The organism is Halobacillus litoralis, assembly GCF_009856415.1.
In the GTDB taxonomy this organism is placed as follows: domain Bacteria; phylum Bacillota; class Bacilli; order Bacillales; family Halobacillaceae; genus Halobacillus; species Halobacillus litoralis_C.
In genome coordinates, this window is the sequence record NZ_WMEZ01000002.1 from 632,221 (window position 1) to 689,891 (window position 57,671).

General features: G+C 44.2%; 51 protein-coding genes and 1 riboswitch (2 of these 52 only partly in view). Of the genes, 17 read left to right on the forward strand and 34 right to left on the reverse strand.

All coding sequences use genetic code 11. The features are described from left to right. Positions 1-728, forward strand: the 3' portion of a protein-coding gene (locus GLV98_RS08620) for a lipoate--protein ligase family protein (RefSeq protein WP_160914046.1). It extends 115 nt beyond the left edge of the window; the window shows 728 of its 843 coding nt (coding positions 116-843); its start codon lies beyond the left edge, outside the window; it ends in the stop codon at positions 726-728. Between the two features lie 85 nt (positions 729-813). Here GLV98_RS08620 and pta read toward each other — a convergent pair whose 3' ends face one another. Continuing rightward, entirely contained in the window at positions 814-1,785 is a 972-nt protein-coding gene (gene pta / locus GLV98_RS08625) for a phosphate acetyltransferase (RefSeq protein WP_160914047.1), read from the reverse strand. Between the two features lie 256 nt (positions 1,786-2,041). Between pta and hemQ the strand changes: the two genes are divergently transcribed. The 4 genes from hemQ (at position 2,042) to GLV98_RS08645 (ending at position 4,954) form a co-directional block, all read left to right on the forward strand. After that, positions 2,042-2,779: a hydrogen peroxide-dependent heme synthase gene (hemQ, locus tag GLV98_RS08630; RefSeq protein ID WP_160914525.1), complete on the forward strand. Its 738-nt coding sequence runs from the start codon at positions 2,042-2,044 to the stop codon at positions 2,777-2,779. 879 nt (positions 2,780-3,658) lie between these two features. After that, positions 3,659-4,081: a cell wall hydrolase gene (locus GLV98_RS08635; protein WP_160914048.1), complete on the forward strand. Its 423-nt coding sequence runs from the start codon at positions 3,659-3,661 to the stop codon at positions 4,079-4,081. A 43-nt stretch (positions 4,082-4,124) separates the two neighbouring features. Next, positions 4,125-4,616, forward strand: a complete 492-nt coding sequence (gene gerQ / locus GLV98_RS08640; protein WP_394218570.1) for a spore coat protein GerQ — start codon at positions 4,125-4,127, stop codon at positions 4,614-4,616. A gap of 89 nt (positions 4,617-4,705) precedes the next feature. After that, positions 4,706-4,954 (forward strand): hypothetical protein, encoded by a 249-nt coding sequence (locus tag GLV98_RS08645; RefSeq protein WP_146817745.1) that lies wholly within the window; start codon positions 4,706-4,708, stop codon positions 4,952-4,954. A 3-nt stretch (positions 4,955-4,957) separates the two neighbouring features. Here GLV98_RS08645 and GLV98_RS08650 read toward each other — a convergent pair whose 3' ends face one another. From GLV98_RS08650 to GLV98_RS08665, 4 genes are all read right to left on the reverse strand, one after another. Next, complete coding sequence (locus GLV98_RS08650) at positions 4,958-5,326, reverse strand: DUF423 domain-containing protein (protein WP_160914049.1); 369 nt, start codon at positions 5,324-5,326, stop codon at positions 4,958-4,960. Positions 5,327-5,338: 12 nt separating this feature from the next. Then, positions 5,339-5,638 (reverse strand): YwdI family protein, encoded by a 300-nt coding sequence (locus GLV98_RS08655; RefSeq protein WP_160914050.1) that lies wholly within the window; start codon positions 5,636-5,638, stop codon positions 5,339-5,341. A gap of 899 nt (positions 5,639-6,537) precedes the next feature. Beyond that, a complete protein-coding gene (locus tag GLV98_RS08660) occupies positions 6,538-7,881 on the reverse strand; it encodes a sodium-dependent transporter (protein ID WP_160914051.1) in 1,344 nt (447 codons plus the stop codon). Positions 7,882-8,007: 126 nt separating this feature from the next. Next, on the reverse strand, positions 8,008-8,226 hold the full coding sequence (locus GLV98_RS08665; protein ID WP_160914052.1) for a uracil-DNA glycosylase: 219 nt from the start codon (positions 8,224-8,226) through the stop codon (positions 8,008-8,010). Positions 8,227-8,299: 73 nt separating this feature from the next. Between GLV98_RS08665 and GLV98_RS08670 the strand changes: the two genes are divergently transcribed. Beyond that, positions 8,300-9,016: a TIGR02206 family membrane protein gene (locus GLV98_RS08670; RefSeq protein WP_160914053.1), complete on the forward strand. Its 717-nt coding sequence runs from the start codon at positions 8,300-8,302 to the stop codon at positions 9,014-9,016. Positions 9,017-9,922: 906 nt separating this feature from the next. On the opposite strand, the gene GLV98_RS08675 is transcribed toward GLV98_RS08670, so the two are convergent. The 5 genes from GLV98_RS08675 to GLV98_RS08695 all read right to left on the reverse strand — a co-directional run bounded on the left by GLV98_RS08675 (position 9,923) and on the right by GLV98_RS08695 (position 15,392). After that, the gene (locus GLV98_RS08675) at positions 9,923-10,495 is read right to left on the reverse strand and encodes a cytochrome c oxidase subunit 3 (RefSeq protein WP_160914054.1); all 573 of its coding nucleotides are present in this window, start codon (positions 10,493-10,495) and stop codon (positions 9,923-9,925) included. Further along, a complete protein-coding gene (gene ctaD / locus GLV98_RS08680; protein WP_160914055.1) occupies positions 10,492-12,399 on the reverse strand; it encodes a cytochrome c oxidase subunit I in 1,908 nt (635 codons plus the stop codon). Before ctaD ends, GLV98_RS08675 begins: the two co-directional genes overlap by 4 nt. A 24-nt stretch (positions 12,400-12,423) precedes the next feature. After that, complete coding sequence (gene coxB, locus GLV98_RS08685) at positions 12,424-13,122, reverse strand: cytochrome c oxidase subunit II (protein ID WP_160914057.1); 699 nt, start codon at positions 13,120-13,122, stop codon at positions 12,424-12,426. A gap of 300 nt (positions 13,123-13,422) precedes the next feature. Beyond that, positions 13,423-13,731 carry a phasin family protein gene (locus tag GLV98_RS08690; RefSeq protein WP_160914059.1) on the reverse strand — a complete coding sequence of 103 codons (309 nt, stop codon included), beginning with the start codon at positions 13,729-13,731 and terminating at the stop codon, positions 13,423-13,425. Further along, positions 13,728-15,392, reverse strand: coding sequence for an ABC1 kinase family protein (locus GLV98_RS08695; RefSeq protein WP_160914061.1), 1,665 nt, complete (start codon positions 15,390-15,392; stop codon positions 13,728-13,730). Before GLV98_RS08695 ends, GLV98_RS08690 begins: the two co-directional genes overlap by 4 nt. Before the next feature lie 224 nt (positions 15,393-15,616). Here GLV98_RS08695 and GLV98_RS08700 point away from each other — a divergent pair, with 224 nt between their 5' ends. The 3 genes from GLV98_RS08700 to GLV98_RS08710 all read left to right on the forward strand — a co-directional run bounded on the left by GLV98_RS08700 (position 15,617) and on the right by GLV98_RS08710 (position 19,742). Beyond that, positions 15,617-17,734, forward strand: coding sequence for a choice-of-anchor J domain-containing protein (locus GLV98_RS08700; RefSeq protein WP_160914063.1), 2,118 nt, complete (start codon positions 15,617-15,619; stop codon positions 17,732-17,734). 224 nt (positions 17,735-17,958) lie between these two features. Continuing rightward, a complete protein-coding gene (locus GLV98_RS08705) occupies positions 17,959-18,858 on the forward strand; it encodes a GNAT family N-acetyltransferase (RefSeq protein ID WP_160914065.1) in 900 nt (299 codons plus the stop codon). 17 nt (positions 18,859-18,875) lie between these two features. Beyond that, entirely contained in the window at positions 18,876-19,742 is an 867-nt protein-coding gene (locus tag GLV98_RS08710; protein ID WP_160914067.1) for a fructosamine kinase family protein, read from the forward strand. A 1-nt stretch (position 19,743) separates the two neighbouring features. On the opposite strand, the gene GLV98_RS08715 is transcribed toward GLV98_RS08710, so the two are convergent. Further along, positions 19,744-20,712, reverse strand: a complete 969-nt coding sequence (locus GLV98_RS08715; RefSeq protein ID WP_160914069.1) for a YbgA family protein — start codon at positions 20,710-20,712, stop codon at positions 19,744-19,746. A gap of 196 nt (positions 20,713-20,908) precedes the next feature. On the opposite strand from GLV98_RS08715, the gene GLV98_RS08720 reads away from it, so the two are divergent. After that, on the forward strand, positions 20,909-22,261 hold the full coding sequence (locus tag GLV98_RS08720; protein WP_160914071.1) for a YjiH family protein: 1,353 nt from the start codon (positions 20,909-20,911) through the stop codon (positions 22,259-22,261). A gap of 645 nt (positions 22,262-22,906) precedes the next feature. Here the strand turns inward: GLV98_RS08720 and GLV98_RS08725 are convergent. From GLV98_RS08725 to ribD, 9 genes are all read right to left on the reverse strand, one after another. Beyond that, a complete protein-coding gene (locus GLV98_RS08725; RefSeq protein WP_202409966.1) occupies positions 22,907-23,572 on the reverse strand; it encodes a type 1 glutamine amidotransferase domain-containing protein in 666 nt (221 codons plus the stop codon). A gap of 57 nt (positions 23,573-23,629) precedes the next feature. Continuing rightward, on the reverse strand, positions 23,630-24,442 hold the full coding sequence (locus tag GLV98_RS08730) for a GNAT family N-acetyltransferase (RefSeq protein ID WP_160914073.1): 813 nt from the start codon (positions 24,440-24,442) through the stop codon (positions 23,630-23,632). A gap of 59 nt (positions 24,443-24,501) precedes the next feature. Further along, positions 24,502-25,518 (reverse strand): acyltransferase family protein, encoded by a 1,017-nt coding sequence (locus tag GLV98_RS08735; protein ID WP_160914075.1) that lies wholly within the window; start codon positions 25,516-25,518, stop codon positions 24,502-24,504. Between the two features lie 170 nt (positions 25,519-25,688). Beyond that, a complete protein-coding gene (locus GLV98_RS08740) occupies positions 25,689-26,930 on the reverse strand; it encodes an aminopeptidase (RefSeq protein WP_160914077.1) in 1,242 nt (413 codons plus the stop codon). A 73-nt stretch (positions 26,931-27,003) separates the two neighbouring features. Further along, on the reverse strand, positions 27,004-28,428 hold the full coding sequence (locus tag GLV98_RS08745) for a cryptochrome/photolyase family protein (protein ID WP_160914078.1): 1,425 nt from the start codon (positions 28,426-28,428) through the stop codon (positions 27,004-27,006). Between the two features lie 191 nt (positions 28,429-28,619). Beyond that, on the reverse strand, positions 28,620-29,087 hold the full coding sequence (gene ribE, locus GLV98_RS08750) for a 6,7-dimethyl-8-ribityllumazine synthase (RefSeq protein ID WP_160914079.1): 468 nt from the start codon (positions 29,085-29,087) through the stop codon (positions 28,620-28,622). 22 nt (positions 29,088-29,109) lie between these two features. Continuing rightward, entirely contained in the window at positions 29,110-30,303 is a 1,194-nt protein-coding gene (locus GLV98_RS08755; RefSeq protein WP_160914080.1) for a bifunctional 3,4-dihydroxy-2-butanone-4-phosphate synthase/GTP cyclohydrolase II, read from the reverse strand. A 12-nt stretch (positions 30,304-30,315) separates the two neighbouring features. Continuing rightward, positions 30,316-30,966 carry a riboflavin synthase gene (gene ribE, locus GLV98_RS08760; RefSeq protein WP_160914081.1) on the reverse strand — a complete coding sequence of 217 codons (651 nt, stop codon included), beginning with the start codon at positions 30,964-30,966 and terminating at the stop codon, positions 30,316-30,318. Next, positions 30,966-32,042 (reverse strand): bifunctional diaminohydroxyphosphoribosylaminopyrimidine deaminase/5-amino-6-(5-phosphoribosylamino)uracil reductase RibD, encoded by a 1,077-nt coding sequence (ribD, locus tag GLV98_RS08765; protein WP_160914082.1) that lies wholly within the window; start codon positions 32,040-32,042, stop codon positions 30,966-30,968. Before ribD ends, ribE (GLV98_RS08760) begins: the two co-directional genes overlap by 1 nt. A 161-nt stretch (positions 32,043-32,203) precedes the next feature. After that, positions 32,204-32,353, reverse strand: a riboswitch (FMN riboswitch). A gap of 294 nt (positions 32,354-32,647) precedes the next feature. Between ribD and GLV98_RS08770 the strand changes: the two genes are divergently transcribed. Further along, positions 32,648-34,309 carry a glycoside hydrolase family 13 protein gene (locus GLV98_RS08770; protein WP_160914083.1) on the forward strand — a complete coding sequence of 554 codons (1,662 nt, stop codon included), beginning with the start codon at positions 32,648-32,650 and terminating at the stop codon, positions 34,307-34,309. Between the two features lie 68 nt (positions 34,310-34,377). On the opposite strand, the gene GLV98_RS08775 is transcribed toward GLV98_RS08770, so the two are convergent. The 5 genes from GLV98_RS08775 to pepT all read right to left on the reverse strand — a co-directional run bounded on the left by GLV98_RS08775 (position 34,378) and on the right by pepT (position 37,924). Beyond that, complete coding sequence (locus GLV98_RS08775; RefSeq protein WP_160914084.1) at positions 34,378-34,827, reverse strand: OsmC family protein; 450 nt, start codon at positions 34,825-34,827, stop codon at positions 34,378-34,380. Between the two features lie 17 nt (positions 34,828-34,844). Further along, positions 34,845-35,300 (reverse strand): GNAT family N-acetyltransferase, encoded by a 456-nt coding sequence (locus GLV98_RS08780; protein ID WP_160914086.1) that lies wholly within the window; start codon positions 35,298-35,300, stop codon positions 34,845-34,847. Further along, positions 35,297-35,491, reverse strand: coding sequence for an SE1561 family protein (locus GLV98_RS08785; RefSeq protein WP_160914088.1), 195 nt, complete (start codon positions 35,489-35,491; stop codon positions 35,297-35,299). The genes GLV98_RS08780 and GLV98_RS08785 overlap by 4 nt, the downstream gene beginning before the upstream one ends. Before the next feature lie 107 nt (positions 35,492-35,598). Then, the gene (locus tag GLV98_RS08790) at positions 35,599-36,375 is read right to left on the reverse strand and encodes a TerC family protein (RefSeq protein WP_160914090.1); all 777 of its coding nucleotides are present in this window, start codon (positions 36,373-36,375) and stop codon (positions 35,599-35,601) included. 316 nt (positions 36,376-36,691) lie between these two features. Continuing rightward, positions 36,692-37,924 carry a peptidase T gene (gene pepT, locus GLV98_RS08795; protein WP_160914092.1) on the reverse strand — a complete coding sequence of 411 codons (1,233 nt, stop codon included), beginning with the start codon at positions 37,922-37,924 and terminating at the stop codon, positions 36,692-36,694. Positions 37,925-38,061: 137 nt separating this feature from the next. On the opposite strand from pepT, the gene GLV98_RS08800 reads away from it, so the two are divergent. Further along, positions 38,062-39,138, forward strand: coding sequence for an AI-2E family transporter (locus GLV98_RS08800; RefSeq protein WP_160914095.1), 1,077 nt, complete (start codon positions 38,062-38,064; stop codon positions 39,136-39,138). Between the two features lie 87 nt (positions 39,139-39,225). Further along, positions 39,226-40,410 carry an MFS transporter gene (locus GLV98_RS08805; RefSeq protein ID WP_160914097.1) on the forward strand — a complete coding sequence of 395 codons (1,185 nt, stop codon included), beginning with the start codon at positions 39,226-39,228 and terminating at the stop codon, positions 40,408-40,410. A gap of 637 nt (positions 40,411-41,047) precedes the next feature. Here the strand turns inward: GLV98_RS08805 and GLV98_RS08810 are convergent. The 4 genes from GLV98_RS08810 to GLV98_RS08825 form a co-directional block, all read right to left on the reverse strand. After that, positions 41,048-42,085: a DctP family TRAP transporter solute-binding subunit gene (locus tag GLV98_RS08810; protein ID WP_160914099.1), complete on the reverse strand. Its 1,038-nt coding sequence runs from the start codon at positions 42,083-42,085 to the stop codon at positions 41,048-41,050. 75 nt (positions 42,086-42,160) lie between these two features. Then, a complete protein-coding gene (locus GLV98_RS08815) occupies positions 42,161-43,426 on the reverse strand; it encodes a TRAP transporter large permease (protein ID WP_146815179.1) in 1,266 nt (421 codons plus the stop codon). Between the two features lie 30 nt (positions 43,427-43,456). Then, positions 43,457-44,011 carry a TRAP transporter small permease gene (locus GLV98_RS08820; RefSeq protein WP_160914101.1) on the reverse strand — a complete coding sequence of 185 codons (555 nt, stop codon included), beginning with the start codon at positions 44,009-44,011 and terminating at the stop codon, positions 43,457-43,459. A gap of 219 nt (positions 44,012-44,230) precedes the next feature. Then, positions 44,231-45,076 (reverse strand): GNAT family N-acetyltransferase, encoded by an 846-nt coding sequence (locus GLV98_RS08825; RefSeq protein ID WP_160914103.1) that lies wholly within the window; start codon positions 45,074-45,076, stop codon positions 44,231-44,233. A gap of 123 nt (positions 45,077-45,199) precedes the next feature. Between GLV98_RS08825 and GLV98_RS08830 the strand changes: the two genes are divergently transcribed. Further along, positions 45,200-45,382, forward strand: a complete 183-nt coding sequence (locus tag GLV98_RS08830) for an SE1832 family protein (protein ID WP_089653638.1) — start codon at positions 45,200-45,202, stop codon at positions 45,380-45,382. Positions 45,383-45,421: 39 nt separating this feature from the next. Here GLV98_RS08830 and GLV98_RS08835 read toward each other — a convergent pair whose 3' ends face one another. Then, positions 45,422-47,278, reverse strand: coding sequence for a cation:proton antiporter (locus GLV98_RS08835; protein ID WP_160914106.1), 1,857 nt, complete (start codon positions 47,276-47,278; stop codon positions 45,422-45,424). An 801-nt stretch (positions 47,279-48,079) separates the two neighbouring features. Here GLV98_RS08835 and brnQ point away from each other — a divergent pair. After that, complete coding sequence (gene brnQ / locus GLV98_RS08840; protein WP_160914108.1) at positions 48,080-49,399, forward strand: branched-chain amino acid transport system II carrier protein; 1,320 nt, start codon at positions 48,080-48,082, stop codon at positions 49,397-49,399. Positions 49,400-49,436: 37 nt separating this feature from the next. Here the strand turns inward: brnQ and GLV98_RS08845 are convergent, their stop codons facing one another. From GLV98_RS08845 to GLV98_RS08860, 4 genes are all read right to left on the reverse strand, one after another. Next, positions 49,437-50,288: a transglutaminase domain-containing protein gene (locus tag GLV98_RS08845; protein ID WP_160914110.1), complete on the reverse strand. Its 852-nt coding sequence runs from the start codon at positions 50,286-50,288 to the stop codon at positions 49,437-49,439. A gap of 23 nt (positions 50,289-50,311) precedes the next feature. Beyond that, entirely contained in the window at positions 50,312-51,274 is a 963-nt protein-coding gene (locus GLV98_RS08850; RefSeq protein ID WP_160914112.1) for an alpha-E domain-containing protein, read from the reverse strand. Further along, complete coding sequence (locus GLV98_RS08855) at positions 51,267-52,727, reverse strand: circularly permuted type 2 ATP-grasp protein (protein ID WP_160914115.1); 1,461 nt, start codon at positions 52,725-52,727, stop codon at positions 51,267-51,269. The genes GLV98_RS08850 and GLV98_RS08855 overlap by 8 nt, the downstream gene beginning before the upstream one ends. A gap of 752 nt (positions 52,728-53,479) precedes the next feature. Then, a complete protein-coding gene (locus GLV98_RS08860; protein WP_160914117.1) occupies positions 53,480-54,415 on the reverse strand; it encodes an NADP-dependent oxidoreductase in 936 nt (311 codons plus the stop codon). Between the two features lie 112 nt (positions 54,416-54,527). Between GLV98_RS08860 and recQ the strand changes: the two genes are divergently transcribed. Then, complete coding sequence (gene recQ, locus GLV98_RS08865; protein WP_160914532.1) at positions 54,528-56,669, forward strand: DNA helicase RecQ; 2,142 nt, start codon at positions 54,528-54,530, stop codon at positions 56,667-56,669. A 19-nt stretch (positions 56,670-56,688) separates the two neighbouring features. Further along, on the forward strand, positions 56,689-57,671 hold the 5' portion of the coding sequence (kynU, locus tag GLV98_RS08870) for a kynureninase (protein ID WP_160914119.1). It continues 295 nt past the right edge of the window; the window shows 983 of its 1,278 coding nt (coding positions 1-983); the start codon lies at positions 56,689-56,691; its stop codon lies off the right edge, out of view.

Sequence of the window (57,671 nt, forward strand, 5' to 3'; positions counted from 1 at the left end):
TAAGTGTGGGTGAACGTATGAGCCCGGCAACAGCAAGATTGTGGGTCCACCACGATACGATCGTACTTGGAATTCCAGATGCCCGCCTTCCTTATATAAAAGAAGCCATCCAACATTTGAAGTCGAACGGTTATGATGTGATTGTCCGAAATTCCGGTGGTCTCGCCGTCGTGTTGGATGACGGTGTTTTGAACCTTTCCCTCATCTTCCCTGATTCTAAACAGGTAAATATCCATGACGGCTATGAGGCGATGGTTTCGTTTATACGCCACCTCTTTTCCGATTTGACCAATGAAATTGAAGCCTATGAAATCACCCAATCCTATTGTCCAGGAACCTATGATTTGAGTATCCATGGCAAAAAATTCGCCGGCATCTCCCAACGCCGGGTCAAAAACGGTTCCGCAGTCCAGATCTATCTTGATGTAAGTGGCAGCGGCGCAGAACGTGCGGCTCTTCTGAAGCGGTTTTATGAACTAGGCAAGCGCGACGAAGAGACCCGCTTCAGCTACCCTGATATCGACCCGAGCGTGATGGCGTCTTTGAATGAGTTACTGGGCACGACTCTAAGCGTTGCTGACGTGCGTGACCGTATCTTGATGAAATTACATGAACTTTCCGGTCACCTTGTCACCCATGCTTTAGAAGGGGATGAAATCGACTGGTTTCATAAACGTTTTGAACAAATGATCAAACGAAACGAAAAAGCGCTCGACAACCTGAAATGAAGGTGTCGAGCGCTTTTTTATTTCTCCTCCGGGTTTGAGTAAAAAAGCTCGTTGGACGTTGTCCGCGAGCTTTTTCCCTTCCTTCTTATAGAGCTTGAGCAGCAGTAATGATGGCGAGCTTGTACACGTCATCAGAGTTACAGCCGCGGGATAGATCGTTTACCGGCTGGTTCAAACCTTGCAGGATCGGACCAACGGCGTCAAAGTTACCCAGGCGCTGGGCAATTTTATATCCGATATTTCCTGCTTCAAGGCTTGGGAATACGAATGTGTTCGCTTCACCCATTAGTGGGGAATCCGGCGCCTTTTTCTCGGCTACAGATGGAACGAAAGCTGCATCGAATTGGAATTCGCCATCAATTAATAAATCTTTGTTTTGTTCTTTGGCAATCTCAAGTGCTTGTGTCACTTTTTCTGTTTCAGGAGACTGGGCAGACCCCTTCGTAGAGAAGCTTAACATAGCAACTTTTGGGTGGATGTCGAACAGCTTGGCTGTTTCTGCACTTGCCAAAGCGATCTCTGCTAAGTCCTGGCTGTCAGGATTGATGTTGATCGCACAGTCAGCAAATACATATTTCTCTTCATCACGGACCATGATGAATACGCCGGAAGTTTTCTTGATGCCCGGCTTCGTTTTAATGATTTGAAGAGCTGGACGTACGGTATCCGCTGTAGAGTGAGCGGCACCACTGACAAGTCCATCTGCTTTGCCCATGTAAACAAGCATGGTACCGAAGTAGTTTCCACCTTGCAGGATTTCACGTGCTTTTTCTTCTGTCGCTTTTCCCTTACGGCGCTCCACAAAGTTTGCGACCATTTCATCGAACTCATCGTAGTTTGCAGGATCAAGAATTTCGGCAGCGGAAATATCCACATTCAATTCAGATGCTTTCTGTTCTACTTTTTCTTTATTACCGACTAATACAGGTGTCAACATTCCGTCAGCACCCAATTGACTCACTGCTGTTAAGATTCTTTCATCTAATGCTTCTGGAAAGACGACTTTCTTGCCTTTTCCATCAATTTTAGACTTCAAGGTATCAAATAGGTTACTCATGATTAACCCTCCATTTTTTCATTCTGTTATACATGATAAGACCTTTTGTGTTCAAATGAAAGTGGTTCGAATCAAGTTTTCCGTTTGAAGCGATTTCATTTTATAACTTTACCCTATTTCTCTACTGTTGATACTTCCCGAACTGTTCACTCTTTTGTCATACCCGCATCGTTATCTATCCAAATGTAAATGTGTTATATTTATGGAGGATGTTTTATTAGTACAATACTTCAATGTAAAAGGAGCGATCGATCCCATGCCAGAAGCAGTAGTTACCATGGACGGCTGGTATTGTCTGCATGATTTTCGTTCTGTCGACTGGACAGCATGGAAGTATGCATCAACCGAAGACCGTGAAGAAGCGATCAATGAATTTAAAGAATTGATCGGTCAATGGGAAGAAACAGAACGCAACAAAGAAGGTAGTCATGCTTTATATACAATTGTCGGTCAAAAAGCAGATTTGATGATGATGATTCTACGTCCGACAATGGAAGAGCTGAACGAAATTGAAACAGCCTTCAATAAATCCAAACTGGCAGAATTCACGAAGCCATCTTATTCGTATGTTTCTGTCGTAGAGCTTTCCAATTACATGGGAAGTGCCAACGAGGACGACCCTGAAATTCAGGCACGCCTGCGCCCTACCCTTCCGAAATGGAACCATATTTGTTTCTACCCGATGGATAAGCGCCGTCAGGGGAATGACAACTGGTATGTCCTTGAAAAAGATGAACGTGCCAAACTTATGTATGCCCACGGGATGACAGGCCGTCAATACGCCGGCAAAATCCGCCAGATCATTACCGGATCCATCGGTCTTGATGACTGGGAATGGGGCGTTACACTATTTGCTCATGATGTTCTTAATTTCAAGAAGCTCGTGTATGAGATGCGCTTTGACGAAGTGACTTCCCGTTATGGCGATTTCGGATCTTTCTATATCGGAAACATTCTCAAGCCAGACGCTGTCGAACAGTTTTTAAAAGTATAAAGAAGAAAGCTGCCAGATGATCTGGCAGCTTTTTTTATACCCAATATCCTCCACTAACGCTCCCTATTCTTGAAGACTCAGTTTCGAGACTTTTGTTGAGTGGATGGGGGCTGCGGTAAACGGTTCGCTTTCCATGGGGCGGGCGGTGAGCCTCCTCAGGCTACGCCTTCCGGGGTCTCACCTGTCCCACACGTCCCATAGGAGTCTCACCGTTTCCCTCCGCCCCTTTACCATATAAGTGTCTCGAAACCATATCCAGAATAAGCAGTTTTAACTCAGTGAAAATAGAAGAAAAACTAATCCCCACGGAGGCTATTTTAGGTGCGTAAAGCTTGATATAGAGCGTTTTATGCATATAATACTAGGAAAGTGGAAGACAGTCTCCCCCTGTGTAGGGGTTCGTTACCCGCATACAATGCATGGGGTGGCTGGGAAGCTGCGAGACTCCCGTGGGAGAAAGGAGATAGGTGAGATCCCGCAGGACGTAGTCCGAGGAAGCTCACCACTCCCCCACAGGAAAGTGTTCAAATGTGGAATCGCCCTGGTAGACACGACTGGCATAAGCAGAACAGCAACGGAATGTGCCTTTTCATTCCTTTGCTGTTCTGCTTATGACGCGAGTGTCTGGGCGATGGAGCTGGACGAGTAGCTTCCCAGCCACCCCTGACGCTCATCCCAAGAAACGAACCCCGAAACATCTCGAAATCGAGTCTTCCACAATCCTGCCATATTGTTGAAGAACAGCAAAAGGACCATCCATTCTTGGAAGGTCCTTTTTTGTTGTCCATCAGAAAATATTTTTAATCATATCTCCATGGGCGTCCAACATATAGTGTTAAAGAACATGCAATCATGCCTTTATTAAAGTGAGGTGACCGCATGGCTGTTGTCCCCTTCAATCAGGCTGATGTCAAATTATTAGCAAGACTCATGAGAGCAGAGGCTGAAGGAGAAGGTAAACTAGGCATGCTTATGGTCGGAAATACAGGAGTCAACCGTGTGCGAGGGGATTGCATCGATTTCACGGAGATCGATACGATTCGTAAGATGGTGTTCCAGAGTCCCGGCGGCTTTGAGGCTACTCAAAAGGGATACTTCTACCAAAGGGCACGGGAAAAAGACAAACGGCTTGCAAGAAGGACGATCAACGGTGAGCGGTTCCACCCTGCCACGAATTCACTTTGGTTTTTCAAGCCTTCTGGAGACTGTCCAGCTCAGTGGTTCGGCCAATGGAATACGGGCAGGTTCAAATCCCACTGCTTCTATTCTCCGATTCGGTCTGACTGTCCTAGTGTTTATTAATTCCAATTAAGGAGTGATTCAATTGGCACAAAAGAAACCGCAAATGGGCGGACAGGGTCAGGGGCAAGGTCAAGGACAGCCAATGTATGGCGGCCAATCCTCCCCGTATTACGGCCAAAACCCGTATATGCAATACTATCCAAGTGCACAGATGCACCAAGGAGTGCTGCCGCCGCAAATGCAGCAAGGCGGTTTACAAGTTCCACAAATGCAGCAAGGGCAATCAAAAGGAGTCAACCCTCCGAATATGTTACCTTCCGAAGAATCATACATTGAAAACATCTTACGCTTGAATGCCGGAAAGACTGCCACGGTGTATATGACTTTTGAAAACAACGACCAGTGGAACGCTAAAGTTTTCAAAGGAATCGTTGAAGCCGCAGGAAGAGACCACATCATTCTCAGTGATCCTCAAACAGGGAAACGTTATTTACTCTTAATGGTCTATCTTGATTACATTACATTCGACGAGGAAATCAACTATAACTACCCATTTGGCACCGGTCAAGGAATGACCAACTATCAACCCCGTTAATGAAGCAAAAAACTCGCTATTTCGGTAGCGAGTTTTTCATTTCCATATTCAAAATTACTGGCTGAATGCCAAAAGAAAAGGGTGTGCAGATGCGACCTCCATATGAGAGTTACCAAAGAGCCCAGTTAGGTGCCCTTTTGTTAGCTGTAGTTCTTGCCGTGGTCGGTTTATTCCAACTCGAACACCAATGGATCATCTTACTCATGTTCTATGTTCTAGCAGGGAGCTTTGCCCTGGAAGGTATGCTCGAGATGAAACGTCAGCAAAAAGTAAATGCTATCATTCAACTATTGAGAGCGGTCATTCTGCTATTTTTCACAACGATCCTTTACTTTTAGTAATTAAATATATTTAACGACAGCATAGCCCAGCAAAATCCAGCCGATCAAAAATGACAGACCTCCAAGCGGAGTAATCATAGCAAACATTTTGATTCCAGACGTAGCATAGATATAAAGACTTCCTGAAAAAAGCAGGATGCCTATGAAGAAGAACCAGCCTGCACCTGTCATGACACCGGTCTGGATTTTGCTCATCAATAGAGCAGTGACGAATAAAGCCATCGTATGGAACATTTGATAATCAACGGCTTTCCCCCATTGATCCAGTCCTTTCTCGGAGACTTTCCCTTCAAGCCCATGCGCACCGAAGGCACCTAAAGCAACGGCTAAAAATCCATTAATGACGGCTAAAATTAATAAAAGCTTCATTTCTTTTCCCCCTTAAAAATCGAAAATGGAAGACCCATTGGCCTCATCATGGTCGATTTTTGTTTCTTTGTTCTCTTTTTGGACGGGCTCAGGGTTGCCTGCTCCCATCATCTTGCGGATTTCTTCGACGGTGGGTTCCTGAACGGCCGCCGGCGAACGTTGGGTACTTGTCTCATCCTCTAACAGTAAGTCAGCAAGTAATTTCACAGAGCGCACATGCTCCCTCACTTTTTGCTCATTCCCATGCTGCAGCATCGCTTCCTGTATCTCACTGGACATCTTTTTCAAGACGGTTTCGTTGGTGATTGCCATAGATCGTTTTCTCCTTTTCCATAAAAGATGGTTCTCTGTCGTAGTTTAACACGTTCCCCTTTCCCCTGTCCTTCTCTCTCCTGCAGTTTCATCAAATGTTAAAAAGTTACCTCGCAAAATCCCTCTAATTAATCTTCCAGATAAGCTCCCTATTCTTGAAGACTCAGTTCCGAGATGTTTGTTGGAGTTTAGGGGCGGGCGGTGAGCCTCCTCAGGCTACGCCTTCCGGGGTCTCACCTGTCCCACACGTCCTTTTAGTTATCCGGTTCCCGCGCCTAGCGGCTAGTGAGACTTCCCTCGCTTCTGTACGATAAGTCAACATCGAATCGCTACGCTCACCGTGTTTCCTTTATCTCCGCCAGCTCAGTCCAGTCCATACGCCGCTGACCAAGGCGCCTCCACACTTAAAAATAGGAGTCTCACCGTTTCTCTCCGCCCCTTTACCATATAAGCGTCTCTAAACTCCTCCCAAAACAAGCAACTTTCGAGCGTAATAGAAGTTGTTGGAATCACTCTTAAAACAGCAACACTTATATTCTGAAGATTGCTATAGGGCCCTTTTCAAATAGAAAGCAGTTGTTTCGGAAGATGCTGCTACTGTGTATGTGGGGGCGTTTCTCACCTACTTCAAATGGGGTGGTTGGGAAGCTGCGAGACTCCCGTGGGAGAAGGAGATAGGCGAGATCCCGCAGGACGTAGTCCGAGGAAGCTCGGCGCTCCCCCACAGGAAAGCGAGTTGCTTCCCAGCCACCCCTGACGCTCATCCTAAGCAACGAACCCCGAAACATCTCAAAATCTAGTCTTACACAAGACTGCCATATTCTTTAATATGTAACTGTCAAAAATCGAACTATAAAAAAGAACCCCGACGAAATGGTCGAGGTTCTTGGGTTCTGAATTTATAGGGAGATGACTCCGATTTGGTTTAAGAAGATCAAAATGATCATGACTGGGGCAATGAACTTGACGATTATGAACCATACGTTGCCAAGCAGCCCATTTTTCATATCGGTAGCTTCCAATGCTTCAGACTTCTTAAAGTACCAGCCTACAAGAAGGGCCATAGATAGACCACCAAGTGGAAGCAGGATGTTGGAGGCAATATAATCCATCGAGTCAAGGATATTCAAGTCTCCGATCGGTGTGACGCCTGACCATAAGCCAAAGCCAAGGGAAACGCCAATTCCGAGTACAAACATGATGGATCCTACCAACACACTTGTAGCAAAACGCGTCCAGCCGAAAGCTCTCATAAAGTAAGCGGTCGGTACTTCCAGTATAGATACAGATGATGATAAGGATGCCAGTATTAGGGCGAAGAAGAACACAAGTCCGATGATTCCGCCAAATGGCATCTGCTCAAAAATACTTGGAAGTGTTATAAATACAAGAGGCGGGCCTGAACTTGGATCAATCCCAAATGCAAACACTGCCGGGAAAATCACAACACCTGAAATGATAGCGAAAAATGTATCCATGATCCCGATGCCAAGGGTTGCACTCGGCAACTTGTTTTCTTTTTTCAAATAACTGCCGTATGTCAGCATGGCTCCCATCCCAAGGCTCAAGGAGAAAAAGGCCTGCCCCAGGGCTGCTATATAAATGGAAGGATTGCTAAACGCCGTCCAGTCCGGCTGGAATAAGAATTTCAAACCTTCTGAAGCTCCATCCAAAGAAAGGCTGAAGACCGCAAGACCAATTAAAATGATAGCCAGCAATGGCATGAAAATCTTGTTTGCCGCTTCAATCCCTTTCTTAACACCGCTCAATACAATGACAATGGTTAGGATCATGAATAGTGCCGTCCAAGCAATCGGATGCCAGGAGTGGCTGATAAATTGACCAAACGCCCCTTCATAACCAACCTCAGGCGAAGTAAAGAATGAACCATTGATATAATTCCAAAAATAAAAGATCGCCCATCCGGCTACTACAGCATAGAATCCTAAAATCAAGAAAGCACTAGCAATACCAAAGAACCCCGTCAAATACCAGGGAGTCTTAGGAGCAAGTTTTTGGAATGAACCGACCACGTCGCTCGCTGCTTTCCTTCCAATACTAACTTCAGTCAATAACAGGGGTACACCGATTAAGAGTACAAATAATAAATACAAGATTAAAAAGGCGCCTCCACCATTATTACCTGCTACGAAGGAGAATCTCCATATATTTCCGAGCCCGACAGCTGATCCCATCGCGGCAAGCATAAAGCCCAGCTTCGTCCCCCACTGTTCTCTCGCCATACTCACTCAACTCCTCTCACTCATTCATCTTTTTCAGCCGCTCTCTTTTATTCGGCTTAGTGAAATATTCATCAGCATACCATAGAATGAGCGAGTGTAAATACATATTCTGAAATTTCATTTAATTTACAGTCGATAATCAATCACGGAAGGGTTTCCAGCTTGATTATTCATCTTTTTTTGATTCTTTTCAGCAAATTGCAAGCATTCTGTGCCTGTCGATTTCAAAACGTATGCAGAAGGCATCTCTTTCGTTTTAAAGCCATATGCCTCGCACGCTCTCGGAAAAGCTGGGTTCCAAGTTGTACGAAAATGCTTGCAACGGAAGCAGTTGACCTTTTTCATATCGACCCTCTCTCCTGGCAAATGATATGGTAGAATCATAGCACAGCTAAAGCCCGTTCTCTAGGAGGCTATTATGGAAGCATGGTTTAGTGAACAAATTGACCAAACCTTTACTACATTCGGTACCAGCCATACATGGATGCTCTTCATTTATTTGGTTGTTTCTGTAGTAATCCTTTTGATGCATCAAACCTTAAGAAATTCCACTGTCCTGCATAACCTTGTGCGTTTCAGTTTATTATTTTTGCTGATTTCATCTGAAATCAGCTACCAAACCTGGACAATCATGCACGGTCTCTGGATGGAAGGGAGCCACCTTCCCCTCCATTTATGTGGGATCGCTTCTTTATTAGGTGTGGTCGCACTCCTTACTTACCACCCAAAACTAATTAAGATCACTTTTTTCATTGGGATCCTGCCAGCAGCCATTGCCCTGGTCACCCCTGATATCCCTCATGGATATGAGCACTTCCGCTTTTGGAAGTTTTTTGTGCATCACATGGCCATCTCCTGGACAAGTCTCTTTTTGATTGTATCGACAAAAGTCACGATTAGAGGGAAAGACTTGGTTGAAACTTTTTTCTATTTGATCATCTACAGTGTGTTCATCTTTATTTTCAATACTTTCTTCCAAACCAATTATTTGTACTTGAACGGGCCACCCATTGCAGGAACCCCTCTGGACTGGATGGGAGAAGGTATCATGTATTATATCAGTCTAGTCTTAACAGCGTTCTTCGTTTTTTTCCTTATGTATTTCCTTTACAAGCTCATCAAGAAAACTAGATAGACGACTCCCCCACCACTATTCAATATAATGGCAGGATTGTGTAAGACTTGATTTCGAGACATTTATTGTGTGGATGGGGCTACGGGGAATGAGTCGCTTTCCGTGGGAGCGCGGTGAGCCTCCTCGGACTGCTTCCTGTGGGGTCTCACCATGCACTTTTTTCCCACAGGAGTCTTCCCATTCCCCTCCGCCCCTTGGCTAAATCTGTTTCTCGAAACCACTTCTCGGCAACTCCGCTTACAAGCTTAAGTGAAGTGAATGATATAAAGTACTCTCCAGTGATGATTCTGAGAGTGAAAGCCTGGTACAGAGCACTTTATTCCTGTTATTGGGTTGGAGTTGGAAGACCTCCCATCTTGTTGTTATAGGGGTTCGTTTCTCGCATACTCGAATGGGGGTAACGAACCCCTATACCGAGGGAGACTGTCTTCCACTTTCCTGGTATTATATGCATGAAAAGCTCTATAGCAATCTTTACGCACCCGAAATAGCTACCATGGGAGTTAGTTTTTCTTCTGTTTTCACTGTGGTAAAAGCTGATTATTCTGGATGTGGTTTCAAGACACTAATATGGTAAAGGGGCGGAGGAAAACGGTGAGACTCCTATTTTTAAGTGTGGAGGCGCCTTGGTCAGCGGCGTATGGACTGGACTGAGCTGGCGGAGATAAAGGAAACACGAAGAGCGTAGCGATTCGATGTTGACTTATCGTACAGAAGCGAGGGAAGTCTCACTAGCCGCTAGGCGCGGGAACCGGATAACTAAAAGGACGTGTGGGACAGGTGAGACCCCGGAAGGCGTAGCCTGAGGAGGCTCACCGCCCGCCCCATGGAAAGCGAACGGTTTCCCGGAGCCCCTAAACTCCAACAAACACCTCGAAACTGAGTCTTCCAAAAATAGTTTTGATATCAGAATAGGTAGGGTGCGTAGACGATGAGGATGATCAGCACCCAGATGACATCGACGAAATGCCAGTAATAGTTGAAGATTTTGTGTTTTTCTTTGAATAAAGCTCTCGGCATCGTCTGCTTGAACTGGACCATCAAAAGAATCATCCATACCAGCCCAAATGCAACGTGTGAGGCATGAAGTCCAACGAGTACATAAAAGGAAGCGAGGAAGTTGTTCATCGTAAGGGTGTAGCCTTCGCTCCAGTACTTGTAGAATTCATGAACTTCCAATCCCATAAAAATGCTCCCGAGCAGGAAAGTCGTACCGAGCCCGATCCAAATCTTTAAACGGTTCCAATTTTCTAACCCACTCTCCGCTATTAGTAAGGTACCGCTGCTTGAAAGAAGGAAAATGGATGTCAATACGACGGTTCGCAGCTCGTACACTTCTGTTGGATCGGCCCCTCTTGGTGATGGGGTGTAAAGGATATAGGTGGCGAACAACGTCGCAAACATGATTGCTTCGACGACCAAGTAGAGGAAGAAACCAAGCCGTTTGTCATTGAATAACACCTCTGACGTCTGCTTCATGACTCTTCCTCCTTTCGATACACAGCTTTCCTTTCATCATGGAACACACGGTAGATAAAGAAACCTAGCGCAGCGACGCCACCCATCACCTGAATCCAAACCCAGCCGTATATGAACCCTACACTCATGACGATCAAGACACCTGCGAGCAGGACAGGAGCGACTGTTTGAATAGCGATTGGACTAGGTCTAGGCTCTTCGGCTTTTGGAAGCCTCTTTCTTTCTACTTTGCTATACCAGTACGCATCGATGGAATTTATTTTCGGAATCGTTTGGAAAGGATGCTCAGGCGCCGGGGATCCGACGGTCCATTCCAGCGTCCGCCCATCCCACGGGTCTGCACCCACAGGGTCAGTAAGACGGTGAGTCTTATATAAATTCCAAGCGACAAATAGCATACTTGCCCCCATCAAAAACGCTCCGATCGTACTGACGAAATTCAATAGGAAAACACCATCTTCCCACGTGTAGGTGTAGACGCGGCGCGGCATCCCGTTTAAACCAGCAAAATGCTGGGGCATGAATGTCAAATGAAAACCGATGATGAAAAGCCAGAAATGCCATTTGCCCAATTTTTCATCAAGCATCTTCCCTGTCATTTTCGGATACCAATAGTAAATGCCTGCAAATGCCCCCAGAATTGTTCCACCAATCATCGTATAGTGAAAATGGGCTACAACGAAATATGAATCATGATATTGGTAGTCAGCCGCTGCTACGGCCAGCATAACCCCTGTTACTCCTCCAATGACAAATGTAGGGATGAACCCTAGTGAAAAGAGCATAGGAGTCGTTATTCGGACAACCCCTTTTCGCATCGTAAACAGCCAGTTGAATACTTTGATCCCAGTCGGAACAGCAATTAACATCGTGGTGATGGCAAAGATTGAATTGGCCAAGGCGCCAAGTCCAACCGTAAACATGTGGTGCGCCCACACCATAAACCCTAGAAGTCCGATTAGTGCGATCGCAATCACCATGGATGTGTATCCATACACTCTTTTTCTTGAAAAAGTCGAAATGACATCAGAAAAGATCCCGAAGGCAGGCAGAATCAAAATATACACTTCCGGGTGCCCGAAAATCCAGAATAAGTGCTGCCAATACACTGGATCTCCATATTCTCCAAGAAAGAAGCTCGTGCCATAAATACGGTCGAACATCAATAACAACAGGGCTACCGTCAAGACTGGAAAAGCGATCAAGATAAGAAAAGAAGTAACGAGGGTAGCCCAGGAGAATAAGGGCATCCTTGTCATCTTCATCCCTGGAGCCCGGAGACGGATGATGGTGACAATCATATTAATGGCTGTAAAAATCGTACCCAATCCTGACACTTGGAGACCGAATATGTAGTAGTTGTTATTAGGACCTGTAGTGAACGTATCTGTGGCTAGAGGCGCATAGGACGTCCACCCGGCATTCGGGGCAGCATTAAAGAAAAAAGCCATATTGAATATAACACCGCCGGATACAAACAACCAGAAGCTGATCGAATTCAAATAAGGAAATGCAAGATCATTGGCTCCCAACTGAAGAGGTACAGCGATATTCATTAAACCAATCAACAAAGGCATGGAAACGAAAAAAATCATCACTGTACCGTGCGTCGTAAAAACCTCGTTATACTTTTGAGATTGGAAGACCCAAAAATCATTTTCCGGTATAGCGAGCTGGGTCCGGATAAACATGGCATCAATGCCTCCACGGATAAAGAAAACCATGGAAAGCAAAATGTACATCGTTCCAATTTTCCGATTGTCCGTCGTGGTTATGTACTCCCAAATCAATGGCCATTTCTTTCTGGTCGTCATCCACCACATCAAGGCTATACCCAAAAGAATAGATACAATCCAGGCTACAACAATGTCCGAAGGAACTTGCCCTACAAAAGGTACGTTCATCCCATTCACCCCTTCCCCTCTTGTTTATTCTTCTTGCATCCAACTCTCAAAAGCTTCCTGACTGATCACTTTCGTTTCAAACCTCATCAGCGTATGTTCCGCTCCGCAAAACTCTGCACACTTCCCCTGATACATCCCCTCTTCACGTGGCTCAAACGATAACCTTGTCTCTTCACCTGGCAGGACATCAATTTTCCCTGATAAATTCGGAACCCAGAAGGAATGGATGACATCATTAGAGGTCAGGCGGAATTCAACTACCTGATCTACAGGTAAAATAAGCTCATCATAGGATTCTTTCCCGTTTTCATAAGTGAATTTCCAATTAAACTGCTGACCTACCACTTCGACGATCATGGCGTTGTCCTTAGATCCTTCAGCTGAACCTGATACTTTCGAGGTTAAATCATATGTAGCTTTTACCGTCGGAACGGCTAAAATCGCAAGTAATAAAATAGGAATGACCGTCCATGTGATTTCCAGCCATTTGTTTTCTTTTTCGTCTGCTGGAACATCAAATTTTGTCCCCTTTCTTTCACGGAATTTCCTAAGAAAATAGACAAACAAAACGAAGACGACAATCAGTACCAGCATCATAATGCCGAAACTCAGATAGATTAGATTCGTCAATGTATCTGCAGTATCGCTTTTTGGGTTCAGTACCCTCATTTGACACCCAGACAAGAAAGCGATTACAACAAAGGGCCAGAATAGTTTCTTCACTCACTCTTACCTCCCCGCTCAGTTGAATATCCAGAGTTATAGAACTGCCTAGTTATGCTCTATTACCTAATCCTTACAGAACAAAACGCCTTCTTTTTTCCCACAAATGCTTCATAGTTTTAAGACTTCGTTTAGTTATTTATGTAAGGAATTGCGGGTGAAGTGGGCACTCCCCCGACACACCACCTTCTACAAAAAAGGATGGAAACTCAAGTATTCTGCGTATCCGTAAGTGTTGTTCAACACTATAGGAAAGAAAAGCCCCCATTTCTGAGTGGGTCAGAAATGGGGGCTTCGTTGTTATCTTCCATGAAGATTTTCAAGCCTTTCAATGCGGGCTTCCAGTTTTTCATACTCTTCTTTTGAAACAAAGCCCAGTTCCTTCATTTGATCCTGGAACCTGGCTTTCGCTTGTTCATTCCATTCTTTATCTTTGTTTTGTCCTTTGGAAATCCATTGATTCATCCAATTGTTGACCATTGTCTTTGCTTGTGAGGGGCTGATTTCTCCGCGCTTCACCATTTCGTTGACCATTTTTTCAAAACGTTCCTTGCCACTGATGGCAGCGCCTAAACCCAGGTGGAATCCTTTCTTTAATAAATCACTCATCCTTCATTCCTCCTATTGTGATGGATGCGTTTCAACATCCTCAAGTGATTGAACGAACTAACGAAAAAGCCAAGCACACCTATTCCTGAAAGGATACTCCCGATCCACACAGTCGGGAGGACAGGAACGATGAATGTGTAATATAAAGCGGCTGCACCGATCCCTGCAATGACGAGCGAAAAGAACGTATAAAATAAATAATATTGATGAAACAGATGGTTTTTCTGATGATAACTCTTCCATTCCCTCTCTTTATCTCCATCCTCGAGATACTCGACCAACGCTCTCGGCAAAGAAAGGAGCGGGCGAGCTGTCTCTTTTGCGATTTCTTTATAAAGAGAGAAACTGGACGCTTCTCCTGACATCCATTTCTTAATGACGGGTCTGCCCCACTGAATCAAATCGATCTGAGGGTAAACACTCGTGAGCACCCCTACAATGATCGAAGTCGCACGTCCTAAAAATGCATAATCGGCTGGGAGTTGAATCGGCTGCTCTTTCACAAACTCTTGCAAATCGCCCAGCATATCATTCATCATATGCGCATCCAACTTGTCAAAGTTCCCATCCAAGTACATGTCTGTCGTCTGCTTCAGCAGTTTCTTCACTTTTTCTGTATCCGCATCAGGAAGTAGGAAATCCATTTCCTGCAGCGATTCAATCACTCTGTCGTAATCATCTAGTATGAAACCTTGAATCATTTTCCGGATTGAATTGGCATCTTCATTTTTGATTTCCCCGACCATTCCGAAGTCGATGACGACGACCGTACCATCTTCTTTTAACATCAGATTTCCGGGGTGCGGATCAGAGTGGAACATTCCTGCATAGAGAAACTGTTCGACACACAAATCAAACAACGTACGAGCGATTCCTTCACGGTCAATGCCATGCTTTTTAATAAAAGATAAGTCCGTGATTTTTGTTCCTTCGATCCATTCCATGACAAGGACACGTTTCGTCGATAGATCGGAATAATAATCAGGAATGTAGACATCATCAAAATCTGCAAACCTCTTTTTGAAATGGTTGCCGTTTTCAAGCTCCATCGTAAAATCCAGTTCGTTGCTGATCACCCGGACGACTTCACGATACAAAGCGGGCAAATCTGCTTTTTTCCCGTAAACAGTAAGCTTATCCAGCATCCAAAATACAATTTTCAATGCTTTAAAATCCATTCGAAACGTATCGCGAACCCGGTATCGTTGGACTTTGACAGCTACAGGCGTACCGTCTTTCAAATGCGCTTTATAGACTTCCCCAATGGAAGCTGATGCAACTGAATCTTCATTGATATCTGATAGGTATGCATCAAGGGATGCATTCCAATCTTCCTCTATAGTCTTTTTAGAATACTGGAAGGGGATTGGCTCAACTCTGTCGACGAGCCCCTCTAATTCTTTAATAAATGACTGGGGTAATAGATCTCCTCTTGAGCTTAAAAATTGCCCGAATTTGATCAAGAGACCACCTAATAAAACAGCCTTTTTACGATATTCTTCTGCTTGCTTTGCCAGCATTTCCTCCCATTTCCGCTTCGTATCCTGATCCCAAATCCGATGCCTTTTTTCAAACCAGAAAATTTGTATGAGAAACTTCAACGCCATCCAGACGATGATGGAAATCCTATATATGGATATGTATTTCAACCGTTGTCCCATTTTCCTCCCCCTTCATACTTCTGTACTTCATTCTTCCCTTCTCTTATTATCATCAATCATGAAAATTTTTCAGCTTAAGGGGTTAATTTTACCTATAACTTTATTCCCAATAAATTTATTTCGGGTTCCGAAAATCAATCCAAAATGACTATTCTAATTTTTTAGAATATTCTACATAATAAAACTTAGATGTTTTTACAATTTTTTCATAGGGGGATCATATTTTGAAGAATAAGAAACTAACAGCTTTACTGTCAGCCGGTGCTTTGACCTTGTCTTTGCTCTCTCCAGCTGCTGTAACAGAAGTAAGCGCAAGCAAAGTCCAGGAAAATTGGAATGTCGAACGGTACAGTGAAAAGATAGATATTGATGGTCAATTGCAGCGCTTGGACGATAGCGAAAGCTTCCAGAGACAAGCAAAGCAAACGATTAAGGATAATGCATCCAAAGTAAACTTTAATGGGGAAGAAGGAAGCGAATCTGAATCAAACGAGGAAGCTACAAGTACTTCTGCCGCAGGTGAAACGAAACAATTCCTCACTAGGGATTTAGCTTTTAAAGAGTTTACTCTTCAAAGCGTAGGAGAACATGCAGAAGTATGGGTAGCGAATGACCTTTCCTTCCCTGAAGGAGACGAGCGTCCGGCTCATGTAGTCACACAAGAACAAGCGGACAAAATGGCAAAAGAATTCGATGAAAACATGTATCCTGTAGCCACTGATTTCTTTGGCTCTCCAGATACATTGGACGGAACGAATGCTCAACTTGAAGATTTAGGTATTGTTCCTGAAGGCTATTATCAAGGCGACGGTGACAAAGTCATCATCCTTGTCGATAACGTTACAGATGATAATTATAACGACCCCACGTACCCATTCTTCGTGGCCGGGTTCTTCTGGCAGACACTAGAGAATTACATGGATCGTAACATCATCACGATCGATTCAAGAGACTGGGATACACGCCTGGAAAGCACATTCTTCGGAACGACGATCCATGAACTCCAGCACTTGATCCATGCAGACAACGACGGTGACGAAACTTCCTGGTTAAATGAAGGAATGTCGACTTTCTCTGAATACTTAGGTGGCTATGGCCTGGATTCAGGATCTATCAACTTCCTGCTTGACCACCCGGAAAACTCGTTAACAAACTGGGATGACCATCGTATGGCTGAAACAGGTCCTGAAACCATTGCTGATTATGGCCTGGTTCAACTATTCACCCTTTACAACTACGAAAGATTTGGACAAGAGTTCATCCGCCACATTGCAAAAGATGAGCTGAACAGTATTGAAAGTTTTGAAACCGCCTATAAAGACTTTGGTTTGAACGTAACATTCAATGAAGTTTACCAAGACTTCTCTACAGCCTTAGTTGTTGATGATCCGAAATTCAAAGGCGGAAAATATGGTTTTGAAAACATCGATCTGCGCAACCTTCCTGTTGGGGACGGGGAAACACGCGGCAAAACCGTCAACTTCGAAAAAGCGAAAGACTATGAAAAAGAGGGTGTGCCTGCCTGGGGTACAGACTTTAAAGAGTTCAACTTTGAACCAGGTGAGAAAGTAGAGTCCTTCAAGTTTAATGGCGTAGATTTTGAAGATAACACGTGGGAATCCGTTACCGATCCTTTAGGAAGCGATAACGAAGTGCTTTCTGCCGGAACAGGAGACGAATTGGACAACAATTTGATTTTTAAAGCAGACTTAACAGATGTTGAAGATGCGACACTGAACTTCGACCACTTTGTGGACATTGAAGAGAGCTGGGATTATGGTGTCGTTCAAGTCTCCACAGACAACGGACAAACATGGACGTCCCTTGAAAACGAAAACACGCGATCCGATGTCGTCGAAGAAGGTTATCCGAAAATCAAAGAAAATGTTCCTGGTTTCACCGGACACTTTGAAGATTACCAGTCTGAGAGCTTCGACCTTTCTGAGTATGCTGGACAAGAGGTCCACATCTCTTTCCGTTACTTGACAGACTGGGGTTACAATGACACAGGCTGGTTCATTGATAACATCGAAGTGCCTGAAATCGGATTGAGTTATGATGGAAGTACAAAAGAACCGTTCATGTCTAAAGCGGAACTTCTCGGAAATTATGTAGACTATGGCGTTACGTTCATTAAAGAGAAAAACAACGGGAAGTATCAAGTGGTTGAAGTCGATCCATTCAATGTTACAGAAGAGGATGCATTGGAGCTTCAACAAGTGTTCCGACCTGGTAAGACGTACATGACGACGTACTATGCGGCTCCACAGGACAGCTTGAACCCTGTTGAATTCGAATATCAAGTAGAGTACAAAGAAAAAGGCCCAAAAAAGAATAAGTAAATTCCTTCCCCCAGTCGTATGACTGGGGGTATTTTAATGGTTGGAATTAAGGTTCGAATGATCTTCTTCTCTCTTGCGTGATTTCCACCTGGGTTGGATGGAATAACTCAAGCTCTATGAGAGATTCTCTATTCCATATCAACGATTCCCCTCACACGTTTTCCTAACAGTTGCGCCTTCTATACCAACTGTGTGAAAATTTATTATATAAAGGAGTGTTGCGGATGCATATACGTGAATTGGAAGTCAAAGAGTTACATACCGTTGCCGAATGGCTGTTTAAAGTGAACGAACAAGATCACCATTACGTGGCCTGGATGGCTTCTGAACAAAATGAGATCTTTGAACAGATATGGACGTTGACGCAGTTCAAAGAACCTCTTGCCTATGTAGCCCGGGAAGGAGAAGAAATCATCGGTTTCCTTGGCATCCTGCCTTTTTTCGAACAAAAACTATGCCGCCTGCTCGGGCCTTTCGCTATCAAGGATCAGGAGGAAGTCATCGAACGTTTATGGGACAAAGCATCTTTAACGGCGCAGCTACACTTTGATGTCGTGAAGGTGGCCTGTTTTGCTGCCAATGAAGCACTCGTTTCCTTTACAGAGAGACATCAGTTTCAGATGTACAATGTGGAACGGACGTTAGCTGTCCATAAATCTTCCTACGAAGCCAATGAAACTAAAAACACGTCGATTGTCGGGCTTAGTCAGGAAGACTATGAAGCTTTGGATGACATCCACCCATCAGCCGCTTACTATACGACAAAAGAAATGTTGCATCTATCTCTGGATGAGGGCAATTATCTGTGGGGCTACCAGCAGAACGGAGAGTTAATTGGATACATTTACTTCGAAACCATCATCTCCGGACATGAGGGAGAAATTTGCTTTGTGAATGTAGACGCTGATCACCGGAGCAGTGGTGTCGGTTCAGAGCTCATCCATCATGCGTTGCAGTATGCGTTCTATGCCCTTGAACTGGATGTTGTCACCCTTTCAGTCAGAACAGAGAACCAACAGGCAGAAGCCTTATATAAACAATTCGGATTTAAAGAAATTCACACCATTTATGCCTATCAAAAAGAAATGAAACCAGAACCGCCGCTTTCCACAACCATCCATTAAAAAAAAGGAGGGATCCCATGGAGCTTTTCATTCGTGAGACATTAGAAAAAGTCAACGACACCTCAACCGTACGCTCCATCAAATCTGTGAGCGGAGGAGATATCAATCAGTCGTTTTATGTAGAAACAAATCTTCGTCCTTATTTTATTAAAGTTAATGAAAAAGTCGCGAGCCATTTTTTCCAGGTGGAAGCCGAGGGATTAGGGCTGATCAAGGAAACAGGAACGATCCGCGTACCTGAAGTTTTCCATTATGACTGCCCGGATGGTGATGAAAAAGCCGCTCTAGTTATGGAATGGATCGAAAAAGGTTCTTCAGATGCTTCCCATTCCCTCGGAAAGAGCTTGGCTCACATGCATCAGCATACCTCAGTCAAATACGGATACGGAAAACCGACGTTCGTCGGTGAATTGGATCAACCGAATGAGTGGTGTCCTTCTTGGACAGAGTATTACAGCCGCTACCGTTTAGGTGGACAGTTGAAAACAGGAGTAACCAAAGGTACGATTTCAGGTCTACGCGAAGAACGATTGAGAAAACTGATTGATGAAATCGAAGGATTCATTCCAGAAAAACCAAAAGCCTCTCTCCTGCACGGCGATTTATGGGGCGGGAATTGGATGACCTCTCGTGAGGGCGATCCTGTTTTGATCGATCCGTCTACCCTCTACGGAGACCATGCGTTCGAACTTGCCTTCACCGAGCTGTTTGGAGGGTTCCCATCAAACTTTTTAGATCAGTACAACGCGTATTTCGCGCTTCCCGATGATTATCAGGATACCAAACCCATCTACCAGCTTTTCTATTTGCTCGTCCACCTTAATATCTTTGGCGAAATGTATGGATCACAAGTGGATCGGATTTTGAAAACCTATGTCGGTTGATTCAGGAATAGGCCCTCCCCTTTCCTGAATCCGATATTTCCACTAGATCAAGCGGATAGGGTTCAAAATAGGTCTGCTGTTTAAGATACTCACTTTGAAAACGGGCGACCCAACAATTCAGCACACTCAATACAGCACTTAAGGGAACTTTCTCTTCTTTATATTGTTCCAAGAGGCTGCGGAAGCTTTCTTTCTCCTCTTTAGACAGATCCTTTTTGAAGTAACCTGCGATATGCTGACACACGTTTACATGGGCACTTGGTTTTGCAGGCTTGCTCATGAGCTCATGCAGCAACGGTTCATAGCTCTCAATGACCTGCTCAAAATCAAGGTGATCATGATTCGCGACCGTTTGTCCCATTTTCTTGAGTGTACCAGGATGATAAGCCATAAATAGGTATTTGTTACGGGCATGAAATTGCTGCAACCCTTTCATTCCCTCTTCTTTCTTCGTCTCCCTGAAGTCAGCTAAAGTAAACAACTTCGTTAAAAAGTGGTGCCTCAATGTGAAGTTTTTCAGCCTTCCTTCTTCTTCAATGGCAAGTCCTCCATGCCGATGAAGGATTTTTTTCGCGAAAAAACCTGACGTCTTCCCGACCACTTGAGAGTTCCCTTCACTGTGATAAACTTTCACGTCATGCATGCCGCACGTCGGGGATCGGTTTTTCAATAAAAAACCATCCACGTCGGTCAAATGCTCAAGAAAACCTTCGGAGAACTCATTCATGGTATTCGTAAGATTTTCCCCTGTTTTCGGCTGGACAAGCTGTTCTTCTTCGCCAGCCACAATACGAATGACTTCACGTGGGACACCAAGCCCGATTTCAACTTCTGGACAAACGGGTATAAACTTTACATGGGACTGCATACGCTGAACGGCTTTATCTGGAATAACGGCTCCATTATAGCGGACCTCTGCAAATTCCAAACAACGGCTGACAACGACTTTCGGTGTAGGGAAATGCCGCATTTCCTTTTCCCCTTTCTGACAAATACAAGTACTAGCAAACGTTCCTCATTTTCTACTTCCATAAACACAAACCGCCGATCATCTACAAATTTCCTATTGGTTTTTGACGGAAAACGTAATAGAATAAATAGTGTTGCATAATTATTCTCAAGTATTTATAAATAAAAAAATCAGACAACGTCAGGAGAGATTTTGGATGAGAGCGAAAGACTTCAAAGCATCATCACACTTAAAGTTCATAATTCCATCCTTGATCGGAATATTCCTATTCATGTTTCCGATCTTCGGGGATGACGGGGCCGTAACCATTCCAATCGCGATTCTAGCCGGTTGGGTGGAAACCTGGCTTGCCGACTATTTATCCTTGATCATGACGATCATTATTACCATTACAGCTATTGGGACGGTTATCGCAAAGGCGGCTGGCAAAGAAGCTCTGAGTGGTTCACCATTTTTCCAGTCTCTATTTAATGTTCCACCAGTATGGATGGTTACTCGCCTATTAGGTATGATCTTCGCCATCATGGTTTACTTTCAAATCGGACCTGAAGCGATTATAAGTGCCAACACAGGTGGCTTACTTCTTGACTCCCTTCTACATGTTCTCTTTGCCGTTTTTCTATTTGCAGGATTGTTTTTACCACTGCTTTTGAACTACGGGCTGCTTGAACTGTTCGGAGTCATCTTAACAAAAATCATGCGTCCACTATTCCGATTGCCGGGACGTTCTTCCATCGATTCCTTAGCCTCCTGGTTAGGAGATGGAACCATCGGTGTCCTTCTTACAAGTAAACAATATGAAGAGGGTTATTATACGAAGCGTGAAGCAGCTGTTATCGGGACAACCTTTTCCGTTGTATCCATTACCTTCAGCCTTGTAGTCATTCAAGAGGTGGGTCTTGGCGATATGTTCGGTCAGTTTTACTTAACTGTAGCAATCGCAGGCTTCATCGCTGCTTTGATCATGCCGAGAATCCCGCCTCTTTCTAGAAAAGCAGATACGTATGTAACGGAAGAACCAAGCGATCAAAAAGAAGAAGTGCCCGAACATCACAACTTGATCACTTACGGCTATACTAAAGCCGTAGAACGAGGCAGCAAAGCGAGCGGAATCGGGAACTTCCTAAAACAGGGAACCCAGAATATCCTGGATATGTGGATGGGTGTAGCACCAATTGTTATGGCACTGGGTACCATCGCGCTCGTCATTGCCGAGTTCACTCCATTTTTCACATGGATCGGCATGCCTTTCATTCCACTTCTTGAGCTGATGCAGGTTCCTTATGCACAGGAAGCATCTGAAACAATCCTTGTTGGTTTCGCGGACATGTTCCTTCCTGCGATTATCGGATCCTCTATCGAAAGTGAAATGACCCGTTTCATCATTGCATCTTTATCTGTAACGCAGTTGATTTATATGTCTGAAGTTGGTGGTCTATTGCTTGGATCTAAAGTTCCAGTCAATATCAAAGACCTATTCATCATCTTCCTTCTAAGAACCATCATCACACTGCCAATTATCACTCTAATCGCGCATCTATTATTCTAAAGCAAAAGCACTTCCTCCAAACGAGGAAGTGCTTTTTTCATCCAATAAAATCCAGATTTCTTATGGAAGTAAATGGAATACTTGATTTCGAGATTTTTGTTGAGTGGATGGGGCTGCGGGGAATGACTCGCTTTCCGCGGGAGCGCGGTGAGCCTCCTCGGACTGCGTCCTGTGGGGTCTCACCCTGCACTTTTTTCCCGCAGGAGTCTCGCCACTCCCCTCCGCCCTTTGCGATATAAGTGTCTCGAAACCACTTCTAAAAAATCAGCTTGTATGGTTGTGAGAAGTGGAACCCCATACAGGGTAAAACAACTTCCAAAACCGCTGCTCTCTAGTTAAAAAAATCTCTGAATGCTGGCTTAAATGCTTGCTTAACAAGTATATACACCTGCGCCTCTCTTAGGTATGAAAACATAAGTGGTTTCGAGACACTTATAAAGTTAAGGGGCGGAGGGAAACGGTGAGACTCCTATGGGACGTGTGGGACAGGTGAGACCCCGGAAGGCGTAGCCTGAGGAGGCTCACCGCCCGCCCCATGGAAAGCGAACCTTTTCCCGGAGCCCCTAGAACCACACAATCTTCTCGAAACTGAGTCTTCCACAATCGGGAGCTTATATGGAAAAAACCGCTAAGCTTTTGGGGGGCTTAGCGGTTTTTTAGGAGTTCGAGCATTTTTTGTGCTGTTGACAGGCTTGACTGTGGGTTTTGTCCGGTGACGAAGGGATCGTCGCTGACGACGTGATCCGAGTAAGCCTCACCAGAATCAAACTCTGCTCCCGCTTCCTTCAAACGGTCTTCCAGCATAAACGGAACAACGGAATCGAGTCCCGTTTCTTTTTCTTCCTCGTTCGTAAAGCCGGTGATCTTTTTACTTTCCACAAGTGGCTGGCCATTATGATCCTCAACGCCAACAAAGCCTGCAGGTCCATGACATACAGCACCAATGACTTTTCCTTCTGTTAAAAAGTGCCGGAGTAATTCTTCAAGCTCATCATTTTCCGGGAAGTCGACCATCGTTCCGTGCCCCCCGCAAAGAAAAATTCCTGCAAATTCTGTTGGGTCTACTTCGGCTAGAGGAACGGTTTTATTGATGGGTTCCATGACGCCGTCCCAAACCTTCGGCAGTCTATTGCTATAGCTGTTCGGATCGATGGGCGGACGTCCTCCTTTGGGGCTCGCTGCTATGACTTCATAACCCGCTTCCTTGAACTCCGTTGCAGGCTCAACAAATTCCTGAAGCCATAATCCTGTTTCATGTTTTCCGTCCAATTGGTCCGCATTCGTCACAATCATTAATATCTTTTGATCCATGATCAGCAACCTCCTTGTCCATATCCCTCCTATTATTTACAAATGAAATCATTTCAATCACAATACTTTTTTCATCCAAACCTGCTGCATTTTGGTTTCGAACCCTGCTTTCATCAATGCTTCATAGGCGGAACTCGTTTCAGGCATATTGAAGGCAGTGATGGTGGCATCCGGATAGCTGGAACGAAGGGTTTTCAGGCATTCCTTCCCCTTGTGTTCAGACTGTAGCTGAAATAATGTGATCTGCCCTTTCTCATTCCGTGTGAAGACTAAGCCACCGAGGATTTCTTCAGCATCCGTGACTTTGTAAAACTCCCCCTTATCTATGGAAAAGGGTTGATTCTGCCATGGGTATTCCCCTTTGGATAGTTGCTCCTTCCATTCACCTTCACTTATGGATTCTAAACGGTTCGGGGTTTCTCCTGTATCCCCTCCGGGTGTGGATCTCATGATGTGTAAATGATCCACTACTTGATATCCATACCTTTCGTATAAAGCAATCGCGGATCGGTTATCTGATATCGCTTCTAATATAGCTACAGTGGCGCTCTCTTTTTCATACATAGATAAAGAGGAGTGAACCAGCAAGCGTCCCACTCCTCTTTTACGATACGAAGGGTGCACAGCTGTCCCTCCGTTGTATGCCGTTTTTATTCCGTCGATCTCTTGGATGCCATTCAAAACGATCCCTACAGGCTTTTCTTCATCATACACGATGAATGAATAAGCAGGAGATAATCGTTTAGAGCTGATCATTTTTAAAAATCCATCCAACTCCATTTGAATTTGGACCGAGTAATCTTGAAATCCCTCATTCCAGGATGTAAGGGCATGGTCAAAAGAACAATCCTTCATAGACATCACTCTCATCAGGTTTCCCCTCCTTTAATTTCTACTTACACATTCTCTACAAAGGAGGGAAACCCTGCTTAGGACTGAAAAGAAGAATCTTTTTGATTGATCCGGTGCCACCATTTTTTCAAGAGCTGTATGCGCCCTTCTATAAATGGCTGTGTCAGCGTGCGGATGATTCCGCTCGATAAAACATACACAATCGCTGCAGCTACAATTGCAAGACCTAAGACATCAAACACGTGGTCGACTTTGAACCAATCGGCCTGCCGGAAAAATTGAATGAAGAACCCGTGCAGTAAATAAACGTATAACGTTCTTCCACCAAGGTAAGTCAACCGGTATTGAGTATTCGGCACCCAAGCAAAGACACTAATGGTCATGACCGCTGCAAGCACATAAACACCCAAACGGAACAGGCCTCCCATTTCAGGGCTTCCAAGCACCTCATACGATTTAGAGCCGAGCAGCCACCCTGAGCTGAATTCTGGAAAGAGGGCGATGACGGAGGCAACGATGGCCATCACGACAAGGCTTGCTTCTTTCACTCGTCGTGTTCTCCATTTGTGGACATGTTCTTTCGTCAACCAATACCCCACAAGGAAAAACGGGAAGAAAACGAACGTCCGGGACAAGCTGAAATGATGCCCGATGTCACTGAAGTACCCGACGAGCACCCCGATTTGCACGGCAATGGCCACTCCAAGGAATGGAGGGATCTTTTTGAACCAATACAACAGGATGTGCCAGCAGAACAAGCTGAACAAGAACCATAGGGACCAGTGTGGATAGAAAATACCGCTCAAGGTCGCTCCTTTTCCAATGAAGAAGTAATACCCCGTATAAACGAGTTGGAAAATAAGATACGGTAAGATCAATTTTTTAGCTAATTGTAAGATGTAGTCTTTTTCTCCTGATCCTTTCGCAAAGAACCCAGCAAGAAAAATGAATGCAGGCATGTGGAACGTATAAATCCAAGTATATAATGTGTACATCGGCCTTGATCCGTCTGTAAATGGCTGAATGATATGACCAAAGACGACGAGAAAAATCAGAACGAGTTTGGCATTATCAAAAAAGGCATCACGTTTCATGTTGTCTCACCCTTCATTATCGATTAATCCTCTACTCCTTGTTTACCACATTCCTGTGCTTTTTAAGGCACTTTTATTCATTTTTAAACCATATGTAAACCAATTGTTATCTTCTGTTATGAATTGTTATGTCTAAAAAAGAGACACCCTTTACGGATGCCTCGCTGGAATCATTCGAAGTCGATGGCCCATGTACCTTTACGGAAGATCGCTTCAAATTCCCCTTCTTTTGTTTCACCGTCAATATTTAACTCCTCTGAACCCATCATGAAATCTTCATGAATCAAACTGTCATTGACCCCGTGGGACTCCATTTGTTCTTTATTGAAGGATGAACCACCACGGATGTTGGTCGGGTAAGCTTTTCCTAAAGCCAGGTGACAGGAAGCATTTTCATCATAAAGCGTGTTGTAGAAAATGTGCCCGGACTTAGAAATTGGTGACTCATTGGGAACTAGAGCCACCTCTCCAAGACGTTTGGCTCCATCATCGCTCTCAAGCATGTGTTTTAAAGTTTCTTCTCCAGATTCTGCTTGATAGTCGACGACTTTTCCATTCTCGAACGTCAGTGTGAAGTTTTCGATCAGATTGCCTCCATAATTGAGAGGTTTCGTACTTGTGACTTTTCCTTGGACCCCTGTTTTGTGTGGCATTGTGAACACTTCTTCTGTCGGAATATTCGGGTTGAATTCCGTCCCTTTCTCTGAAGTCGTTGAACCGCCATGCCAAATGTGGTTTTGGACAAGCTCGATGGACAACTCTGTGCCAGGTCCTTTATAGTGAAGCTTTTTGTATTGCTTCTGATTCAAATACTCTCGAGCCTGACGAAGCTTTTCATTATGCTCTTCCCATGCTTTGATCGGATCTTCCTGATCGATGCGAGTGATGTGGAAAATTTGTTCCCACAACTTGTCTTGCGCCTCTTCAGGGGAATGATCAGGGAACACTTTTTGAGCCCATGCTTCTTGTGGATAGACAATGATCGACCATGTGGTTTTATCGTTCATAATATAGTCTCTATACTTCGTGAGTGCTTCCCCACTGGCTTTATTCGCCTTAGCGATCCGCTCTGAATCGATGCCTTTGAATAAATCAGGATTGGGTCCGTAAATGGATAAAAGCGCGTATCCATCCTTGACCATCTCTTCCAGGCCTTCCGCCTTCCATTTAGGGAAATTCTCAAGCACTTCCATCGGAGCGTTCTTCATTTTCATGAAACTGAGCACTTCATCATTCCACTCCAAGTGCACATTCTTCGCCCCTCTTCCATAGGCTTTCGCTGAAATCGTGCGGACGAGCTCAGCCGCTTCAATCGGAGCATTAATGATCAATCCTTGTCCTCTTTGTAGATTCACACCTTTTTTTAATGCAAGATCTGCATACTTTTCTAATTGTTTTTGATGTTTATTCAATGTCCACCCTCCAACTTCTTCATTATCTGTCTATTATTTCATATCCCGGGGATGTTTCCTAGAACGAACGTCTTTACGCTTTATCTTTGAACATTTCAATCGCTCGTTCTCTCATCGTTTTATGGTCGACAATTGGTTCCGGATAGTCTTCCCCGACGATACATCCCGCTTCCTTCTGTTCTTCTTCTGTCATTTTAGATGGTTCATGGATGTGTTTCTTTTTTACGTTTTCAAGTTCAGGCAGCCACTCTTTGATGAAGCGTCCGTGGGGATCGAATCGCTCTGACTGCCTTGTTGGATTAAAGATCCGAAAGTACGGGACAGGATCGGTGCCCGTAGAGGCCGCCCATTGCCAGCCCCCTATGTTGGAAGCAGGATCATAATCCACCAGCTGTTCAGAAAAATACCGTTCCCCTTCACGCCAATCCATAAGCAGATCTTTCGTCAAAAATGAAGCAACAGCCATGCGCAAGCGGTTATGCATCCATCCCGTTTCATTCAGTTGGCGCATCGCTGCATCGATAAGCGGAAACCCTGTCTGACCTTCTTTCCATTTTCCAAGCACTTCATCATCATTGTTCCAGGGAATTCCTCTGTATTTTTCCACCATTTCTGTAGAATTAGCATCAGGATAGTAATGGTAGATCATGTTGTAAAAATCCCGCCAGGCCAGCTCAGAGATGTACGTATCCACCCCAGACGTGTTTTTCCTAAAATCCACGTCCTCTTCGATTTTATGATAGATGGTTCTAATGGATATCGCCCCTGTGCGTAGAAAACGAGACATCAGACTCGTCCCATCGATGGCAGGAAAATCACGCCGTTCATCATAGTCGTAAATGTCCTCATCCAGAAAATGATCCAGCCGCTCCAGCGCATCTTTTTCTCCGACGCCATCATACACGCCGGCTGTTTTTTTGATCAAATCATCATATGCGCGCTGGCCCTCAGAAAATGCCTTTCTCTCATCTAAAGCGGAGGAAGATAACTGATCATGATCCACCTTTTGGATGGCCGGCTTCTGAAGTTGTTTCCACTTCTTAAGGTAGGGAGAGAAAACTTTGTAAAATCCTCCATCGTTTTTCTGCACTTCATCGGCCCCGTGAAGATGGTGGTCGTTGTAAGAATAGACTTCAACATCCCGATTCCCTAAGTATTCAGTAATTGATTCATCCCGCTCTCTCCCGAACCCGACTTCGTCTCTATTGAAATAAAGCATGTCCACCTCTAATTCCTCCAACAGATGTCGGAACGCTTCTTCCGTATCTCCATGAATGAAATGGATTGGAGCCTTCCATTCCTCTGCCCTGTCTACGAGGCTCTTTAATGTTTGAAAAAAATAATCATGTCTCGGTGTGAATGATTCATTTAAAGATGGATGGATATGAAAAAACAGCACCATTTGATCGTCGTCTTTTGTATGTTCCAACGCTTTGGCTAAAGCGGTGTGGTCATTCAACCTTAAGTCTCTCCTAAACCATACAGCTCTCCTTGTCATCCTTCCCCCTCCTTCCTTCTTTACCCTTCCTTTTTACTTGTGGATATAAACTACAGATCGCCACTTATCCACATGTGGACAATCTTCCGTGAAGTCTCGTGCTCTTTGATTAGCAGCGAAAGGCATCTCAAACCGGGGCCTCTTCGCTCAAAAAAAGGAGCTGACCAGCCCCCTGGTCAGCTCCTCCCCATTTATTCGAAGTTTTTGAGCAGTGTTGCCATTTCGATGGCTGCCGTAGCTGCTTCCCAGCCCTTGTTTCCTGCCTTCGTACCCGCGCGCTCAATCGCCTGCTCGATCGTATCTGTCGTGATGACTCCGAAAATGACCGGAATGCCACTTTGTTGTGAGGCCTGTGATACACCTTTGGCCGCTTCGTTACATACATAATCGAAGTGTGGGGTAGATCCGCGGATCACCGCTCCAAGTGTAACGACAGCATCGTATTTTCCTGAGTTCGCCATTTTGCTTGCTACCAGTGGAATTTCAAAAGCTCCTGGAACATAAGCAACTTCAACGTCATTTAATTCAATGCCGTGGCGCTTGAACGCATCCACCGCACCTTCGTATAACTTCCCTGTGATGAAATCATTGAAGCGACCGACAACGATTCCTACTTTCAATCCTGTGCCTACGAGATTACCTTCTATCGTTTTTACCATGTTTTGTTCATCCCTTCTAGTCCTAGTAGTGAAATAAGTGTCCCATTTTGGATTGCTTTGTTTTTAGATATCTTTCATTCTCTTCCCTGGATTCCATTTGGATTGGAACGCGATCTACAACTTCCAAACCAAAACCGCCAAGGCCGGAGATCTTTTTCGGATTGTTCGTCAGAAGACGCAGCTTTGTAATTCCGAGATCTTTGAGGATTTGTGCACCTACTCCGTAATCTCTTAAATCCGGGCCGAACCCTAGCTTTTCATTCGCTTCTACCGTATCCAAACCTTCTTCTTGAAGCTTGTAAGCTTGAAGTTTATTCATGAGTCCAATGCCACGGCCTTCCTGTCTCATATATAAAAGGACGCCGCTTCCATTCTCAGAGATCTGTCTTAGCGCATTGTGCAGCTGTGGACCACAGTCACAGCGGTAAGAACCGAATACATCACCGGTTAAACATTCCGAGTGGACACGGACAAGCGTCGGTTCACCCGGGTTGATTTCCCCTTTGACCAGGGCGATATGATCTTTGAAATCAATATCGTTGGAAAACCCGATTGCTCGGAAATCCCCGTATTCGGTCGGCATTTTCACTTCCACTTCGCGTTTGACGTGGTTTTCTTTTTTATGACGGTATTGGATGAGGTCTGCAATCGTAATCATGGGAAGATCAAACTCATCCGCCATTTTTCTAAGGTCAGGCACACGGGCCATCGTTCCATCGTCTTTGATGATCTCACAAATGACACCAGCCGGGCGTGCTCCAGCAAGTTGGGCAAGGTCTACAGACGCTTCTGTATGCCCTGCTCGACGCAGGACGCCGCCTTCTTTCGCAATTAAAGGAAAGATATGCCCCGGCTTTTGGAAGTCCGCTGCCGTCGTTTCTGGATTCAACATCTCCTTGATGGTCAATGCCCGTTCATCCGCAGAGATTCCCGTCGTTGTATCTTTGTGATCGATACTTACAGTAAAGGCTGTTTGATTGGGGTCTGAATTGTTATCGACCATAGGTACTAATTCTAAGTCCCGAGCCAGGTCATTGGTAATTGGTGCGCAGACAAGTCCGCGACCATGCTTGATCATGAAATTGATCATTTCAGAAGATGCATATTCAGCAATCCCTATTAAATCTCCTTCATTTTCACGATCTTCGTCATCACAAACAATGACAAGTTTCCCCTGCTTTAAATCTTCAATCGCTTTTTCAACTGAATCAAACATCATTTCACCCTCTTATGCAAAGCCGTTGTCAGAAAGAAACTGTCTGGACAGTCTCGACTTCGGCTCTTCTTTATTTTGTCCGCTCAAAAAATGAGCCACGTATTTTCCGATCATGTCGCACTCAATATTGACACTGTCTCCAGGTCCTTTTGCACCGAGCACCGTGTGCTCCATCGTATGAGGAATAAGAGAAATCGTCACTCTGGAGTCATGGACACCAAATACCGTCAGGGAAGTGCCGTCGACAGCGATGGAACCTTTATAAACGAAATATTGGATAAGTTCTTCAGGTAGTTCAATTTCATAATAAACGGCGTTGGATTCAGGCTTTTTTGAAACGATTTTACCCGTTCCATCGATATGACCGGACACTAAATGACCCCCGAACCGCCCGCCGGCAGCCATTGCCCGTTCTAAATTAACCGGTTCCCCCTGCTGCAGTTCATGAATGTTCGTAGCTCGGTAAGTTTCAGGCATGACGTCAAAAGAGACCGTCTGCTCCGAAAAGCTTGTTACAGTCAAACACACGCCATTTATGGATATGCTGTCGCCTAATTTGACGTCTGTTAAAATTTCTTTAGCTGAAATGTTCACTTCGAGCGCTTCTGTTTTATTTTTAACTGACTTTAATGTTCCTATCTCTTCAACAATCCCAGTAAACATTAAGATTCTCCTTTTCTAACGGAAACAATTTTAATGTCATCCCCTATTTTTTCAGTCGAGACGATTTCAAAGGAGCTCACATTCTTTAACTGATGAATTCCTTTTCCGCCCACAGGAGTCAATGCTTCTTTTCCTCCAATTAACTTAGGTGCCATATACGTGACGGTTTCGTCGACTTTACCTGCACGTACGAACGCATCGGCAATCGTCGCTCCTCCTTCAACAAGTAAAGAAGTAACTTTTTGTTCTCCTAAATACCGGAGGACTTCTTTTATGGAAACCTGTTCACCGTTAAGCTGGATGATGGTGACATGTTCATATTTTTCATAGGCGTGCAAATCCTCTTTCTTCACATGATTGCCTACGAAGATCCATGTGGGTGCCGAGTCGTCCTGGATCAACTGAGAGGAAGGCGGCATTCGGAGATGGGTATCAAGGACGATCCTTTTCGGGTGACGGCCTTCTCCCTTTATCCGCGTCGTCAGTTTAGGGTTATCCATCAGCACCGTGTTGATTCCGACTAGTATCGCATCTGAGCGATGTCTATAGTGGTGACCATCCAAGCGTGCTTCTTCTCCTGTAATCCACTGACTCTCACCTGTCGACGTCGCAATCTTCCCATCCAGACTCATAGCAGTCTTCAAGCGGACATAGGGCTCTTTCTGTTGAATGAAGTGAAAAAAGGAAGTATTGAGCTCATCCGCTTCTTTTTTCAGCACCTCTGTCTTAACTTCAAGACCATGCTCTTTCATCAATCGAATCCCTCTGCCGGATACTTTAGGATTAGGATCGTTCGATGCCACCACCACTCTTTTTATGCCAGCTTCAATGACAGCTTCTGCACATGGGGGGGTCTGCCCATGGTGACTGCACGGTTCGAGGGTGACATAAATCTCCGCATCTTTCGCCTTCTCTCCCGCCATACGGAGCGCATGGACTTCGGCATGAGGTTCTCCTGCTTTGACGTGAACGCCTACACCCACGATTTGATTATGCTTAACAACAATGGCAGCGACGGAAGGATTCGGACTTGTTTGACCAACTGTTTCCCGCGCCATGTCTATCGCGATTTTCATGTATCTTTCATCCCGATCCAAAACCTTCACCACCTTTTCCGTAAACCTGAGAAAATCAAAAAAACCCTGAAGAAGACAGACTTCTCCAGGGTCGTTGAACGTAAATTTCATACACTTAAAAAAGGGTACACGTTACTTGAGCTTTTGTACCTTTACGTTTCTACAACCTTCTCCCATCCAGACTTTAACTGTCGGCTTTGGAGTTTCACCAAATCAGGGAGAACCGTGCCTAACACTGATTCTCCGTCGCGGGCTCGGAGCATATGCTCATTACCGCCGGCTGGGACTTTCACCCGACCCCGAAGGTTTACAATATACGATTATTTCTTACATCCTAAATATATAGGAAATGAAGGAAAAGTGCAATTCTAAGAACTCGTTCCCTTTTCATTTTTCACCCTGATCCCTATTGTAAAAAATGAAAAAATCGGATAAGATAGATTACATTAGGAAAACGTTTGCACAAACGGTGCACAAGCATAAAAACAACCCTATTTTTAAGACAACTTGTTATGTAATCAAGTTTTTATTTTTATACAAGTGCGCAATCGGTTGCATCTGCCTGTGATAGGCACCTATAAACGTAACGAAATGAGGCGAATACTATGGAACGTGTATGGTGGAAGGAAGCGGTTGGATATCAGGTCTATCCTCGTAGTTTTCAAGATTCGAACGGTGACGGGATCGGTGATTTACAAGGAATGATCGACAGACTGGATTACCTGAAAGAAATGGGCATTGATTTTATTTGGATCTGTCCGATGTACAAGTCTCCTAAAGACGACAACGGCTATGATATCTCCGATTACCAGGACATATTAGAAGAATTCGGGACGATGGATGATTTCGATCGATTACTTCAGGAAGTTCACAAACGGGACATGAAACTGATCATTGACCTTGTTCTCAACCACACCAGTGATGAACACCCTTGGTTCATTGAATCAAGAAGCTCCAAAGACGATCCTAAGCGTGACTGGTACATTTGGCGTGACGGGAAAAATGGTGCTGAGCCAAACAACTGGGAAAGTATCTTTGATGGTTCTGCCTGGCAGTACGATGAAAAAACAGAGCAATATTATTTGCACGTGTTCTCTACAAAACAGCCTGATCTGAACTGGGAAAATCCTGAAGTACGTGAAGCCTTATATGATACCGTCAACTGGTGGTTGGAAAAAGGTATTGATGGCTTCCGAATCGACGCCATCAGTCACATCAAAAAACGACCGGACTTCCCGGATATGCCAAATCCGAAAAAACAAAAGTACGTTTCTTCTTTCGATATGCACATGAACCAAGAAGGCATCCATGAATTTCTACAAGAATTCAAAGACGAAACGTACAGCAAATATGACGTCATGACAGTCGGTGAAGCGAATGGTGTCAGTGCCGATGAGGCAGATCTTTGGGTTGGAGATAACGGGAAAATGGATATGATTTTCCAATTTGAACACTTGGATCTTTGGGATCAGGATGCAGAACAACAGTTGGATATCCCTGGATTGAAAAAAGTCCTCACACGCTGGCAGAAAGCTTTAGAAGGCGACGGATGGAACGCTCTTTTCGTAGAAAACCACGATAAAGCCCGTGTAGTATCCACATGGGGAGACGACGAAGTTTACTGGCGCGAAAGTGCAACGTCCATTGCAACGATGTACTTCTTCATGCAGGGAACACCCTATATTTATCAAGGGCAGGAAATTGGCATGACAAATGTGGCCTTCCCATCTATTGAAGATTATGATGATGTTGCAGCGAAGAATTTGTATAAGACGAAAAAAGAACAAGGCATGTCCCACGAAGAAATCATGCAGATCCTTTGGAATACTTCCAGGGATAACAGCCGGACGCCTATGCAATGGAGTCATAAAAAAAATGCAGGATTCACAAGTGGTACGCCGTGGATGAAAATCAATTCGAACTACAAGACAATCAATGTCGCAGACCAACAAGATGATCCCCATTCAATTTTGAATCATTATAAAGAAATGATTCGTCTGAAGAAGCAGCATGATCTTTTCACATATGGTACGTATGCGTTGATTCTTCCGGACGACAAACAAATTTATGCTTATACAAGAACACTTGATGGTAGAACCGCTTTAGTGATTGCAAACTTGACGAAAAATACAGCAGCATTCGAGTCCTCTTATAAACTGAACTCGAGCGATTTAATTCTGTCAAACTTAATTGTAGATAAACATGTAGATGAAACGAGTTTCACACTTAAACCTTTTGAAGCACGTGTCTATTTATTAAACCAATAATTTATATCTTCCATCAGATTAGGGAGAACCAAAAAAGGACGGCCACCTTAGGAGTGCCGTCCTTTTTGTCATTCAGCAATGCTTGTGTCTGCTTCCATCTCAAGTTCAACGTTACCCTGAATGGCTTTGGAGATCATGCAGCTCTTTTCCGCTTTTTCAATAAGGCGGTTCAGTTTGGATAAGTCTTTATCGTCCGCTTGCGCGCGCAGGACTACTCTTGGTCTGTGGATGATTTTTTGATAGGTAAAGACTCCATCGGTCACATCCACAATCCCTTCTGATTGCATGTCCATTTCTTCTAATGGCAACTCTGCCCTTTCAATCATAGCAGCGAGGCTGATGATATAGCAGGTGGCCGCTGCTCCGAGAAGCATCTCGTCTGGATTGGTCCCTACATCCGGTCCATCCATCTCTTTCGGGATCGATATTTTCGTTTTCAGTTTTTCTGATTCAATGTAGCCGACTTCATTCCTTCCGCCTGGCCAGTCGGCTTTTAAATGAAAATGATGCAAAGCCATGATGTCACTCTCCTTTATTATTTTTCCATAGAAAGGAACTCGTAATGTCCCCCGTTCGTAGCCTGCATGAACGTCTGCTTCTTTTTGAAGCCTACACGCTCGTAAACGGCAATGGCACGCTTATTGAATGTAGCAACGGAAAGTGTAAAAGCACCTGCTTGATACTTTTCTGTCGCAAAACGAAGACACGATTTCACGAAACTTTCCCCCAGCCCTTTTCCTGCTTTATCCGGGTGCATACCTAACCCAAGGTCAACGGTGGGATGATTTTTCAAGTCCACCGTTAAGAAGCCGATTAAACTCCCGCCTTTATGTGCGCTATACGTGTGTGGACTCCGCTTCTCCGGGTTTATGAAAAGCTCCAAATCGTCTTCGTCAGCTGTCATGTTATAAAAATCATAGGGTTCAGGATATTTCCAACCTGCAATTTCTTCTGCCTCTTGTTGGGTGATGGGGGTCCATTGGATCTTCAAGATTCCTGTTCCCAATCTTTTTTGAAGCGGGCCATTTTCACCTGAAGCTGCTCAATCATATCCAGAACACGATTAAAATCCTGGATGTCCACATTTTCTGCATCCATGCTGGATACGACTTGATTAAGCATTTGAATTCTATTCTTAATATAATGAAACTGTTGTGAAGGATGCTGAGCTGCCTTGCCCATTCGAAAGCCCTCCTTTGTTTACCTTTCCTTTCATCTTACATGGCTCATAAGGAAAGTAAAAGATTTTGCCCATAAGAAAAGCTGCGGCAAAGGCCACAGCTTTTTTGTTATTCTTCTTCCACTTCTCTTTTCTCTGATAAGAACCACCCTAGTGCTGCGATAATGACAAGGACAGAATAGAAGATGATCTTCCATAGTGCTGAATGAGCAAAGTGTTCATCCAGAATTTGAATATTCGGGTGTGCAAGTGTAGATACAACCAGTTTCACACCGACCCAGCCCACAATGACAAAGGCCGCTACTTCTAAACCTGGACGGGACTTCAGTAGTTTAACAAAATATCCTGCAGCAAAACGCATGATGATAATTCCAATCATACCACCCGCAAGTATGACGGCAAATTGCCCACCATCAAGACTTCCAACATCCGGTAAATCTGTTTCAGGCAATGCAACAGCAAGAGCAACGGCAGCCAATATAGAGTCCACGGCAAAAGCCAAATCGGCAAGCTCTACTTTAAGAACAGTAGCCCAAAAGCCTTTCCCTCGCTGATTTCCTGCATCTTCTTCCATTTCTTCTTCATAATCATCCCCTTTGGCCCGCCACCGGTCAAAGAGGTGTTTTCCTGAAATGAATAGTAAGTAAGCGGCTCCTAATGCTTGAACTTGCCATACGTCTACAAGGAAGGAAATGATGAACAGGGATCCAAATCTAAGTATAAATGCACCAGCTAAACCGTAAAATAACGCCTTTTTCCTTTTTTCTTCCGGCAGGTGTTTGACCATGATCGCTAGTACAAGAGCGTTATCTGCGGCTAGAATTCCTTCCAAACCGACAAGCACGAGCAAAACCCAGCCGTATTCAATCAATAATTGAGCATCCAATTTTATTCTCTCCTTTTCCATAAAAAATGGTCCCCACCACTATGGTAAGGACCAAAAGAATAGACCTTTACCACAGTGGGTAAAGGTCTCGCTAACAACTTCCGTTGCCAATAAAGCCGGGGAATGTTTCCCGAAATGACGACTTTATTGTCCCAGCTACTCCCCTTTAGGAATGCTACATCTACCCTCAATCATAGCATGCAACCATGTATTGTCAACGACTTTCCTGCCCACATTATAGAATAATTCTAGTATGAGGACAGGAAGGTTTCCTTATGCAATATTGAACGAACGTTTGAGCTATTCGCGTCTTCTGTTATTTTCCTGCCTTTTCTTCGAATAACCGGGCAATTTCGACAATGACTTGAGTCGCTTTTTCCATACTATCCAGCGAAATATATTCGTACTTCCCGTGGAAATTCTCTCCGCCTGTAAATAGGTTCGGAGTAGGAAGCCCCATATAGGAAAGTTGAGAGCCGTCCGTCCCTCCCCTGATCGGTTTCACAAGTGGTTTTACTTCTTTATTCAGCATCGCCTCATGAGCGATATCTACAATGTGTTTGACGGGTTCGATTTTATCACCCATGTTGTAATATTGATCTTCCATGCTCAGATCCACTCGTTTCATTCCATGTTTTTCACGAATGGATTCAGCTATTTGCTGCATCTTCTCTTTTCTATGTTGAAACGCCTCTTTGTCATGATCCCGAATCAAGTAAGTCAACTCGGCTTTCTCTACGTCTCCCTGAATGGAGTGTAGATGGAAAAAGCCTTCATACTCCTCCGTATGCTCAGGAGCTTCTTGTCCAGGTAACGATTCTTGAAACGCCACCGCCAACTTGGCCGCATTTACCATTTTGTTCTTGGCTGTGCCCGGGTGCACGCTGTGGCCGTGGAAGGTCACTTTAGCTGTCGCCGCATTGAAGCTCTCATATTGGAGTTCACCGAGCGGACCACCATCGACCGTATAAGCATAAGACGCCCCGAACCGTTCCACGTCAAATTTATGTGGGCCTCTCCCAATCTCTTCATCCGGAGTGAAAGCTACACGAATTTTCCCATGCTTGATCTCTGAATTTTTGATCAGATGATTTAGTGCGGTCATAATTTCGGTAATGCCCGCTTTGTTGTCCGCACCAAGAAGTGTTGTGCCATCTGTCGTAATCAATGTCTGACCTTTATATGTAGGAAGTTCCGGGAACTCTTCGGGTGAAAGTACAACATCCTTGTTCAATTGAATAACACCACCGTCATAACCTTCAACAATTTGCGGGTTCACCCCAGTTCCCGTAAAATCCGTAGCTGTATCGATGTGTGCAAGAAAACCGATAACAGGAACTTCTTTATCCGTGTTGGCAGGAAGTGTCGCCATCACATATGCGTAGTCATCGACGGTGACTTCCTCCATTCCAAGCTCCTTCAGTTCGTCCACCAGTTTATTAGCGAGCTCCCATTGTTTTTCGGTGGATGGAGTTGTCAGGCTGTTTTCATCCGATTGCGTATCGATTTTCACATAAGAAGTAAAGCGTTCCAGTAATTCTTTTTTCATTCTAGTTCCCCCTCCAAATTCAAGCTTCTTTTTTCAGTTTATTCTTACTAAGATTAAAAGTAAATGTATTGCTTCACCGGCAAACTTTGGTATTCTTAACATAGTGATTAAACTCTTATAAAAAGGTGTGTCCGCTTTTGATTCATAAACGTTGGTTCCAAGTCATTGTTACCGCTATTCTCCTCTCGCTGTTGGTTTTATTATTAAACCAAATCCATTTTTTCTTTGAACCCATTTTGACATATATTGCTGCCATCGCTGTTCCTCTCATTGGCGGAGGAATTCTTTTTTATATTTCACGACCGATCCTGCAGCTGCTAGAAAAATACCGCATTCCCCGTATACTGGGGATTTTGATCATTTTCCTGCTCTACATATTCATTGGATTTTTGATCACCCGTTTCATTGCTCCAATTGCTCAGGAGCAATTCACAAAACTTGTGGACAATATTCCTGATATGGCCGAGATGTTAAGTGAAACCGTTACGTACTGGCAGCAAAACCAGGATATTATTCCAAGTGAATTCAACAGCACCATTGATAACGTAGTCAATAACTTAGAAACATACTTACAAGGCGCACCCACGGTCATTATCAACGTCGTCAGTCAGCTGATCGGCTTTGTCTTCGCCCTCGTTCTTATCCCTTTCTTCCTTTTCTTCATGTTGAAAGATGGAGATAAGCTTGTGCCATTCATTAAGAAATTTTTAAGTGATCGTGCCGCAAGAAGCTTCGAAAAGCTGGCCCGCTCCGTCGACTACACACTGAATGCCTTCATCCTGGGACAAATGACAGTAAGTATTGTGGTTGGTCTTCTGCTTTTGATCGGATACATGATCATTGACTTGAAGTATGCCCTAACACTGGCTTTGTTTGCCATGGTCATGAACGTCATTCCATTCGTGGGACCATTTTTAGCTGTCATTCCAGCCTTGCTCGTAGGTCTGTTTCAGGATCCGATCCTTGCTGTCTGGGTGGCCGTTATTACGATCATCGCGCAACAGCTGGAAGGAAACTTTGTATCCCCGAACGTCATGGGGAAAGCGCTCAGCATCCACCCACTAACCATCATCACCTTGATTCTGGCAGCAGGAAGTCTCGCCGGATTCCTGGGATTGCTGTTCGCGATCCCGACCTATGCGGTATTGAAAGCCATCAGCAGTCACTTTTATGAAGAGTGGCTCGAAAGAAGAGAGACGACGAATCCAGAATAATACGAGAAGAAGCCCGCTATTTATAGTGGGTTTCATTTTTTGCAAAACAAGACGATTGCAACACGATATGGAAGCGAGGAAAAGAAAATGTCACAACCGAAACTTTGGACATGGCCGTTCATTTTTTTGATTTTAGCCAACCTATTCACATTCATGAGCTTTCAAATGCTTCTTCCAAACCTGCCTCCCTATATTGAATCCATCGGAGGCTCGAGTTTACAAGTCGGACTAATTACAACGACGTTTGCTTTTGCCGCGATCATCATCCGCCCTTTCATCGGCCACCTGTTAATGACGCGGCCACGTAAAATCCTCGTGTTGATTGGAGCCATCTCCCTACTCGTCATGACCGCCCTTTACCCGATTACCCAAGTGGTTGTCATTCTTTTAATCATTCGTTTCATTCACGGGATCGCATGGGGATGGTCGACAACGGTAAACGGAACCGCCGCTGTCGATCTCGTTCCAAGAAGACGCGTAGGAGAAGGCATGGGGTATTTCGGCCTCTCTGTAACGGTCGGGATGATTATGGCTCCGAGTCTGGGTATCTACCTTTACCAAAATTATTCCTTCAATCTTCTTGTTGGCATTGCTGTTGCCCTAGGTTTGATTGCTATTCTTCTCTTTTCCATTACTAGCTTTGTTACACCTGAGCAGGTTTATAAGAACCAAGAAAACCCTCCGCGATTTTCTTTTACTGGTTCACTCATTGAAAAAAGAAGCTGGTATCCGGCTCTCGTTACGATACTGAATACTTTCGGATATGGCTCGGTGGTCACCTATATCGTGATCTTCGGCAATGAACAAGGACTTTCAGGGACTTTTCTTTTCTATTTCTTTAATGCTGTATTTGCGACCATAACGAGACCAATCACAGGCCGCTACTTTGATAAAAACGGTCCGTGGAAATTGATTATGATTTGTTCTATTCTTTCATTTAGCGCCATGTGGGTGCTTGCCCTAGCCAGTTCGAATGTCCACTTAATCATTGCAGGAGCTATATTCGGGATTGGTTTCGGATCCATGATGCCCGCCCTTCAAGCATGGGTGATTTCCAAAACGACGACAGAGAGAAGCGGGATTGCTAACGGGATGTATTATTCATCGATCGACCTCGGAATCGGTTCTAGCGCATTCATTCTTGGGTTTATTTATCAGTTCGTCGAAACGGCTACACTATTCAAGTTGTCCAGCTTCCTATTCCTACTCGTCTTACTGCTCACGATTTTGGACTACAGAAAACAAACCGAACCCTGGGTAGCTCCCGAATAAGGTTTCTTACCAACAATATGGCAGGATTGTGGAAGACTTAGCTTCGAGACTTTTGTTGAGTGGATGGGGGCTGCGGGGAATGAGTCGCTTTCCGTGGGAGCGCGGTGAGCCTCCTCGGACTGCGTCCTGCGGGGTCTCACCATGCACTTTTTCCCTCAGGAGTCTCCCCATTCCCCTCCGCCCCTTTGCCATGTGAGTGTCTCGAAACCGATTCCGGAATCAGCCCATTTTCAACTGATGGAGATGAGTAGTTTTAAGCACACGGGTCAAGTATGTGGATTATGCTAGATATAGAGAGCTTCCTGCGTACACCACAAGGACAGTAGATGATTGTACTACTTTGCAAAGGGGTTCGTTTCTCCCTTACATGGAATGGGGTGGTTGGGAAGCTGCGAGACTCCCGTGGGAGAAGGAGTTAGGCGAGATCCCGTAGGACGCAGTCCGAGGAAGCTCGGCGCTCCCCCACAGGAAAGCGAGTGGCTTCCCAGCCACCCCTAACGCTCAACCAGGCAACGAACCCCGGGAACATCTCGAAACTGAGTCTTCCACAATCGGGAGCTTTAGTTGAAGTGAATTATTCTTTATCTAGCATAAAAAATGTCCAGAGCAGTGAGCTCTGGACATTTTTTTAAGTGCTTTATTCGCCTGATGCTTCAATTTCTTCAAGAAGCTTATCAAGGACTTGTCCGTCTACGGTAGATACATCACTACGGTAGAAGTCACGGACAGGAAGCGCTTTTTCTTTGAAAGCTTTCCGCTGTTCTTCTGTCAATTCGATAATTTCCGTTGGGTTTTCCGTATCATTTTTAATCGTTTCTAGATACTCTTCATTTTGCTTCTTCTGTTCTTCGAATACCCAGTCCTGCATTTCTTTAACGGTTTCGTCCACCATTGTCTTCATTTCATCGTCAAGACCTGCGTACCAGTCTGTGTTTACTGTCGTCATGGCTACATAGTTGTTGTGGTTGGAAAGTGTCATGTAATCCTGCACTTCGTAGAAAGATGCATCTCCAATGAAGAAGATTGGATTTTCTTGCCCTTCTACTGTACCTCTATCCAATGCTGTGTATAGCTCTGACCAACTCATTGGAGTAGGATCTGCTCCGTACGCCTCGTATGATTTCAGGATTAAAGGAGACGTCTGTGTACGCATTTTAAAGTTTTCAAAGTCGGCCGGTTTTTCAATCGGCTTGCTGGATGTCCACTGCATCGCACCCTCTGTCCAGTACGCTAATGGAGAAATGCTATGTTCTTCATACAATTCGCGAAGATCTGAATTCAGTGCTTCACTATCATTCAAAATTTGTTGTGTTTGTTCCACACTATCAGGGAAAAGGAAATGCAAAGCAAAGATCTGTCCCTCTTTCACCATGTTCCCTGTAAAACCAGGAGACATGATGGCCATTTGGACGGTCCCGTTTTGAAGCTGTTCTACTTGGTCTGTCTCACTACCAAGTCCACCAAATTCATAAACATCAATGTTTACGGCTCCATCCGATTTTTCGTTCATCCGCTTAGCGAATTCTTCTGCGTATTCATATTGGACCTGTCCATCCACTTCTTCCGTTACGAACTTCCAGTTGTAGGTTTCTCCACCATCACCACTGGCATTGCCGTTCCCGTCGTCACTTCCACCACAGGCAGCAATAACCATACTGAGCATGACCAACGACATGAAAGTTAAAATACTTCTTTTTCTAAAGATAACAATGACCTCCCCTTATTTTTGTATATCAGCTTCCACTCTCGATTAAAGAAGGATGAGTGAAAGTTCCTCAAAGAATATTAGTAATATTGAAATGGCAAACATCATCAGAATATATGGCGGTGTGCCTTTGATGACCTCTAAATACGGCTTATTGAATACCGCACTAGCTGTAAAGATATCCACCCCGAATGGTGGCGTAGCTGACCCTAAAGCCGCTTGGAATGTGATTACAACACCTAAATGGATCGGGTCTACTCCTGCGCTCATTGCTGCAGGATAGAAGATTGGAGTCAAGATCAAAATAACCACGATTGGATCGACAAACATACATCCAATAAAGAAGAAAATCGTTACCATCAAAAGAACATAAATGGCACTAGGATCTGATCCAAGAACGGTTTCCGTAATCATTTGCGGGATTCTAGCGAATGATATAACCCATGTAAAAGCTTGTCCACCAGCGACAAGTACAAAAACAGCCGATGTCACTAATCCTGTAGAACGTGCAATCTTTGGAAGTTCTTTTATATGTACAGACCTGTAAACCAGCACTTCCAATACAAATGCATACAGCACAGACATACCTGCTGCCTCTGTCGGACTAAACAGCCCCGTGTAGATTCCCCCAATAATTAAAACCGGGAACCCTAATGGAAGGAGGGCCTTTTTAGTCATCTGCAGCCTTTCGCTCCATGTGGCTTTATTCGCCAATGGAATGTCCGCCATTTTTGCGTAGATGACACTGTAGATGGAAAAACATAAGAAAACAATAACGCCCGGAATAATTCCTGCGATAAACAAATCACCTACGGATGTTCCAGATACCAATCCGTATATGATCATCCCGATACTTGGCGGGACTAGTAAAGCTACATCACTGGAATTGATAATCAAGGCCATCGCTGTCGGGTCTTTATAGCCAATTTTCAGCAAGCGCTCTCTCATCGGTTTACCGATGGCTACGACAGTCGCCTGTGTGGATCCGGATATCGCACCGAACAATGTACATGCAGCTGCGGTCGTAACCGCATAGCCTCCCCGTATATGTCCTATAAAAGAACCGATAAAATCTAACAATCGATTCGATGTTTTTCCTGTCGTCATAATATCCGCTGCAAAAATGAACAACGGCACGGCAAGAAGAACATAAGGTTCTATACCTGTAGAAAATTGTTGCATTAAAATCATAGGATCCAAATTCGGAAAGTATATGAACATAATGACCAATGGTGCTACCATCAATGGAATCATCATTGGGAAGTTCAATAAAAGAAGGATCACCATAATTATGAGCATCGTTGCTATCATATCGTTACCCTTTCTTCATCATAATTTTTATTACAAGTGCGTTCCTTCTAGCTCTTTTGTTTTTTCGTCGTTATAATCTTTTGCATCTGTTCCTAAATACACTTCATCACGATGTTTTATGTTGATCCATGCATTTCTTAGGAACTGAATGCCTCCAAGTAAAAATCCGATTGGGATAAAGATATATAAATAATACGCAGGCATCTCCAATGCGGATGTCACTCTGCCAGATTCATAGACATCGAGGACATAAAACCCTGAATAATACGCAAGGACAAATAATACAGCAGCGGTTCCTAGAGGAATGAACACAGCTAGTACCTTTCTCACTTTGAAAGGGGCCAAGTCATAAAATGCAGACATGCTTATATGGCGTCCTTTCCTTGCTGCGTAACTGATTCCCATGAATGTAGCTACCACAATCGCTATTTGACTCACTTCGTCTGCAAAGGGTGGTGAATAGCTGAATAGCGCCCTGCTTAAAGCTTTTCCTACGACCATCAATGCAATGATGATGACCGCATAACTTAATATGAATTCTTCGATCTTCAGAATGATTTTGTCTACTACCTTTAATACATTCAACTATGTAATCCTCCTAAATGATTGATGTGGTAGTTTTTAGGTCAATTACTAAACATAATACCGAAATCGATACCTTTCACTCAAATCAGTTTAAACAGAATTTTTCGTATATTTTATGTATATTTTGCCTTGTAAGGAACTTGTAATTGTTGGATGCTTATATGTTCCACATAGCTCAATATAGATGCTGAATGCTTCAAATTTACCATTAAAATTTCCTTATTTTGTAAAATAATAGACAATTGAATCCCCTATTCTTTCATATCCAATCTTTTTATAAATCGAATTCGATGTAGAATTGGCAAGATCCGTATAGAGAGAGCAAAAAGAATAGCCACTCTTCAACAGTTTATCCGTCAGATGCCAAACGGCTTGAGAGGCATATCCTTTCCTTTTATACTGATCAGGTGTAAATACAGCATTGATTGTCGCTCCATGCTTCGTTGTTCGTGCCCGGCTCGCCATGGAAACAGCTGTTCCTTCAACGATCCATAAATGAAGGCGCTGATCCTCAATCAGACTTTCAGCCAATTCCTTTGCCCGTCCAGCTACATGGCTCTCCCCTGTTTCCTTTCCAAACTGTTCCAACCAACTTTCAACAAGGGGCTGATGGGAAGCATCCGCTTCAATTAACTGTCCCGTTTGCTTTCGGATCGGTTTCAATTGATCCAGCCTGAATATCCCTTGTTCCATCTGCAGTTCTGCTTTCTGCCCTGTATGGTGCTTCCATTCTTTCAAGAAACACTCCACCGCGCTCCGTTCCCCAACTACTCCAGGGACCTCATGGTCTTCATTTACCAAATACTGAACAAATGCACGGATATGAACAGGTTCCCAATGATTAAGCGATGGAATGATCCATAAATGTGGAGGCGTTCTCATGGACATGAACGCAGTTTTCCCATTGTCCTGGAAGCTGATTAAATGACAAGCTTCTTGCCCTTGGGAATTTTTCAGTCGTTCTAAAATCCCCAAAGGCAGGTTGTTTTCCGCTTCCTTATCCATTAGCAATGGTTCCACTCGTTCATGAAACTTGAATGGGTCGTGTTCATAAATTATAGTCATCTATAGTACCCCTTTTCTTTTTTGCTTCAAACCATTTTTTGATAAAATTCTGAATAAGATGAATTTTTTTCATTATACGTCTCAATCACAAGTAGAACAACATAAAGAAAGGAAGAATAAACCATGACCAAAAAAGAGATCCAAGATCAAATTGCTTTCTTGAAATCTGATTATATCCGTATTCAAGGGGATTTAGATAAGCTGGAAGCTGCCGGCGGTAACATTCAAAATGCTGAAAAACAGCTGGCTCGAATGGAAGAAGAGTTAAAAGAACTAAATAAGCAATTAGCTCAGGCGGAGCAATAAGAAAAGACGGAGGAAACTGAATTCCTCCGTCTTTTCTTATTACGATTTCTTTTTATTTTCTTTATCTTTTCTCTGCCCCTCAAGTTTTTCCTGGATTTTTTCAAACTCTTTGCTCGGAGGCATTAAAGAAACGATGACATCACCATTTTCTGCCTTATACTCCATTTCAGGAGTGAAGAAATCAACTTTTCCAGAGGCCCTTTTTGCAAATAGGAGCATGGCGTGTTGATCCATATTTTTCATATAGTCCTTGAAGGTATATTGTTCTGTGATCGTCGTTTTTCGGAATACATAGCCATTTTCCACTCGAGCATTCAATTCTTCCCAGGAAGCCCCTTCTTCAAATAGAACTCTCCCGCCAATCGTATGCACAAGATCTTCCAAATCGTCTCCCTCTCTATTACTCAAACTCAATTGGAAGGAGTTGTTACGACCGAATTCCGGGACGAAGGTCGTACAAACGAGGGCGTTGTAAGAATCTAATTCTGAAGCGGCAACCAGATACTCATAGGGTGTCATGTCTAAATAATACTCGGTTTGCTCAGATAAGATTTCTCCATGATAGGATTCAATGCCTCGGGAACGTGCACGTGAAAGTCTCTCCCAAGAAGAATCTGTTAGAAGAACCGGAATTTTAAGTTCCTCCAATGTCTTGGCAAGACCTGTTGTGAAGGCACTTCCTCCAGCGATCAGTACTCCTGGAGGTCCCTCCATCGATAATCCCAGCTTTTTCGCAAGCCAACCAATAGAGAAACCATGGGCCACAACAGTTGTAAATACAAGAGCAAAGGTCAATGAGATGAGAATCGACGCATCCTCAAATCCTTCCTCTAAAAGAACACTCGCAAAATAACTGGCAACAGTCAGGGCGACAATCCCTCTCGGTGCAATCCAACCGACAAGAAGCTTCTCTGATTTAGATAAATCCGTCCCCACAGTGGATAGAAAAATTGACAAAGGTCGGACGATAAACAACATTAAAGCTACAAAGCCAATAATCTGTATGTTGAAGATTTCTACCAATGTATCGACCGTCAAGGAAGCGGTCAGCATGACGAAAATGGTGGAAATCAACAATAAGGATATATTTTCTTTAAAGTGTCGCATATCTGCAATGGACGAGATGTGCATATTCGCAAGGGTCATCCCCATCGCTGTTACAGACAATAGACCCGTTTCATGCATGATTTCATCAGCAATTGTAAAACAAGCAATAACCACTGCAAAGACGGCTGGAGATTTAAGGAACTCAGGGATGTACCCTGTTTCGAACATCCAGCCGACCCCTTTTCCGCAAACCCAGCCCAGAAAGACAGCAAAGGCGGAAGCGGCAAAGAACATCAATAACGTAGAAGGGTCATTGTTGGTCAAAAATAGGATGATTTCAAATGCAAATACCGCCAGTAATGCACCGATGGGATCGACAATGATTCCTTCCCATTTCAAGATTTTAGCTGGCCGTGGTTTTAACTTTGCCTGCCGTAATAAAGGGAGGATTACAGTCGGGCCGGTAACAATGAATAAGCCTCCGATCGTAAAGGCTACAGCCCAGGACAATCCAGCCACATAATGAGCCGCTAAGGAACCTAATATCCAGCTCAGAAACGCACCGAAAGTCACAATCCTGAACACAGGTCGACCTAAACCCTTCACTTCCTTCATATCCAGGTTCAAGCTTCCTTCGAAAAGGATGACGGCGACGGCCAAAGAGATGATCGGCTTATAAAGTTCTCCGAAGTCCTGCTCAGGGTTCATGAGACCTAGTACAGGTCCGGCTAAGAGACCGGCGATGGACATAACTACAATGGCAGGCAACCGAAAGCGCCAGGCCACCCATTGTGATCCTACGCCGAGAAACCCCACTAACATCAGTTGTAAGAGTAACGATTCTATCATTGAACAGTCTCCTTCTGTAAGGTGTATGTACGACCCTCGAGTAATATAGACATATTCTATATGCCTCTCCCTCATCTGTAAACTAAATTGTCTGTAAAAAACTTCCCTTCCACTTCAAACTTTCTACCAATAAAGCTCCCTATTGTGGAAGGGTCAGTTTCGAGATGATTCCGGGCTTCGTTTACCATAATAGGAGTCAGGGGTGGTTGGGAAGCGCCAAGCTTCCTCAGACTGCGTCCTGCGGGATCTCGCCTATCTCCTTCTCCCAAGGGAGTCCCGCAGCTTCCCAACCACTCCATTTGATGTAAGTGAGAAACGAACCCCTATACCAAGATGGGACGTCTTCCACACCCCTACTCAAAATCAGGCATAATGTGCTCATATTAAGCTTTCACGCTCCAGAATAACCACTGGAGAGAACTTTATCTTGGATTAATCATACAGGCAGAATGTCCGATCAGTGGTTTCGAGCCACTGATATGGCAAAGGGGCTCGCCATTCCCCCGCATCCCCCATCCAAATAAATATCTCGAAACTGAGTATTCTAGCTATATTGTTGAATAAATCCTTAATTTGTAAGGGAATCCTACAAAAAATGGTATGGTAATCATAACCTTTTAAATTTTCTAAAAAAATAATTGACAGAAAGGTGTGACATTGATAGTATTACGGCGGTGCGTTAATCTCATTCACTTTTTAATAATGAAAATTTTGCAGAAGCCTTGATTATTGCCGCTCATCTTTTGGATAAGAGCGCTTTTTTTACGCAAAATATACAGACATCTATGAGGAGGAGCCAGTATGAAAGCAAGAGACACAATTTTTATTGGATTTACGTTGTTCGCTTTGTTTTTCGGTGCTGGAAACTTGATCTATCCTGTTTCCCTCGGTATTGAATCAGGAACATCCTACTTCCCGGCTATTTTCGGTTTTGTCATTACTGGTGTAGGTTTACCTATCATTACCGTAGCGGCTATATCGCTTGTACGTAACGGCGCCGTTCAATTAGCTGGGCGCGTCCACCCGATGTTCGGGTTATTATTTACATCGATGGTCTACCTTGTCATTGGACCTTTCTTTGCTATTCCAAGGGCTGCAAACGTTGCCTTTGAAACAGGCATTGTTCCCTTTACCAATGGAGAATCATTGACATTATTCATTTTTACGGTCTTATTTTTTGTACTCGTTTATTGGCTCAGCCGCAATCCATCTAAACTCGTGGATCGCGTAGGACAAATTTTGACCCCTGCTTTGTTCCTGGCCATCCTTGGTCTTGTCATTGGAAGCTTCTTTCTGCTAAATGGTCCTATTCAACCAGCAGGTGAAAAATATCAGACACAACCTTTCTTTACGGGATTCATTGAAGGTTACTTGACCATGGATGCCATCGCTTCTCTTGCTTTCGGTATTATCGTCGTTTCCTCCTTCCGTGATCGAGGGGTCACCGATCCGAAAACGTTAACCACCCGGACACTAAAAGCAGGTTTAGTGACAGCCATTGGTCTAACCACTGTCTATGTAGCTATTGGTTGGATCGGAGCTAGAATGGCAACGGAAGGGTCCTTTGATAATGGAAGTGCCATCCTGGCTGGTGCTGCACAAATCATGTATGGAGATGTAGGAACGCTGTTACTTGGTGTGATTGTAGGACTCGCCTGTTTGACGACATGTATCGGTCTAACTGTCGCCTGTGGACAGTTCTTTTCAAAACGTGTGCCAGGACTGACTTATAAACATGTCACCATCATCGTTACTCTAATTAGTTTTGCTATATCCAATATCGGCTTGAATCAAATCATCGCTTATTCTGTCCCGGTGCTTGTATTCGTTTATCCGATCACCATTGTTCTCGTTGCCCTTACATTCATGAGCCCGCTCTTTAACCACTCCCCTTATGTGTATCGAGGAGCCATTTTGTTGACGGCCATCATAGGGGTTTACGATGGACTCGTGGCTTTTGGCGCCGATGTTTCTGCGATCGAGCCATTAATCAGTCAACTGCCTTTGTTCGAATTGAATTTAAGCTGGGTCTTTCCTGCCATTATCGGAGGCGTCGCCGGGCTTTTAATTGATTACTTTAAAGGGCAACCTCGTCATAAAGAAAGCTTACAGAACAGTTAACGTATGAAAATCCCTCTCCATGGTGGAGAGGGATTTTTTATTGATCCAGAAGCGTCACGCTGACTTTCACATCAAGGTTCTGGCCTCCTCCTCGATAGACTCCTTGGAGCGGGCTGACATCAGCATAATCTCTTCCTGTACCAATCCTGATGTGTTGTTCTAGTGCTTCCACATTATTCGTAGGATCTAAACCGACCCACCCGATTCCGGGCACCATCACTTCCACCCACGCATGTGTAGCCGCATCCCCTACAAGTGCTGAATCTTCTCCAACATAAAGATAACCACTCACATAACGGGCAGGTACACCCTGGGACCTTAAGACCCCAATCATAATATGGGCAAAATCCTGGCACACTCCGGATCTCAATGGCCAAGATTCGTAGGCCTTGGTATTGACCTGGGTCGTCGTTGTATCATATCGGATCAATTGATTGATATACTCCATCAACCTTAAAGAAAAGCGTATAGGGTCCTTTGCGTCTCCGACTTCATTGATAATCTCTTCGTGTTGTTCTTTATACAGGAAAGTATACGGCGTTTCGTTTAAGTAGGCCAGATAGTGATGACGAAAAAGTTCGGAATGAAAAATCGTCTGCATTTCATCTGAACATTCAATCATACGGATGAATGGACTTTTTTGAATACTGACCGTCGATGTCGTCTTCAACGTCAAATGTTCGTGTTTTTCGGGAATGAAAAATGTTTCCACATGATTCCCCCAGAGATCAATGTGTTCTTTCGTCATTGATCCTGGAGTGATTTCTGTCCGGTAAGCCAATAACCTCTGACATTCATCCGTCCTTGGTTTCAGGCGAATGTGGTTCATGCTCTGATCGACAAAATTATCATAATAAAAGGTGTTGGTATGCTCAATTTGGAACTTCACGGTGTATTCCTCCTGGGTAGCCTTTACTTAACGTGTACGGGTTCAATTAAATAATAGGTTTGTGAGAACATGCGACTCAGTGTCATGCAGCGATCTTGGAAATGGTCTAAAAAGGCCATCAGCTCATTCATATCCATCTCCTCAATATTCGTACTCGTAATTTCATCCTGGATAAGTTCAAGCATTTGGAAAAGATCCTCGGAATAATGAGAGATTTTCCCGCCTTCAAGCTTGTTGACCGCTTCGAGGACATGATCCATACAGTATCGGATCGACCTTGGGAACGTCCCTTCTTTAATCAAAAAGCTAAGGACGTGCTTCGATTCCATTGTAGGTGGATGTTCTTTAATATACGCATCATAACCATTTAGGAACTGCAGGGCTGTGAGCCAATAATAGTAGTGATCCGTAGGGACATCCGCTTCTTTTCTGTTTTTTTCACAGGTCACATTCAGTATTCTTGCTGTTTTCTCAGCACGTTCCAACCATTTCCCTACTTTAATAAAAGTATAGGGAGTACCGCGACTCATACTGGACTCAATGACCCCCTGGGATGTCATTGAGGTTTTAATGACATGATCCAGATAATCCTGGGTATGCTGCCTTGTGTTCGGGAGCTCCTGCCAATCCTTTTGGTCCAGATGGAAGGCATTTAACACCTCCCAAAGTTCTTCAGGAAGGATATCCCTTGTCGAGCGAGCATTCTCCCGGGCATAATTCATGCAGTTCATAAGAGAATTCACATTAAATGGACTGATGGTCAAGTATTGAATCAGAGTTTCCCTATCCAAACGATCATATAGACTGTAATAATCTTTCGCAGAAGCACAGACTTCCACAATTTCTTCCCAGTCCCGATCCGCTGCCTCCTGGTTTTGTGCTTCCAACATATGAATAAGCTGGACACTAAGGACCCTCGCATTGTTTTCAGCGCGTTCTATATTTCTCGACATCCAGTAAAGAGAATCTGCTACACGACTAAGCATGGTCATCACCACTTTCTGTCAAAATCCACGTATCTTTTCCTCCTCCACCTTGAGAGGAGTTCACAACAAGTGAGCCTTCTTTAAGGGCTACTCGTGATAATCCGCCAGGAAGTACATTCGTCCTTTCACCATTCATGACGAACACACGTAAATCCACGTGACATGGATAAAATCTACCTTCCTGATACGCAGGAGCCCTGGATAATTTAATGGTCGGTTGAGCGATATATTGATGAGGATTTTCAATGATTTTCTTTTTGAATTCTTCACGTTCACTTTCTTCCGACTGCGGACCGATCAACATGTCATACCCGCCCGAAGCACCGACATTTTTCACAACCAGTTCATGGATGTTCTCCAGCACATAATCGAGACGTTCAGGATCACTTAGGAAGTAGGTTTCAACGTTTGGGATAATTGGATCCTCCCCAAGGTAGAAGCGAATCATATCAGGTACATAAACATACATCGCTTTATCATCCGCGACACCATTGCCAATGCCGTTAAGTATCGATACATTTCCTTTTCGATAAGCCCTGAGCAATCCAGGTACCCCGAGGGCAGAGTCAGGACGGAACGCTTCAGGATCAAGGAAATCATCGTCGATTCTTCTATAAATGATATCCACACGTTTCAACCCTTTGATGGTCTTCATGTAAACGACATCATCTTTGACAATCATATCTCTTCCTTCCACCAGTTCAATTCCCATCTGTTGAGCGAGGAAGACATGATCATAGTAAGCAGAGTTGTAAATCCCCGGCGTCAACAGGACAGCTGTCGGTGATTTTTCAGGGTTTGCATTGGCAGGCAGATGGCTGGTAACCGCCTGGTGGAGCTCTGATAACTGATGCTCTAATGTTTCAATGGAATGTTGGAAAAACAATTCAGGATACACTTGTCTCATGACATATCGATTTTGAAAAACATAGGACATTCCTGAAGGATTACGCAAATTATCTTCTAATACCCGGTATTGACCATTTTCATCTCTAATCAAATCCACTCCCGCAAGGAATATATGGTTCCTTAAAGGGATATTAATGCCACCGACTTGTTTGTTGTAGTAATAAGGGTTATTCTCAATCAATTCTCTTGGGATGACTCCCGCTTCTACAATTTCCTGTTCATGATAGATATCCTCTAAAAAATGATTGAGCGCGGTCATCCGCTGCTTCATTCCTTTTTCAATCTCTTCCCAGTCTTGTCTCGGAATGATGATTGGAACAAAGTCGAACGGCATCGTCCTCTCCGTTCCCCCCGTATGGTTATACACGGTAAATGTAATGCCTTGTCTAAGAAAATTAAGCTGAGCTGTTTCATGCTTTTTCATCAAATCGCGATCAGTAAATTCATTGACCAGTTGATAAAACCATTGGTAGTGTTTTTTCGGCTCACCACCCTGGTTCATCATTTCATCAAAGTAAACACCCGTTTGATAATTAGTTAGCACGACCTCTCCTCCATTCCTACTTACTACAAATCCTTTACCCTTAGTTTACTTCAATCACTCATTAATTGTAAGAAAATTTAAACAACATTCAGTATCTCCTGTATAGTTATTGAAGTAAATGGCAGGATTTTGTAAGACTTAGTTTCGAGATGTTTGTGTGCGTTTAGGGGCTCCGGGAAACAGTTCGCTTTCCATGGGGCGGGCGGTGAGCCTCCTCAGGCTACGCCTTCCGGGGTCTCACCTGTCCCACACGTCCCATAGGAGTCTCACCGTTTCCCTCCGCCCCTTTACTATATTCAGTGACTCGAAACCACCTCTAAGATAAGTAGCTACCCACCTTAATGGGAGTGTAAGGTTAAACTCCCCATTACTAGGTTCAAGAATCCTGAAAGCTTGATACAGAGAGCTTTATGCTTCTAACAGTCGGATAGTGGAAGACAAACCAATTTGGTAAAGGAGTTCGTTTCTCCTTTACACGGAATGGGGTGGTTGGGAAGCTGCGATACCTCCGTGGGAATGGATTGGCTGGCGAGACCCCACAGAGCGAAGCTCGAGGAGGCTTGCCGTCATCCCCACAGGAAAGCGAGTAGCTTCCCAACCACCCCTGACTGCCTATAGGGCAAACGAACCTCCCGTTATCATGAAACTGAGTCTTCCGCAATTGGGAGCTTATGTGAAAACAACCTTTTGAAAAAAAGAGGACCAGGTCGTCCTTATTGGGGATGACCTGGTCCGGTGGGGAATGGTAGAGACTATTTAATGTTGATGACGATTTTCCCTTTGGCATGGTGGGTTTCGCTGACGCTATGGGCTTCTTGTAATCCTTCTTGACTGAGATCAAAGCGATGTCCGATAACCGATACTAAATCTCCTTCTTCCATCATGGAAGCGAGTTTTGAGAGCTTCTCTCCGCTCGGCTCGAGCCAGACGAATCCAGCTTTTACTCCATGTTTGGCAGCAAGATCCTCATCCGGTGGCTGGACAATGGACGGAAGGCGGCCCCCTTCTTTCAGGACAGAAAAGCTTTTTTCCTGAATTTCTCCCCCGAGGGTATCGAGGACGATGTCATAATCACTTAATACTTCTGAGAATTCCTCTTCCTTATAATTGATAAAACGATCGACCCCCAGTTTCTCTACCCACTCCTGGTTCTTTCCACTGGCTGTCGCTGCTACATACGCTCCTTTTTGTTTCGCAATTTGGATGGCATAATGGCCGACGCCACCTGACCCTGCATGAATGAGAACATGGTCCCCTTCCTGGATATCGCTGAAATCCACTAAACACTGCCAGGCGGTAAGACCTGCCAATGGCACCGCTGCCGCTTCCTCAAAAGAAACGTTCTCAGGAAGGTGTGCTAAAAGATGTTCATCCACTGCTGTGTACTCTGCATACGTTCCGAATCGTGTTGTATCAGGTCGAGCAAAAACTCGATCGCCCACTTTGAAGTTTTCTACTGCAGAACCAACCTCTGCGACGATCCCTGCAGCATCCCACCCTAAAATGATAGGAAATTCAAAGTCCAGCATTTCTTTTAAATAACCTTCCCTAAGCTTCCAGTCGATGGGGTTGATCGATGTGGCATGCAATTCCACGACCACCTGTTTCTCATTTGGTACAGGATAATCCACGTCTTTTTCTTTTAGTTGATTTCTATCTCCATATTGCTCAATAACAATGGCCTTCATCTTATTATCGCTCCTTTTCAGAGGTATGACTTCTATAGTTTTCCCCACAGTTTTCACGTGAAACATGATAAGATGTGGGAGAAAGAAGATTATGTATAAAAGGATGATCACGATGATTCAACAGGCCGAAAAAATTCTCCACCAATACTACGGTTATTCCTCATTCCGCCCTGGTCAAAAAGAGGCCATTACTCATGTTTTAGATCAAAAGAACACACTGGCCGTCATGCCTACAGGAGGCGGAAAATCCCTCTGCTATCAAATCCCCGGTCTCACTTTGCAAGGAACAGCGATCATCATATCCCCATTGATTTCTTTGATGAAAGACCAAGTGGACGCTCTTCACTCCTATGGGGTGGCCGCTACTTACATCAACAGCTCTCTTTCTCATACAGAGCAGCAACAAAGACTGCGTGATATGGAAAACGGCCGCTATTCCTTCGTGTATGTCGCTCCAGAACGGTTTGACTCACCCAACTTTTTGGCCGCTATCAACAGCATTTCCCTTTCGTTGATTGCTTTTGATGAAGCGCACTGTATTTCCCAATGGGGCCATGACTTCCGTCCAAGCTACCGATCGATTGTCCCTACCTTGAAAAAGGTCGCAAACCTTCCTGTCCTTATGGCGCTAACAGCTACAGCCACCCAGGAAGTAATTAAAGACATTAAAGAGTTGATCGATGTCGAGGATACGAATGTTATCAATACAGGGTTCGCAAGGGACAACTTATCCTTCCGTATTATCAAAGGCCGTGACAAGCGAGAATTCATCAGTGAATACCTGACTCAAATCCCCAATGAATCCGGTATCATTTATACGGCCACACGCAAAGATGCCGATCAGCTTCATTACCTTTTAACGAAAAAGGGATTTGCCGCTGGAAAATATCACGCAGGAATGACAGAGCATCAAAGAAAGCAGGCGCAGATCGATTTTGTTCAAGATGAAATAACCACGATGATTGCAACGAATGCATTCGGGATGGGTATTGATAAATCAAATGTCCATTATGTCATTCACTATTCTATGCCAATGAATATTGAGTCTTATTACCAGGAAGCGGGTCGTGCTGGCCGTGATGGTGAGCCAGGTGACTGTGTGTTGCTCTTTTCCAGTCAGGATATCAACCTTCAACGTTTTTTAATTGACCAATCACCAAATGAAGAAAAGAAAAAGGACGAGTACACGAAACTCCAGGCCATGGTGAATTATTGCCATACCCATTCCTGCTTGCAGCAATACATTCTCGACTACTTTGATGACCCGACAGACTCCGAACCGTGTGGGAAATGTACGAATTGCACCCACGAGGGTGAAGAGCAGGATATGACGAAAGAAGCGCAAATGGTATTGTCCTGTGTGAAACGCATGGGCGAAAGGTTCGGAGCCGGCCTCACAGCGAAGGTGCTCAAAGGTTCTTCTGACCAAAAAGTCAAACAGTTCCGGTTCCAACAGCTATCGACCTATGGCATTATGCCGAATTATACAGAAAAAGAATTGACTCGATTCATTCAGTTTTTAACAGCGGAAGGCTATCTGTCTACAGGCGAAGGACGCTACCCTTCACTAAAGCTGACGAATGAAGCTGTTTCTGTTATTAAAGGAAGCCAGCCAGTCCTTATGCTTGTTGAATCCACAACGAAAAAACAAAAAACCGAATACAATGAGCAATATTTTGAAGAGTTGCGACAGCTACGTAAATCGATTGCAGATGAAAGCAACCTCCCCCCTTACGTCATCTTCTCTGATGCCACACTCAAAGACTTGACCATCTATCTCCCAGAAAGCAAAGAAGAAATGATGAACATCAAAGGAATCGGGGAGCAGAAATTCGAGAAATACGGGGAACAGTTCTTAGAGAAATTACGCCCCTGGGCACAAGAGACGGAGGCTAAATCTACGCCGGTTCGCTCAACCGAACCTTCTATTCATAAGAGAGATCCGTTTGACGATCGTCCCAGCCACATCATTTCTTACGACCTTTGGAAACAAGGAAATGATGTGGAAGACATAGCAAAAGAAAGAGGGATAGGTAAACAAACGATTGAGAACCATATTTTCCGAGCAGGAGAAGAGGGAAATGAGATCGATTGGGACCGATGGTTTGATGAAGAACAAGAAAGCAACATCTTGGAAGTCTATGGTCAAATGGAGGATCGAAAATTGAAACCCTTGAAAGAGTCTCTGCCTGAGGGGTATTCCTACTCTATGATCAAAGCTGTCCTTGTGAAGCATAACTTGATTGATGAATGATAGTTGAGGAGGAAGATTCATGACTAAACCTGTAATCTCAAGAGAAGATGTAAAAGCATTGGACCAACAAGACCCGCTTCAAAGGTTCAAACGTGAATTTTATCAAGAAGGTTTTTATTATATGGATGGGAACTCCCTCGGTTTGCTTTCGAAACGTTCGGAGGAAACCCTCTCTACTTCGGTGAACGATTGGAAGGAGCATGCCATCGGAGGATGGACCGACGGAGAAGAACCTTGGTTTTACATGTCAGAAAAGATCGGCGCTCTGACCGCTCCTCTCATCGGCGCAAAACCGGAAGAAGTGATCAATACCGGCTCCATTACATCGAATATTCATCAGTTGCTAGCGACTTTTTATAAGCCAGAAGGAAAACGGACGAAAATCCTAGCTGATGAACTGAACTTTCCGTCTGATATCTATGCCATGAAGAGCCAAATCAAATGGCACGGGTTAGACCCACAAGAGCATTTGATCCGAGTCCAAAGTGAGGATGGCTATACATTATCCGAAGATACCATCATTAATGAAATGAACGAAGACATCGCTGTTCTTCTCTTACCTTCCGTTTTGTATCGTAGTGGTCAACTGCTCGATATTGAAAAAATAACAAAGGCAGCCCATGAATATGGCATCATCGTCGGCTTTGATCTTGCCCACTCCATTGGTGCTCTTCCTCACCGCTTGAACGAATGGGGCGTCGACTTTGCTGTCTGGTGCACCTATAAGTATTTGAACAGCGGGCCTGGCGGGGTCGGTGGACTGTATGTAAACGAAAAGCACATCGGCAAAAGTCCAGGACTTGCTGGTTGGTTCAGTTCTGACAAAGACAAGCAGTTCGACATGAGCCACGAGTTAACTCCTGCTGCTTCCGCAGGAGCTTTCCAAATCGGGACTCCACATGTGCTCAGTTCAGCGCCTCTCCTAGGTTCACTGGAACTTTTTGAAGAAGCGGGCATCCAACAGATTAGAGAAAAATCATTGAAGCTCACTCGTTTACTGAT

What these genes read in the sequence shown, in the direction of transcription:
- pta (WP_160914047.1), bottom strand. Translation starts at nt 1,785, where the DNA reads ATGAGTAACCTATTTGATACCTTGAAGTCTAAAATTGATGGAAAAGGC.
- hemQ (WP_160914525.1), top strand. Translation starts at nt 2,042, where the DNA reads ATGCCAGAAGCAGTAGTTACCATGGACGGCTGGTATTGTCTGCATGAT.
- GLV98_RS08635 (WP_160914048.1), top strand. Translation starts at nt 3,659, where the DNA reads ATGGCTGTTGTCCCCTTCAATCAGGCTGATGTCAAATTATTAGCAAGA.
- gerQ (WP_394218570.1), top strand. Translation starts at nt 4,125, where the DNA reads ATGGGCGGACAGGGTCAGGGGCAAGGTCAAGGACAGCCAATGTATGGC.
- GLV98_RS08645 (WP_146817745.1), top strand. Translation starts at nt 4,706, where the DNA reads ATGCGACCTCCATATGAGAGTTACCAAAGAGCCCAGTTAGGTGCCCTT.
- GLV98_RS08650 (WP_160914049.1), bottom strand. Translation starts at nt 5,326, where the DNA reads ATGAAGCTTTTATTAATTTTAGCCGTCATTAATGGATTTTTAGCCGTT.
- GLV98_RS08655 (WP_160914050.1), bottom strand. Translation starts at nt 5,638, where the DNA reads ATGGCAATCACCAACGAAACCGTCTTGAAAAAGATGTCCAGTGAGATA.
- GLV98_RS08660 (WP_160914051.1), bottom strand. Translation starts at nt 7,881, where the DNA reads ATGGCGAGAGAACAGTGGGGGACGAAGCTGGGCTTTATGCTTGCCGCG.
- GLV98_RS08665 (WP_160914052.1), bottom strand. Translation starts at nt 8,226, where the DNA reads ATGAAAAAGGTCAACTGCTTCCGTTGCAAGCATTTTCGTACAACTTGG.
- GLV98_RS08670 (WP_160914053.1), top strand. Translation starts at nt 8,300, where the DNA reads ATGGAAGCATGGTTTAGTGAACAAATTGACCAAACCTTTACTACATTC.
- GLV98_RS08675 (WP_160914054.1), bottom strand. Translation starts at nt 10,495, where the DNA reads ATGAAGCAGACGTCAGAGGTGTTATTCAATGACAAACGGCTTGGTTTC.
- ctaD (WP_160914055.1), bottom strand. Translation starts at nt 12,399, where the DNA reads ATGAACGTACCTTTTGTAGGGCAAGTTCCTTCGGACATTGTTGTAGCC.
- GLV98_RS08690 (WP_160914059.1), bottom strand. Translation starts at nt 13,731, where the DNA reads ATGAGTGATTTATTAAAGAAAGGATTCCACCTGGGTTTAGGCGCTGCC.
- GLV98_RS08695 (WP_160914061.1), bottom strand. Translation starts at nt 15,392, where the DNA reads ATGGGACAACGGTTGAAATACATATCCATATATAGGATTTCCATCATC.
- GLV98_RS08705 (WP_160914065.1), top strand. Translation starts at nt 17,959, where the DNA reads ATGCATATACGTGAATTGGAAGTCAAAGAGTTACATACCGTTGCCGAA.
- GLV98_RS08710 (WP_160914067.1), top strand. Translation starts at nt 18,876, where the DNA reads ATGGAGCTTTTCATTCGTGAGACATTAGAAAAAGTCAACGACACCTCA.
- GLV98_RS08715 (WP_160914069.1), bottom strand. Translation starts at nt 20,712, where the DNA reads ATGCGGCATTTCCCTACACCGAAAGTCGTTGTCAGCCGTTGTTTGGAA.
- GLV98_RS08720 (WP_160914071.1), top strand. Translation starts at nt 20,909, where the DNA reads ATGAGAGCGAAAGACTTCAAAGCATCATCACACTTAAAGTTCATAATT.
- GLV98_RS08725 (WP_202409966.1), bottom strand. Translation starts at nt 23,572, where the DNA reads ATGGATCAAAAGATATTAATGATTGTGACGAATGCGGACCAATTGGAC.
- GLV98_RS08730 (WP_160914073.1), bottom strand. Translation starts at nt 24,442, where the DNA reads ATGAGAGTGATGTCTATGAAGGATTGTTCTTTTGACCATGCCCTTACA.
- GLV98_RS08735 (WP_160914075.1), bottom strand. Translation starts at nt 25,518, where the DNA reads ATGAAACGTGATGCCTTTTTTGATAATGCCAAACTCGTTCTGATTTTT.
- GLV98_RS08745 (WP_160914078.1), bottom strand. Translation starts at nt 28,428, where the DNA reads ATGACAAGGAGAGCTGTATGGTTTAGGAGAGACTTAAGGTTGAATGAC.
- ribE (WP_160914079.1), bottom strand. Translation starts at nt 29,087, where the DNA reads ATGGTAAAAACGATAGAAGGTAATCTCGTAGGCACAGGATTGAAAGTA.
- GLV98_RS08755 (WP_160914080.1), bottom strand. Translation starts at nt 30,303, where the DNA reads ATGTTTGATTCAGTTGAAAAAGCGATTGAAGATTTAAAGCAGGGGAAA.
- ribE (WP_160914081.1), bottom strand. Translation starts at nt 30,966, where the DNA reads ATGTTTACTGGGATTGTTGAAGAGATAGGAACATTAAAGTCAGTTAAA.
- ribD (WP_160914082.1), bottom strand. Translation starts at nt 32,042, where the DNA reads ATGAAAATCGCGATAGACATGGCGCGGGAAACAGTTGGTCAAACAAGT.
- GLV98_RS08770 (WP_160914083.1), top strand. Translation starts at nt 32,648, where the DNA reads ATGGAACGTGTATGGTGGAAGGAAGCGGTTGGATATCAGGTCTATCCT.
- GLV98_RS08775 (WP_160914084.1), bottom strand. Translation starts at nt 34,827, where the DNA reads ATGGCTTTGCATCATTTTCATTTAAAAGCCGACTGGCCAGGCGGAAGG.
- GLV98_RS08785 (WP_160914088.1), bottom strand. Translation starts at nt 35,491, where the DNA reads ATGGGCAAGGCAGCTCAGCATCCTTCACAACAGTTTCATTATATTAAG.
- pepT (WP_160914092.1), bottom strand. Translation starts at nt 37,924, where the DNA reads ATGAAAAAAGAATTACTGGAACGCTTTACTTCTTATGTGAAAATCGAT.
- GLV98_RS08805 (WP_160914097.1), top strand. Translation starts at nt 39,226, where the DNA reads ATGTCACAACCGAAACTTTGGACATGGCCGTTCATTTTTTTGATTTTA.
- GLV98_RS08810 (WP_160914099.1), bottom strand. Translation starts at nt 42,085, where the DNA reads ATGTCGTTGGTCATGCTCAGTATGGTTATTGCTGCCTGTGGTGGAAGT.
- GLV98_RS08815 (WP_146815179.1), bottom strand. Translation starts at nt 43,426, where the DNA reads ATGATAGCAACGATGCTCATAATTATGGTGATCCTTCTTTTATTGAAC.
- GLV98_RS08825 (WP_160914103.1), bottom strand. Translation starts at nt 45,076, where the DNA reads ATGACTATAATTTATGAACACGACCCATTCAAGTTTCATGAACGAGTG.
- GLV98_RS08830 (WP_089653638.1), top strand. Translation starts at nt 45,200, where the DNA reads ATGACCAAAAAAGAGATCCAAGATCAAATTGCTTTCTTGAAATCTGAT.
- GLV98_RS08835 (WP_160914106.1), bottom strand. Translation starts at nt 47,278, where the DNA reads ATGATAGAATCGTTACTCTTACAACTGATGTTAGTGGGGTTTCTCGGC.
- brnQ (WP_160914108.1), top strand. Translation starts at nt 48,080, where the DNA reads ATGAAAGCAAGAGACACAATTTTTATTGGATTTACGTTGTTCGCTTTG.
- GLV98_RS08850 (WP_160914112.1), bottom strand. Translation starts at nt 51,274, where the DNA reads ATGCTTAGTCGTGTAGCAGATTCTCTTTACTGGATGTCGAGAAATATA.
- GLV98_RS08860 (WP_160914117.1), bottom strand. Translation starts at nt 54,415, where the DNA reads ATGAAGGCCATTGTTATTGAGCAATATGGAGATAGAAATCAACTAAAA.
- recQ (WP_160914532.1), top strand. Translation starts at nt 54,528, where the DNA reads ATGATTCAACAGGCCGAAAAAATTCTCCACCAATACTACGGTTATTCC.